The sequence below is a fragment of the Streptomyces sp. NPDC008238 genome (genome assembly GCF_042956445.1).
GTDB lineage: Bacteria > Actinomycetota > Actinomycetes > Streptomycetales > Streptomycetaceae > Actinacidiphila.
Map to the genome: position 1 here is coordinate 216,487 of NZ_JBIBGK010000003.1, position 57,671 is coordinate 274,157.

Sequence of the window (57,671 nt, forward strand, 5' to 3'; positions counted from 1 at the left end):
ACCGCCCCAGCTGCCGCCACCGCCGCCCTGGCCGCCACCGGCCGGAGCGCCGGTCGCCCACGGGTCGCCGTCGGGCGCGCCGCCCTGACCGCCACCGGGGCCACCGCCCCAGCTGCCGCCCTGGCCGCCACCGCCGCCGTAACCGCCCTGGCCGCCGCGCGAGGCGCCGCCGCCACCGCTGGCGCGGGTGATCTTGGCGGTCGCGCTGCGCAGGCTGGCGCCGACCTCGTCGACGTCCAGCTCGTAGACCGTCCGCTTGACGCCCTCGCGGTCGTCGTACGAGCGCTGCTTCAGACGGCCCTGCACGATGACGCGCATGCCCTTCTGGAGCGACTCGGCCACGTTCTCCGCCGCCTGCCGCCAGACCGAGCACGTGAGGAAGAGGCTCTCGCCGTCCTTCCACTCGTTGGTCTGCCGGTCGAAGGTGCGGGGAGTGGACGCGACACGGAACTTCGCGACCGCCGCACCAGATGCGGTGAAGCGCAGCTCGGGGTCGTCGACGAGATTGCCGACGACCGTGATGACGGTCTCGCCTGCCATGGTGAGTGACCTCTCGGCGTTGCTTGGCTTCTCGGTTTCCCGACTGCCTTGAGCCCGCAGGCTCAGTGGGTCTCGGGACGGAGGACCTTGGTCCGGAGAACCGACTCGTTCAGGTTCATCTGACGGTCGAGCTCCTTGACGACCTCAGGAGTGGCGTTGAGGTCGATGACCGAGTAGATGCCCTCGGGCTTCTTCTTGATCTCGTAGGAAAGACGACGACGGCCCCAGGTGTCGACCTTCTCGACCTTGCCGCCCGCGTTGCGGACGACGCCGAGGAAGTTCTCGATCAGCGGGGAGACAGCGCGCTCCTCGAGATCGGGGTCGAGGATCACCATCACCTCGTAGTGACGCATGTGGAACCCACCTCCTTTGGACTCAGCGGCCACGGCGTTTCCGTGGCAGGAGGGTTTGCATCGCGTCGCAACGGTATCGCGGCCCACCGACAACGCCCGGGGCGTTCCGGGGATCACTCCCCGCAGGCCCCGTGGGACCTTCGTGTGGACCTGCACAGACACCGGTGCAGACGGTACACACTACCCGGCTCGTGGCTTCCGGTTGAAATCCGCCCCCGGAAGCCCGCAATCTGTACACATCGGGTGTGTCCGGCGCTACGATGCGCCACCTCTCCATCACGGAGGTTCCCCATGGCACAGGCAGTACGACCCACCACCGGCAGCCGTCTCTACCAGCGAGCCCTCTCCACCCTCAACTCCGACGGCAGGCCCCACCCGGTCGAGAACACCCTGGCCGTCGTGACGCTCGTACTCGGCCTGGCCGCGGCCATCGCGGCGTTCTGGGACCACCTCCACCTGCTCAGCTCCTGGGCGGGGCTGGCGGGCATCCTCGTGGGCGCCTTCGGGCAGTACCGCTCCGCCACCACGGCCGAGCGCTTCCTCTTCATCATCGGGATGGGGCTGGCCGCGATCGGCTTCTACATCGGCATGGCCCACGGTGGCCTCTTCGGCGGGGTGGTGTAGCCGGCCGTCCCCACCCGGCACCCGCCGGGCGAAGCCGCGGACCGAGTTGTCCACAGCCCCCGCGGGGGCGTTCGCCGTTCGCAGTAGGCTTCGGCGCAGTAATGCAGTCAGCAATGCCGTAGCCGCAGCGATGGGGAGCGCCCCGCATGAGCTTGACCCTGAGGACCATCAGTCGGGAACAGCACCTGGCGTACATCCAGAGCCTGCCCTCGGCAAGCCACTGCCAGGTTCCCGCCTGGGCGGACGTCAAGACCGAGTGGCGCTCGGAGAGCCTCGGCTGGTTCGACGACAAGACCGGTGAGCTGGTCGGCGCCGGCCTGGTGCTCTACCGGCAGCTGCCCAAGGTGAAGCGCTACCTCGCCTACCTCCCCGAGGGCCCGGTCATCAACTGGTACGCCCCCAACCTGGACGAGTGGCTGCGCCCGATGCTGGCGCACCTGAAGCAGCAGGGCGCGTTCTCCGTGAAGATGGGCCCGCCGGTGGTCATCCGCCGCTGGGACGCGGCCGCCATCAAGTCCGGCATCGCCGACCCGGACGTCAAGCGCCTGCGCGACGTCGAGGCGACGTTCATCGAGCCCCGCGCCTTCGAGGTGGCCGACCGGCTGCGCCGCATGGGCTGGCAGCAGGGCGAGGACGGCGGCGCCGGCTTCGGCGACGTGCAGCCCCGCTACGTCTTCCAGGTCCCGCTGGAGAACCGCAGCCTGGACGACGTCCAGAAGGGCTTCAACCAGCTGTGGCGCCGCAACATCAAGAAGGCCGAGAAGGCCGGCGTCGAGGTCGTCCAGGGCGGCTACGACGACCTCCCCGTGTGGCAGCAGCTCTACGAGGTCACCGCCGAGCGCGACCACTTCCGCCCGCGGCCCCTTTCCTACTTCCAGCGCATGTGGCAGGTCCTCAACACGGAGGACCCCAACCGCATGCGGCTGTACTTCGCGCAGCACGAGGGCGAGGCGGTCGCCGCCGCGACGATGCTCGTCGTCGGCCGGCACGTCTGGTACTCGTACGGCGCCTCGGCCAACCACAAGCGCGAGGTCCGGCCGAGCAACGCCATGCAGTGGCGGATGCTGCGGGACGCCTACGCCCTCGGCGCGAGCGTGTACGACCTGCGCGGCATCAGCGACTCGCTGGACGAGAGCGACCACCTCTTCGGTCTCATCCAGTTCAAGGTGGGCACGGGCGGGCAGGCTGCCGAATACTTGGGCGAGTGGGACTTCCCGCTCAACAAGCTGCTGCACAAGGCGCTCGACATCTACATGTCCCGTCGCTGACCCGCGTGCCCGACTGACCGCAGACACCGCAGAAAGGTCCCCGTTCCGGCCATGGCGCTCACCCTGTACGTCGACACCGCGCGCTGGCGTGCGCACCAGCAGTCCGAGGCGGAGCAGTTCCCCGGGCTGGTACCCGTCTGCAAGGGCAACGGGTACGGCTTCGGCCACGAGCGCCTGGCCGAGGAGGCGATCCGGCTCGGCTCGGACATCCTCGCGGTGGGCACGACGTACGAGGCCGCCCGGATCAAGGACTGGTTCGGCGGCGACCTGCTGGTGCTGACCCCGTACCGGCTGGGCGAGGAGCCGGTGCCGCTGCCGGACCGCGCCATCCGCTCGGTCTCCTCCGTGGAGGGCGTGCGCGGCCTGGTCGGGGCCCGGGTCGTCATCGAGGTCATGAGCAGCATGAAGCGCCACGGCGTCAGCGAGGACGACCTGGTCAAGCTGCACTCGGCCATAGACGACGTGCGCCTGGAGGGCTTCGCCATCCACCTGCCGCTGGACCGCACCGACGGCTCCGACGCGGTGGAGGAGGTCTTCGGCTGGATGGAGCGGCTGCGCGCGGCCCGGCTGCCGCTGCACACCATGTTCGTCAGCCACCTGAAGGCGGGCGAGCTGACCCAGTTGCGCAACCAGTTCCCGCAGACCCGCTTCCGCGCCCGGATCGGCACCCGGCTGTGGCTGGGCGACCACGAGGCGACCGAGTACCGGGGCGCCGTCCTGGACGTCACCCGCATCGCCAAGGGCGAGCGCTTCGGCTACCGCCAGAACAAGGCCTCCGAGGACGGCCACCTGGTCGTCGTGGCGGGCGGTACGTCGCACGGGGTGGGCCTGGAGGCCCCCAAGGCCATGCACGGCGTCATGCCGCGCGCCAAGGGCGTCGCGAGGGCCGGTCTGGCCACCATCAACCGCAACCTGTCGCCCTTCGTGTGGGCCGGCAAGCAGCGCTGGTTCGCCGAGCCCCCGCACATGCAGGTGTCGATCCTCTTCCTGCCGGGCGACGTGGCGCCCCCGGCCGTCGGCGACGAGCTGGTCGCGCACCTGCGGCACACGACGACCCAGTTCGACCGCGTCGTCGACCGCTGAGCCCCTCCCCGGGTCAGTGGGGCTGCGCCGGCGGCGCCGGGTCCACGCCCCACTGCACCGGGCGCGCCTCGCCGTAGCCGTGGCCGTCCTCGGGGCCGCCCTGCAGCGGCGCGGCGTGCCGCGGCCGGTGCGAGGGCCTCCCCAGCACGAACACGTCCTCCGCGCCGTCCAGCACGCCCCCGGAGGGGTCGTCCGAGCCGTCCTGGCGCACCACGTCGCGCTCGGGGAAGAGGATGTCGCGGACGACGACCGCGCACAGGTACAGCGTCCCGATCAGGTGCGCCGCGATGGCCAGGTGGTAGCCGTCCTGCGGCAGTCCCTTGCTGTTGCCGCCCGTCGTGTACGCCAGGTACGACCAGATCCCGAGGAAGTACATGACCTCGGCGGCCTGCCACACCAGGAAGTCCCGCCAGCGCGGCCGGGCGAGCGCCGCCAGCGGCACCAGCCACAGCACGTACTGCGGCGAGTAGACCTTGTTCGTCAGGATGAACGCGGCCACGACGAGGAAGGCCAGCTGCGCGAAGCGCGGGCGCCTCGGGGCGTACAGGGTGAGCGCGGCCATGCCGGCGCAGAACAGCAGCATGAGGGCGATCGCGTACGCGTTCGCCCCGTCGAGGGACGTGCCGGTCTGCTGGGAGATGATCAGCCAGACCGAGCCGTAGTCGACGCCCCGCTCCTGGCTGAAGGTGTAGAACTTCGCCCAGCCGTCCCAGGCGAGCAGCATCACCGGAAGGTTCACCACGACCCAGGCACCCGCGGCACCGCCCAGCGCCGCGCTCCAGGCCTTGAGCTTCCCGGCCCTCAGGCACAGCAGGAACAGCGGCCCGAGCAACAGGAGGGGGTAGAGCTTGGCGGCCGTCGCCAGCCCGATCAGGATGCCCGCGGCCAGCGGACGGTTGCGCGACCACAGCATCATCCCGGCCGCCGCGAGGGCGACCGCGAAGAGGTCCCAGTTGATGGTCGCGGTCAGCGCGAACGCCGGCGCCAGCGCGACCAGCAGCGCGTCCCAGGGGCGGCGCCGGTTGGTACGGGCCACGCAGACCGCGATGACGGCCGTGCAGACCATCAGCATCCCGGCGTTGACCAGCCAGTAGACCTGCTCCCGGTGCTGGATCGTGCCGCCGTGCGGGGTCAGCCAGGAGGCGACCTCCATGAAGAGCCCGGTCAGGACCGGGTACTCCAGGTAGCCCATGCCGCCGGAGACCGTGTCCGGGATGCGGTCGAAGTAGGGCACCAGGTCGTCGGCGAAGCCCCGGCCGTAGTACAGGTGCGGGATGTCGGAGTAGCAGGCGTGGCTGTACTGGGCGTTCGCCCCGAAGAACCAGCCGCTGTCGTAGCACGGCACCTTCTGGACCATGCCGAGCGCGAACATCCCGATCGCCACGAGCACGACCACACGCAGGGGGTTCCACCAGCCCCGCCGCCCCACGGCCGCGAAGCGGCCGAGCGGACCGCCGATGACCTCGCTCCCCGCCACCGCGACCGGGTCCTCGCGGGTGGGGGGCACGACCGCCTCGGCCTCCGAGGCCTCGTGGTGGGGGTCTTCGCGCACGATCGTCATGGGCCACATCCTGCCCTACATCCGCGCGTGCGGAGCGTCGGATCCCCACGGCGCCCGCCCGTCCGCCCGCGGACGGCCGCGGCCGCGGAGGGCACAAACCCTCCGCGGCCGCGGATCCACTGCTCTGCGCAACGCGGGGCGGTCAATTGCCCCCGTTGCCTCCGGACCCCAGGAGCCCGCCGTTGCCGTTGCCCCCGTTGCCCTTTCCGGTGCTGCTGGAGGACGGGGTCCCCGATGGTGTCCCGCCGGTCCCTCCGTCGGAGGTTCCGCCGTCGTTCCCACCGCCGCCCTGCTGGCAATCCCACTGCCAGGGCTTGCACGTCTCCGACTCGGTCGGGGTCGGCGGGGCCTGCGGCCGCGAGATGGTCGGGGTCGGCGTCGCCGTCGCCGACTCGGTCGGGGTGGCCGAGACCGAGGGGCTCGCCGACGGGGCGCCCGGCCCGTCGTGGATGTCACCGATCTTCGGGGCGTCGGGGAAGCCGGTGTCGGGCCCCGTCACGGCGCCCTTCATGTAGGCGGTCCAGATCTCGGTCGGGATGTCACCACCGTGGATGGACTCGACGCCCGCGGTGCCGTTCATGGACAGCAGTCCGTGGGTCTTGGGGTCCTCACGGAACATCGCGACGGACGTGGCCAGCTGCTGCGTGTAGCCCACGAACCAGGCCGACTTGTTGCTGTCGGTCGTACCGGTCTTGCCGGCCGCCTTGCGGCCGAGTTCCTTGGCGCGGAAACCCGTACCGTTCTGGATCACGTTCTCCAGGACGTCGGTGACGTTGTCGGCCACCTCCGCCGGCATGACCCGGGTGACCTTGGGCTTGTCGAAGCCGGGGACCTCGGCTCCGTCCTTCTTCACCGACACGACCGAGTAGGGGTCCACGTGCTTGCCGGAGGCGGCGAAGGTCGCGTAGGCGTCGGCCATGCGGATGGCGCTCGGGGTGGACGTACCGAGGGCGAACGACGCGTTCCGGTCGGCCATCGTGGTCTTCAGGATGCCCGACTTCTCAGCGACGTCGGCCACCTTGTCCATGCCGACGTCCATGCCGAGCTGCACGAACGGCGAGTTGACGGACTGCTCCATCGCCTTGCGCAGGCTGATGTAGCCCCAGGGGTACGGGCTCTCGTTCTCCTGGAAGAAGGGCGTGTTGTCCTTCTTCAGGACGTAGGTGCCGTCCTGGTTCTTGATCTTGATGTGGTCGTTGCCGTTGTACTCGCTCAGCGGCGAGACGCCCTCGCCGTCGGAGCGGTACGTGCCGTACTCCATGGCGGCGGCCAGGACGAACGGCTTCCACGTCGAACCGACGGGGACACCCTTGGTGTCGGCGTTGTTCGTGAAGTGGTTGTTCTCGAAGCCCGCACCGCCGTAGAGGGCGACGATCGCCCCGTCGTTGGGCTTCACCGAAGCGGCGCCGAACTGGACGTGCTTGTCCTTCTCCTTCTTCGGATTGATGTTGGCCTTCTCGACCTTCCGCACGGCCTTCTCCAGGGCGTCGACCTTCTTCTTGTCGAAGGTCGTGCGGATCTCGTAACCGCCCCGGTCGAGCTCCGCGCGGCTTATGTCGGAGTGCGCCAGCACGTAGTTCTGGGCGGTGTCGACCAGGTAGCTGATCTGGCCGGTCATGCCCTTGGTGGCCTTCAGGCCCTGCGGCTCCGGGTACTTGCTGACGGCCTCGGTGTACTCGTCCTTCTTGAGCGCACCGTCCTTGTACATCTCGCCGAGGATCCACTTCCAGCGGCGCTCGGAGCGCTCCCGGTTCGCCTTGGCCGTCGCGCTGCTGTCGATGCTGGTGGCACCGGCCGGGTCGTAGTACGTCGGGCCCTTGAGCAGCGCAGCCAGGAAGGCGCACTGGCTGGGCGTGAGCTCGGAGGCGTCACGGCCGTAGTAGGTCTGCGCCGCGGCCTGGATGCCGTAGGCACTGCGGCCGTAGTACGACGTGTTCAGGTAGCCCTGGAGGATTTCGCCCTTCTCGAGCTTCGTCCCCACCTTTATCGAGATGAACAGTTCCTTGAACTTACGGGTGACCGTCTGGTCCTGGCTCAGGAACGTGTTCTTGACGTACTGCTGGGTGATCGTCGAACCACCCTGCGCCTGGCCGCCCCTCGCCATGTTGAACAGGGCGCGGGCGACACCCATGGGGTCGACGCCCGAGTCGTCGTAGAAGCTCTTGTTCTCCGCGGAGATGACCGCGTTCTGCATCGCCTTGGGGATCTCGGCGAGCGACACGTTCTGCCGGTTGGCACCGGTGCCGGTCGCCACCATGCGGTCGCCGTTCGCCCAGTAGTAGACGTTGTTCTGCGACTTGGCGGCGTCGTTCTCGTTGGGGATGCCCACCATGGCGTACCCGACACCGGCGACGGTGACGATGCTGCCGAAGAAGAACAGGCACAACCCGGAGGCGAGCTTCCAGGACGGCATCCAGCGACGCCATCCGTCCCTGCCCCAGCGGGGGTAGTCGATGATGCGCTTCTTCGGGGGCTGCCCCCCTCCGCGGCCGCCCCCCGTGGCCGTCCTGCGACGACCACCCTTCTGTGCCTCCTGGGCGGCCCTGCGTGCCGCGGCACGCCCCTGGTAGGGCGGCTCGGCCCCGCGGGCCCGGCCACCGGTGCTCGCGCGGCCCCCCGCGCCTGTGCCCGCACCCTGACGGGGGGGCTGTCCCGTGCCCTGGCGCGGGCCGTGGCCCTGCCCCGAACCGGTGCCGTGCGCGCCGAACGGCTGCTGCGGCCTCGGCGGCCCAGCGGCCCGCCGGCCGCCGGGCGGCGGGGGCTGCTGCTGCGCGCCGCGCCGGGCGGCTGCCCGGCCGTCGCCGGGCGACTGCGGCGGCTTGCGACGGTGCTCGCTCATGAACAGCTACTCCTAGGACAGGCGGAATCGCCTGAAAGCGGCAGTTGGTTTTCCGGTCCCCCCGGCGTGCGATGGCCGCACTGCACCAGGGACAAGGACGCTCACTGGCGTCACACGGTTCCCGGTGCTCTGCATGGCGAACAGAGTACGCACGGTCAAAAGAGGTTCTAGCCAGATGTTCATCACATTAAGGACGGTTGACGGTGGACGGATTTGGTGATGTGACGTCGGTCACCGTGAGCCGTCTTGCCGTATCCGGGGACTCGTTCTATCGTCCCGATGTATCGAGCCGATACATCACGGCGAGATAAGAGGCGACGACAGAACGGACGGGAGGGGAACGCGGGCATGAGCAAGCGCTCCGGCATCCTCGAGTTCGCCGTCCTGGGCCTGCTGCGCGAATCCCCGATGCACGGTTACGAGCTGCGCAAGCGGCTCAACACCTCGCTCGGTGTGTTCCGCGCGTTCAGCTACGGCAGCCTCTACCCCTGCCTCAAGACACTGGTCACCCAGGGCTATCTGGTCGAGGAGACCGGCCCTGAACCCGATCCGCTCGCCGCGCCGCTGGCCGGCCGACGGGCCAAGATCGTGTACCGGTTGACGGCGGCCGGCAAGGAGCACTTCGAAGAGCTCCTCGCCCACTCCGGGCCTGACGCGTGGGAGGACGAGCACTTCGCGGCTCGTTTCGCCTTCTTCGGCCAGACGTCCAGGGACGTACGGATGCGCGTCCTCGAGGGGCGGCGCAGCCGCCTCGAGGAACGCCTGGAGAAGATGCGCGCGTCCCTCGCGCGTACCCGTGAGCGGCTCGACGACTACACGCTCGAGCTGCAGCGGCACGGCATGGAGTCGGTGGAGCGAGAGGTCCGCTGGCTGAACGAGCTGATCGAGACCGAGCGGGCGGGGCGCGGCAAGCAGCCCCCGGCCGCTCCGTCCGCCGATGCCGAGCAGGACAACCAACAGGAAAACGGCGGACCCGGCACGCGCCGGGGACCCGCGTGACGATTACACAGGGAGCAACCGGAATGGGTTCGGTTCGCGTAGCCATCGTTGGCGTGGGAAACTGCGCCGCTTCGCTGGTACAGGGCGTCGAGTACTACAAGGACGCCGACCCGGCCAGCCGGGTGCCTGGCCTCATGCACGTGCAGTTCGGCGAGTACCACGTGAGTGACGTCGAGTTCGTCGCCGCCTTCGACGTGGACGCGAAGAAGGTCGGCCTCGACCTCGCGGACGCCATCGGCGCCAGCGAGAACAACACCATCAAGATCTGCGACGTGCCGCAGAAGGGCGTGACCGTCCAGCGCGGCCACACCCTGGACGGTCTCGGCAAGTACTACCGCGAGACCATCGAGGAGTCCGCCGAGGAGCCGGTCGACGTCGTACAGGTCCTCAAGGACCGCCAGGTCGACGTGCTCGTCTGCTACCTCCCGGTGGGTTCGGAGGCCGCGGCGAAGTTCTACGCGCAGTGCGCCATCGACGCCAAGGTCGCCTTCGTCAACGCCCTCCCGGTCTTCATCGCCGGCACCAAGGAGTGGGCGGACAAGTTCACCGAGGCCGGTGTGCCGATCGTCGGTGACGACATCAAGTCGCAGGTCGGCGCCACCATCACGCACCGCGTGCTGACCAAGCTCTTCGAGGACCGCGGTGTCGTCGTCGAGCGCACCATGCAGCTGAACGTCGGCGGCAACATGGACTTCAAGAACATGCTCGAGCGCGAGCGCCTGGAGTCCAAGAAGATCTCCAAGACGCAGGCCGTCACCTCCCAGATCCCCGACCGCGACCTGGGTGAGAAGAACGTCCACATCGGCCCCTCGGACTACGTGGCCTGGCTGGACGACCGCAAGTGGGCGTACGTCCGCCTCGAGGGCCGTGCCTTCGGCGACGTCCCGCTGAACCTGGAGTACAAGCTCGAGGTCTGGGACTCCCCGAACTCCGCGGGTGTCATCATCGACGCGCTGCGCGCGGCGAAGATCGCCAAGGACCGCGGCATCGGCGGCCCGATCCTGTCGGCGTCCTCGTACTTCATGAAGTCCCCGCCGGTGCAGTACTTCGACGACGAGGCCCGCGAGAACGTGGAGAAGTTCATCCGCGGCGAGGTCGAGCGCTGAGCAGCGGCTTAACCCCCGTCACCACTCGTCGTACGACGCGATCGCACAGGCCCCCGGGTACCGCACCCGGGGGCCTGTCGGTCATGTGAGGCTGTGCGCATGCCCGTTGTCCGTGATCTCCGTGTGCTGCTGCGTTTCCGGGACTTCCGCCGGCTGCTGGCGGTCCGGCTGCTGTCCCAGCTCTCCGACGGGGTCTTCCAGGTGGCGCTGGCGGCCTACGTCGTCTTCTCCCCGGAGAAGCAGACCTCGCCGGCCGCCATCGCCTCCGCGATGGCGGTCCTGCTCCTGCCGTACTCCCTTGTGGGTCCCTTCACGGGCGTCCTGCTGGACCGCTGGCGGCGCCGGCAGGTCCTCCTCCACTGCAACCTGCTGCGGGCGGTGCTCTCCGTCGGCACGGCCGTGCTGATGCTGCTGCGCGTCCCGGACTGGCTGTTCTACCTGTCCGCCCTGTCGGTCACCGGCATCAACCGCTTCGTACTCGCCGGACTGTCGGCCGCCCTGCCCCGCGTCGTCGACGGGGAACGCCTGGTCATGGCGAACGCGCTCTCCCCGACCGCCGGCACACTCGCCGCCACGGTGGGCGGCGGAGCGGCCTTCCTGGTGCACCTGGCCGTCGCCGAGGGCACCCGCTCCGACGTCCTGGTCGTGGTGCTGGGCGCCGTCCTCTATCTCTGTGCAGGGCTCACCGCGCTCACCTTGGGACGCGACCGGCTGGGGCCGGATCCGACGCGTGTCCAGCCACGGGTGGCAGAGGCGCTGCTGAGCACCTTCCGCGGCCTCGCGCACGGTCTGGGGCACCTGCGCCGGCGGCCCCGTGCGGCGCGCGCCCTGGCCGCGATGACCGCGATGCGCTTCTGCTACGGCGGGCTCACCGTGACGGTGCTGATGCTCTGCCGCTACGCGTGGTCGGGCTCCGGCGGTACGGGCGACGGCACGGCGGACGGACTCGCGCTCCTCGGCTTGGCGGTCGCCGTGTCGGGGGCCGGCTTCTTCACAGCGGCCGTCGTCACGCCGTGGGCCACAGGGCGCTTCGGCACCTTCGGATGGATCACCGTCTGCGCGGGTTCGGCCGCCGTCCTGCTCCCCGGACTGGGCCTCCCCTTCGAGCCGGCCCCGGTGCTGGCTGCGGCCTTCGTCTTGGGACTGGCCACCCAGGGGGCGAAGATCGCCACCGACACGGTGGTCCAGTCCTCGATCGACGACGCCTACCGGGGGCGCATCTTCTCCCTCTACGACGTGCTGTTCAACGTCGCCTTCGTCGGCGCGGCCGCCATCTGCGCACTGGTCCTCCCGCCCGACGGCCGCTCCGCGGGACTCCTCCTGGCGCTCTCCGCGGTCTACGCCTCGGTGGCCATCGGCACCGCGAGGACTCCGCGTCGTTTCACGTGAAACACGACGATCACCCCGCGTCCGTCCGTTTCACGTGAAACAGCCGCCCCGGGGGATGGGCTGTCCGACCGCTCCAGTAGCGTTCGCGCGTTCGCAAGCAACTGACAGGTTCATCCCAGGGAGGGGAACGACCATGGCGACTCCGCCGCCCCAGAACTTCAACAACCCGGACCCACAGGGTCAGCCCGCCGCCTACCCGCCGCCGCAGGGCCAGCCCGGCGCCTTTCCGCCCCCACAGGGCCAGCCCGGCGCCTTCCCGCCGCCGGCCGCCCCGCCGCGGCGCGGCAGGAACATCGGCAAGCGCGTCCTCGGCGTGATCGTCACCATCATCGTCATCATCGGAGTGCGGTTCGCGTTCTCCCAGTTCGACAAGACCGACGCCGAGACGTCGAAGGTCGGCGGGTGCCTCCACAACAAGGGCACCGACACGAGCCCGGACCTCGTGGACGTCGAATGCTCCTCCGGCGACGCCCAGTTCAAGATCGTCAAGAAGTTCGACGACTCGAGCGACCAGAAGCAGTGTGAGGCCGTCACCGAGTCGGACGTCTACTACACGCAGTCCGGCACCGACTTCAACAACGTCGTGCTCTGCCTGCAGAGCATCACCAAGTGACGGGGACGCCGTTACGACCGAGGGGGTCGTGTTTCACGTGAAACACGACCCCCTCGGTTCGCCCGGCGTCCGGACGTGATGACGCTCAGCCCTGAGCGGCCCACCACTCCTTCAGCGCCGTCACCGCCGCCTCCTCGCCCAGCGGGCCGTTCTCCAGGCGCAGCTCCAGCAGGTGCTCGTACGCCCTGCCGACCTGGGGCCCCGGGGCGATGCCCAGGATCTCCATGATCCGGTTGCCGTCCAGGTCCGGCCGGATCGCGTCCAGCTCCTCCTGCTCCTTGAGCTGCGCGATCCGCTCCTCGAGCCCGTCGTAGGTGCGCGCCAGGGCCGCGGCCTTGCGCTTGTTCCGGGTCGTGCAGTCGGAGCGGGTCAGCTTGTGCAGCCGCTCGAGCAGCGGTCCGGCGTCGCGGACGTAGCGGCGCACGGCGGAGTCCGTCCACTCGCCGGTCCCGTAACCGTGGAAGCGCAGGTGCAGCTCCACCAGCCGGGCGACGTCCTTGACGATGTCGTTCGGGTACTTGAGCTTGGTCAGCCGCCCCTTGGTCATCTTGGCGCCGACCACCTCGTGGTGGTGGAAGGAGACCCGCCCGTCGGACTCGAAGCGCCGGGTGCGCGGCTTGCCGATGTCGTGCAGCAGCGCCGCGAGGCGCAGCACCAGATCCGGCCCCTCGGTCTCCAGCGCCATCGCCTGGTCCAGGACGGTCAGCGTGTGGTCGTAGACGTCCTTGTGCCGGTGGTGCTCGTCCCGCTCCAGGCGCAGCGCCGGCAGCTCCGGAAGGACCCGTGCGGCCAGGCCGGTCTGCACCAGCAGCTGCAGGCCCTTGCCGGGGTGGTCGGAGAGGATCAGCTTGCTGAGCTCGTCCCGGACGCGCTCGGCGGAGACGATCTCGATGCGCTCCGCCATCTCCGTCATCGCCGTCACGACCTCGGGGGCCACCTCGAAGTCCAGCTGCGCCGCGAACCGCGCGGCGCGCATCATCCGCAGCGGATCGTCGGAGAAGGACTCCTCAGGGGTGCCGGGCGTGCGCAGGACCCGCTGCGCGAGGTCGCCGAGCCCGCTGTAGGGGTCGACGAACTCGGCGTCCGGCAGGGAGACCGCCATCGCGTTGACGGTGAAGTCCCGGCGGACCAGGTCCTCCTCGAGCGTCTGCCCGTAGGAGACCTCCGGCTTGCGCGAGGTCCGGTCGTAGGCCTCGGAGCGGTACGTGGTCACCTCGATCTGGTAGCCGCCCTTGCGGCACCCGACCGTGCCGAAGGCGATGCCCACCTCCCAGACGGCCTCCGCCCACCCGCGGATGATCTTCAGCACCTGGTCGGGCCGGGCGTCCGTGGTGAAGTCGAGGTCGTTGCCGAGCCTGCCGAGCAGGGTGTCGCGGACCGAGCCGCCGACGAGGGCAAGCCGGAATCCGGCGTCCTGGAAGCGGCGACCGAGCTCCTCGGCAACCGGCGCGATCACGGGCGCGGTCTTCAGGGTCTGGGGGGCGTTGTTGGCATTCGGCACAACAGAAAAGGGTACGTGCCCATGCGCCCCGCGGCGGACCGGTTTACCGGCTCCCGCGATCATGCCGACGCCTCCGTGACCCCGGACTGTATCGATCTTGTGGCCCACTCACAGCACTTTGGGTCATCGAGCATCGTTACCATTCCAGGACGCACATCCGAAGACGACGAGGGACGGCCAGCGCGTGGGCGAGGCGGCACAGCACCCCGGAGGAACTCCGGCCCGTTCGAGGCTGCGCCGGGCCACGGCGCTGCTCGTGGGCGCCACCCTCTTCGCCGGCCTGGTCCAGGCCCGTACGGCCCCCGCGGCGTACGCGGAGACCGCCGACGGCCGCACCGTGGACGTGTCGCTGACCTCGCTGTCCCCCTCCGCCCCTGTGAAGGGCGACACCCTCACGGTGACCGGCACCGTGACCAACAAGAGCAAGCACGCCGTGAGCGGCGCCCACGTCGGCGTGGAGATCGCCCCTCAGGGCCCGCTGGACAGCCGCAGCGCCATCAACGGCGTGTCCACGAGCGCGCCGCACACCCTCGCCGACGGCGTGGAGATCTCCGGGCACACCGTGCCCGTCGACGACCTGCCCGCCGGCATCAGCCGCACCTTCACGCTGAAGGTGCCGCTCAAGGACCTCGACCTGGGCCGCGACGGCGTCTACCAGCTCGGGGTCTCGCTGACCGGGCAGACCAGGGACCGCGGCTACGACGAGTACCTCGGCATCGAGCGGACCTTCCTCCCCTGGTACCCGGACGGGGACGCCAAGCCCACCCGCTACACCTTCCTGTGGCCGCTGATCGACCGCCCGCACCTCGCCGTGCGCAGCGAGAGCGACGACCAGCAGAGCCCGATCTTCCTCGACGACGACCTCGCCGGGGACCTGGCCCCCGGGGGACGGCTGCAGCAGCTGGTGACCCTCGGCCGGGACCTGCCCGTCACCTGGGTCATCGATCCGGACCTGCTCGCCACCGTGGACGCGATGACCCGCCGGTACCAGGTCGCCGGACCCGACCGTGATCTCGATCACACCACGTCCGGCACCGGCACCGAGAACGCGAAGCGCTGGCTGAACAGCCTCAAGGAGGCCGTCGCCGGGGACGAGGTCGTCGCGCTCCCCTTCGCCGACCCCGACATCGCCTCCATCGCGCACCACGGCAAGAACGTCCCCGGCACCCTGAACCACCTCAAGACCGCCACCGACCTCGCGACGACCACCGTCGAGACCGTCCTCAACGGCATGGTCACCCCCGACACGGACGTCTCCTGGCCCGTGGAGGGCGCCGTCGACCCCTCCATCGTCGACGTGGCCACCTCGGCCGGCGCGGACAAGGTGATCGTCCGCAGCGACAGCCTCGGCGAGCCCGGCAGCCTCAACTACACCCCCACCTCGGCGCGGCCCATCGGCGGGGGCACCACCGCGGTCGTCGCCGATTCCGGGCTCTCCAAGGCCTTCCAGGGCGACATGACGACGGCCGGGTCCTCGACCCTCGCCGTCCAGAAGTACCTGGCGCAGACCCTGATGATCACGATGCAGGCGCCCGACCGGCAGCGCAGCGTCGTCGTCGCCCCGCAGCGGATGGCCAAGGCCTCCCAGGCCCAGGCCATGGCCCAGGCGATCACGGAGGTCGCGGGCAGCGGCTGGGCCGAGACCGCGGACTTCTCCGCGGCGGCGAAGGCCACCCCCGACCCCCGGGCGAACCGCTCGGTGCCCGGCGCCGGCGTCTATCCCAAGCGCCTGCGCAAGCAGGAGATGAGCACCGCGTCCTTCCGCCAGGTCCAGGCGACCCAGGAAGAGCTCGACGACTTCATGGCCCTGCTGAGCAAGCCCGACCGGGTGCGGACCCCCTTCGGCAACGCGCTCATGCGCTCGATGTCCACCGAGTGGCGCGGCTCCCCCCGGAGCTCGGCAGCCTTCCGCACGGCCATCTCCGACTACCTCTCCGACCTGATGAGCCTGGTCTACCTGCTCCCCAAGACGGGCACGCTCACGCTGTCCGGCCGCAGCGGCACCATCCCGGTCACCGTGAAGAACGAGCTCGGCCAGACCGTGCAGGGCCTGGAGCTGCGCCTGTCCTCCAGCCAGGGCAACAGCCTCGACCCGGGCGCCCCGCAGCCCGTGACCGTCGAGGGCGGCCACACCCGCTCCCTGAAGTTCGAGGGCACCGCGGCCCGCAACGGCCTCAACACGATCACGGCCCAGCTCTACACGCCGGACGGCGCCACGTTCGGCGCTCCCATCACCTTCCAGGTGGATGTCACCTCCATCACGTCCACCGTCATGCTGGTGATCGCCGCCGGTCTCCTGCTGCTCGTGCTGGCGGGCGTCCGGATGTACCACCAGCGCAAGCGCCGCGCGGCCACCGGGGACGAGGACGAGGACGGCGACCCGTCCGAGGACGACGCGGAGCCCGCCGGCGACGACGGGACGGGGCAGGACGGGGACGACGCCGGAACGGGCACCATGGGTGGCCGGGACGACGACCGTGAGGAGCAGCCGGGTGACCTGGCCCCGGACACCTCCCCGGAAAGTACGGACCCGTCCGGGACGGGTGAGAAGGTGGACCGATAGCCAGCGAGCCATGGCCGATGAGGTGGGGCAGAGATGAACGCACCGTACGACGGTGAGCGCGAACGGGAAGCCGGGGAGCGGTTCCCCGAGCAGCCCGGGCAGCACCCTGCCGCGCCCGACCCGTACCTGCAGGACACCTACGCCCGCGATCCCTACCGCCGGCAGGATCCGACCGTGCAGGACCCGGTGGGCGAGGCCCTCTACGACCGCACCGCGCACCCGCCGGCCCAGCCGCACGCCTACGGCCCGCCGTACGCCCACCAGGAGCCGTACCGCATGCCGTACGCCGACGACGCCGACACCCGGTACGTCGGCGTCGACGAGCTGGTCTCCCACGCGCCGGACGAGGACGGTGCGCCCGCGCGGCCGGACGAGTACGCCCACCTCTTCCGTGACGAGCCGGTCCAGGAGGCCCCCGCGGAGCCCGAGCCCGCCGCGGCGCCCGTGTCCGGGAAGTCCGGGGGACGGGCCGGCAGCATCCTCAAGTCCAGCGCCCTCATGGCGGCCGGCACCCTGGTCTCCCGGGTCACCGGGTTCCTGCGCACCCTGGTCATGGCCGCCGCGATCGGCGTCGGCACGCTGAACGACGGCTACCAGGTCGCCAACACCCTGCCCACGATGATCTACATCCTGGTCGGCGGCGGCGCGATCAACGCCGTGTTCGTCCCGCAGCTCGTCCGCGCCATGAAGAACGACGAGGACGGCGGCGAGGCCTACGCCAACCGCCTGCTGACCCTCGTCGCCGTCGGCCTGGCGGCCGTCACGGCCCTCTGTGTGTTCGGCGCGCCGCTGCTCATCCGGGCGATGTCCCACGACATCGCCTCCGACCCGGTCAGGTTCGAGGTCGCGGTCACCTTCGCCCGCTACTGCATCCCGACGATGTTCTTCATGGGTCTGCACGTGGTGCTCGGGCAGGTACTGAACGCCCGCGGCCGGTTCGGCGCGATGATGTGGACCCCGGTCCTCAACAACGTCGTCATCATCGCCACCTTCGGTGCCTTCATCTGGGCCTTCGGCTCCTTCACCAGCACCGGCGTCACCTCGCAGACCATCACCCCGGAGGGCGCCCGGCTGCTCGGCCTCGGCACCCTGCTGGGCCTGGCCGTGCAGGCCCTGGCGATGATCCCCTACCTGCGCGAGGCCGGGTTCCGGATCAGGCCGCGGTTCGACTGGCGCGGCCACGGCCTCGGCCACGCGGCGAAGCTCGCGAAGTGGACCTTCTTCTTCGTGCTCGCCAACCAGATCGGCCTGATCGTCCTCACCCAGTTCGCCACGGCGGCGGGTGCGGCGGCCGAGAAGGCGGGCCACGAGGGCACCGGCATCACCGCGTTCAACTACGCGCTGCTCCTGTGGCAGATGCCGCAGGCCATCATCACCGTCTCCGTCATGACGGCCGTGCTCCCGCGGATCTCCCGCGCCGCCGCCGACGGGGACGCCGCCGCGGTCCGTGACGACCTCTCCTACGGCCTGCGGACCTCGGGCGTGGCCATCGTGCCCGCCGCCTTCGCCTTCCTCGCCCTCGGACTCCCCATCGCGACCCTGCTCTACAGCAGCTCCGGTGACGGCGCGGTGAACATCGGCTTCGTCCTGATGGCCTTCGGACTGGGCCTGATCCCCTTCTCGGTGCAGTACATCGTCCTGCGCGGCTTCTACGCCTACGAGGACACCCGCACCCCCTTCTACAACACGGTCATCGTCGCCGCGTGCAACGCCGTCGCCGCCGCCGTCTGCTACTTCGTCCTGCCCGCCCGCTGGGCCGTGGTGGGCATGGCCGCCGGCTACGGCCTGGCCTACGCGATCGGCGTCGGAGTGGCGGTCAAGCGGCTGCGCAGGCGCCTCGGCGGCGACATCGACGGCAAGCGCGTGGTGCGCACCTACGCGCGGCTCTTCGGTGCGTGCATCCCCGCCGCCGCGGGAGGCGGCGCCGTCGTCTACGGTGTCTCGCACTCGCTGGGTCACGGCGCTGCCGCATCGTTGCTGTCGCTGCTGCTCGGCGCCGTCGTGCTGGGCGGGATCTTCTTCGTCGCCGCCAAGCGCATGCGCGTCGAGGAGATGACGGCCATGGTCGGCATGGTCAGGGGCCGGCTGGGCCGCTGACGGCGCCCACCGCGCAACCTTCGTGGGCCGTCGTGTGTCGTGCATAGCGGTGGACTGTTGGCACAATTGTCCTCGGCTGTGTAGTCAGATCTTGCAACGGATGGGGAGGCAGGAACGACGGTGGCGGAACGGAGCACGGCTGCCGTCGGAGTGGCCAACGAGAGCGGCGACGAGCAGCTCGCCGCCCATGCGGACAGTGCCACGGCCGACGAGGCGACGGACCGGAGCGAAGAGCAGGACGCGCCACAGCAGACCATCCCCGAGGAGACAGCACCGACCAATTCCGAGCCGCCCGAGCTCCACAGCGGCCACAAGCTCGCCGCGCGCTACCGCCTGGAGGACTGCCTCACCCGTGCCGACGGCTTCAGCAGCTGGAAGGCCGTCGACGAGAAGCTGCGCCGGGCCGTGGGTATCCACATCCTGCCCGCCGAACACAACCGGGCCCGTTCCGTACTGGCGGCGGCCCGCTCCGCGGCCCTCCTCGGGGACCCCCGCTTCGTGCAGGTCCTCGACGCCGTCGAGGAGGACGACCTCGTCTACGTGATCCACGAGTGGCTCCCGGACGCCCGGGAACTCACCACCCTGATCACCGCCGACCCGCTGGAGCCGCACGAGGCCTACCAGATGGTCAACCAGATCTCCCAGGCCATGGCCGCCGCGCACCGCGAGGGCCTGGCGCACCTGCGGCTCGGTCCCGACGCCGTCCTGCGCACCGAGGCGGGGCAGTACCGCATCCGCGGTCTGGCGGTCGCCGCCGCGCTGCGCGGCATCTCCTCCGAGCGTCCGCAGCGCGAGGACACCGAGGCCATCGGAGCCCTCCTGTACGCCTCGCTCACCCAGCGCTGGCCGTACCCGGAGGACGACCACGGGCTCACCGGCCTCCCCAAGGACGTCGGCCTCGTCGCGCCCGACCAGGTGCGGGCGGGCGTCCACCGCGGGCTGTCGGAGCTCGCCATGCGCGCCCTGGTCAACGACGGGGCGACGGCTTCCCGTGAGCCGGAGCCCTGCACCACGCCCGAGGAGCTGTCCAAGGCGGTCACCGCGATCCCCAAGATCCGGCCGCCCGAGCAGCCGGCGATGACGCCCTACTCGCGCACCACCTACCAGCAGGGCTCCTACCGCCAGACCCCGGCGGGCCCCGCGTCCCCCGGCGCCACGAGCGCCCTCTCCGCCACGCCGCCGCCCGCCCTGCCCGGCCGCACCGGCAAGGCCCTCAAGTGGTCCGTCTCGGCCCTCCTCATCGTCGCCCTCGGCCTCGGCAGCTGGCAGCTCGCGGAGACGCTGATGGACCGCGAGAACCAGGCGAAGTCCGGTGGCACCTCCACCTCCCACACCACGGGAAGCGACGGGGGCAGCGACAATGGCGGCGCGAACCAGGTGACGCTGCAGCCGCTGCCCGTGAAGGGGGCGGCCGAGTACTACCCGGACGGCACCCCGCAGCACACCGACCAGGTGGACCTCACTTACGACAAGGACACCGGAAGCTACTGGCGCAGCAGGAGCTTCACCACTGGTCCGGTGCTCGCCCCCTACAAGAAGGGGGTCGGCATCGTCTACGACCTCGGTGCCGTGAAGAAACTGAGCGCGGCGACGATAAGCCTGTACTACGGCGGCGACCACACCACGGTCGAGCTGTACGCCGCGGATTCACTGTCGTCGTCCGCCGACCTCTCGGGCATGAAGAAAATCGCGACTGTCGAGACGTCCGGCCGTTCGGCGAAACTCACAGCGAAGCAGCCGGTGGAGACGCAGTACGTCCTCGTCTGGCTGACGGCCATGCCGCAGTCTCCCGCGGACGACTTCAGCGGGGCGGGCTTCAAGCAGGCCATCACCGATGTGAGGTTCGAGGGGCAGTAGCCCCGCGGGGAGGGGGATGGTGGCCACGCAGGGTACGGGCGGGGAGGTCAGCGACAGCGACCTCCTCGCCCGCCATGTCGCGGGGGACCCGAACGCCTTCGGGGAACTCGTCCGCCGGCACCGGGACCGGCTCTGGGCGGTGGCGCTGCGGACCCTGGGGGACCGCGAGGAGGCCGCCGACGCCGTGCAGGACGCACTCGTCTCCGCCTTCCGCGCCGCCCACACCTTCCGCGGGCAGTCGGCCGTCACGACCTGGCTGCACCGCATCACCGTGAACGCGTGCCTGGACCGGGCGCGCAAGGCGGCCTCGCGCCGCACCGCCGCGATGACGGACGAGAAGCAGTTCGAGGAGCTGCTCGAACCGCACGAGTCCGCCGCGGCCCCCGCCGAGCGGGGCGAGCTGCACCGGGAACTGCTGCGGGCGCTCGCGACGCTCCCCGTGGAGCAGCGGGCAGCCCTGGTCCTCGTCGACATGCAGGGCTACCCCGTTGCGGAGGCCGCCGCCGTCCTCGACGTGCCGGCGGGGACGGTCAAGAGCAGATGCGCCCGGGGCAGGGCACGGCTGCTGCCTCTGCTCTCCCACCTGCGGGACACGCCGGGGAGTAGCGGCGATCAGGCAGGGGCAAGGAACCGGACGGAGAACGCATCCGTCCCAGAGACGGAGGCCCGGCCGGGCCACGGCTTCACACAGGGCGGAGGTGGACACCCATGACGTCGACGACGGGTACGGACGAGCACCCCGAGGTCGCCGAGATCTCGGCACTCACCGAGGGCATCCTCCCGCCGGCGCGCTCGGCCGATGTCCGCGGGCACATCGACGGCTGCACGCTCTGTGCCGACGTGCGGGCCTCCCTGGACGAGATTCGCGGACTGCTGGGCACGCTCCCGGGACCGCCCCGGATGCCCGCCGACATCGCCGGCCGGATCGACGCCGCGCTCGCCGCCGAGGCGCTGCTCGCCTCCAGCACCGCCGATGTTTCACGTGAAACAGGGACCGCGGAGCCGCCTCGTGTTTCACGTGAAACATCGGCACCGGTCGGTGGACGGCCCTCCGGTCGCGGCTCCGGCCCCAGCGGCCCCGGCCGCGCCGGCACCGGATCCCGTCGGCGCCGGGTGAAGGGCGTCCTCGTCGCCGCCTCCGTCGCCGCCGTGGTCGGCCTCGGAAGCTTCCTCGCGCAGTCCACCTGGAGCACCGGGGGGAGCGCCGGCCTCGAGTCGTCGACGGCCTCCGACGCCGGCGCCAAGGCTGACGCCGACACGCTCGGCGCGCAGGTACACGATCTGCTGACAAGCGGCGCGGGCAGGAAGCCCGAGAGCAAGCCCGCCGCGCAGTCCCCGATGGTCGGCATGGACAGTGCCGCGCCGCCCTGCGTCCTGGGGGCCGTCGACCGCACGGAGACTCCGATCGCCCTCCAGCGGGGCAGGTACGAGGGCATGGACTCCTATCTGGTCGTGCTCCCGCACGAGGGCGACCCCTCACTGGTCGACGCCTACGTCGTGGACGCCTCGTGCACCACAGCGCAGCCCCCCGCCACGGGCACCCTCCTCCGCGAGGAGACATACCCTCGCTAGCCACGCCGACGGGAATGCCCGGACCGTAGGATCCGTTAGGCGGGATGACAATGGTCCCGCCGCCGAGGCACCCGGCGAATCGGCACAGCAGAGACGAGGAAGAACCCGTGAGCGACGTCCGAAACGTGATCATCATCGGTTCCGGGCCGGCGGGATACACAGCCGCGCTCTACACCGCCCGCGCCTCCCTCAAGCCCCTGGTCTTCGAAGGTGCGGTCACGGCCGGCGGCGCCCTCATGACCACGACCGACGTCGAGAACTTCCCCGGCTTCCGCGACGGCATCATGGGCCCCGACCTCATGGACAACATGCGGGCCCAGGCCGAGCGCTTCGGTGCCGAGCTGATCCCGGACGACATCGTCGAGGTCGACCTCGAGGGTGACATCAAGACCGTCACCGACTCCGCGGGCACCGTCCACCGGGCGAGGGCCGTCATCATCGCCACCGGTTCCCAGCACCGCAAGCTCGGCCTCCCCAACGAGGACCAGCTCTCCGGGCGCGGTGTCTCCTGGTGCGCCACCTGTGACGGCTTCTTCTTCAAGGACCACCAGATCGCCGTCATCGGCGGCGGTGACACCGCCCTGGAGGAGGCGACCTTCCTCTCGCGCTTCGCCAAGAGCGTGAAGGTGGTCCACCGCCGGGACACGCTCCGCGCCTCCAAGGCGATGCAGGAGCGCGCCTTCGCCGACCCGAAGATCTCGTTCGTCTGGGACAACGAGGTCGCCGAGATCAACGGCGAGGGCAAGCTCTCCGGCCTGGTCCTGCGGAACACCAAGTCCGGCGAGACCTCCGAACTGCCGGTCACCGGCCTGTTCATCGCGATCGGCCACGACCCCCGCACCGAGCTGTTCAAGGGAATCCTCGACCTGGACGAGGAGGGCTACCTCAAGGTCGAGTCGCCCACCACCCGTACGAAGATCCCCGGTGTCTTCGCCGCGGGTGACGTCGTGGACCACACCTACCGCCAGGCGATCACCGCCGCGGGCACCGGCTGTTCCGCCGCCCTGGACGCCGAGCGCTACCTCGCCGCCCTGAGCGACGCCGGCAACGAGCAGACCCGCGAGCCCGAGCAGACCGCCGCCGCGGTCGTCTGACCGCGCAGCACAACCAAGTACCCGTCCTACACACCGAGGAGACAGCGTGGCCGGCAACACCAAGACCGTGACCGATGCGACCTTCGACGAGGAGGTCCTGTCCAGCGACAAGCCCGTGCTCGTCGACTTCTGGGCCGAGTGGTGCGGTCCGTGCCGCCAGATCGCCCCGTCGCTCGAGGCGATCGCCGCGGAGCACGGCGACCAGATCACCATCGTCAAGCTGAACATCGACGAGAACCCGGTCACCGCCGCCAAGTACGGCGTCATGTCGATCCCGACTCTCAACGTCTACAAGGGCGGCGAGGTCGTGAAGACCATCGTCGGCGCCAAGCCGAAGGCCGCCATCGAGCGCGACCTGGCGGACTTCATCGGCTGAGCACCGCAGACGGACGCGAAAGGGCCCGCCCCGTGAGGGGCGGGCCCTTCGTCCGTTCACAGGGGCCGCAGCGCCGGTTCCTTCTGCACGGCGCCGAGCAGCCGGTCGATCGCCATCTCGACGTCCTCCTTCCAGGAGATCGTCGTACGCAGCTCCAGCCTCAGCCGGGGGAACCGCGGGTGCGGCCGCACCGTCTTGAAGCCGACGGCCAGCAGGTGCTCGGCGGGCAGGACGCACGCGGGCTCCTCCCAGCGCGCGTCACCGAAGGCCTCGATCGCCCGGAAGCCCCGCCGCACCAGGTCCTTGGCCATCGTCTGCACCAGCACCCGGCCCAGTCCCTGTCCCTGGAAGCCCGGGAGGATCCGGGCGGTCATCAGCTGGACGGCGTCGGGGGAGACGGGACTCGTGGGGAAGGCCGTCGAGCGCGGCACGTAGGCGGGTGGGGCGTAGAGCAGGAAGCCGGCGGGCACCTCGTCCACGTATACGACCCGGCCGCACGACCCCCACTCCAGCAGCACCGCCGAGATCCAGGCCTCCTTCTCCAGCTCCGGCTTGCCGGCCTGGACGGCGGCCTCCCCGCTCACCGGATCGAGCTCCCAGAAGACGCACGCGCGGCAGCGGTTGGGGAGATCCGGGAGGTTGTCCAGCGTGAGCGGAACGATCCGACGCCCCATGAGGTCTGACCCTCGTTTCTGTCGTGGACCCAACTGCCGACGAAGCCACCCACGGCGCCCAGCCCGAGCCCCGCTGCGAGAAGGGCGGCCCTCTGCCAATCGTGCTCCACTCCGACGCGCCGCACCGATCGCATGAGCCCCTCCTCGGAGGTAGTGCTCCATCCCGTACGCATCGTATCCGTGAGCGGACAAGTCCGACACCGGAGCAACGCTAACGGCCCAGCAAAAAGCGGGTCACATCCCTCTCGGGACGTGACCCGCCCGGTAGTTGCGTCCCGTCACGCGGCGGTGCGGACGCCGGGGCTCACTCCTCCTCGTCGGACTCCTCGGTGAGCGACCGCTCGAGGACGTCTCCCTCGCCCGGTGCCATCGAGCCGAGGATGCGCTCCAGGTCCTCTATCGAGGCGAACTCCACGACGATCTTCCCGCGCTTCTGCCCGAGGTCCACCTTCACACGGGTCTCGAAGCGGTCCGAGAGCCGCAGCGCGAGGTCGGTCAGCGCGGGGGACATCCGCTTGCCTGCCCGGGGCGCCGGTGCCTTCCGCGCGGGCTGGGACTCGGAGTTCATCACATGCACGATCTCCTCGACCGCGCGCACCGAGAGCCCCTCGGCCACGATCCGGCTGGCGAGCCGGTCCTGGTCCTCCACGTCCTCCAGGGCGAGCAGGGAGCGGGCGTGCCCGGCGGAGAGCACACCGGCCGCAACACGCCGCTGTACGGGCGCGGAGAGCTTCAGCAGGCGCAGGGTGTTGGAGACCTGGGAGCGGGAGCGCCCGATGCGGTCGGCGAGCTGCTCGTGGGTGCAGGCGAAATCCTTGAGGAGCTGGTCGTAGGCGGCCGCCTCTTCCAGCGGGTTCAGCTGGGCACGGTGCAGGTTCTCCAGCAGCGCGTCCAGGAGGAGCTTCTCGTCGTCCGTGGCGCGCACGATCGCCGGGATGGCCTCCAGGCCCGCTTCCCGGCTGGCCCGCCAGCGCCGCTCGCCCATGATGAGCTCGTAGCGCTCCGGTCCGACCTGACGGACGACGACCGGCTGCAGGAGGCCGACCTCCTTGATGGAGGTGACCAGCTCGGCCAGCGCGTCCTCGTCGAAGACCTCACGCGGCTGACGGGGGTTGGGGATGATCGCGTCCAGCGGCAGCTCCGCGAAGTACGCCCCCGCCACCAGGGAAGGCTCCTGAACCACGATGGCTTCAGGTGTTTCACGTGAAACGGGGATCGACGCCGTCCCCTCATGTCCCTGCTGTTCCGCCAGGGCCGTCACCTTGGCGACGGCAACACCTCGCTCCGGCGCCAGGACAGGCGCGGCGGGCGTCGCCGTCGCCACCGCGGTCGCGGCTGCCGCGTCCGCACCGTTCGGTGCGGCGGGAATCAGCGCGCCGAGACCACGGCCGAGTCCTCTGCGTCGCTCACTCACTGGATCCCCTTCGACGTGTTCTGCTCTGTGTCTTGGCTGCGCCCAAGGCCGCGCAGGGCCATCTCGCGTGCCGCCTCGAGGTACGACAGCGCGCCGCTCGAACCGGGATCGTAGGTCAGCACCGTCTGACCGTAGCTGGGCGCTTCCGAGATGCGGACCGAGCGCGGAATGCTCGTGCTGAGCACCTCCTTGCCGAAGTGGGTGCGCACCTCCTCGGCGACCTGCGAGGCGAGCCGGGTCCGGCCGTCGTACATGGTCAGCAGGATGGTGGAGACATGGAGCTTGGGGTTGAGGTGGCCCCGCACCAGCTCCACGTTGCGGAGCAGTTGCCCCAGGCCCTCCAGGGCGTAGTACTCGCACTGGATCGGGATGAGGACCTCGGCGCCGGCCACCAGGGCGTTGACGGTCAGCAGACCGAGCGAGGGCGGGCAGTCGATGAGGATGTAGTCCAGTGGCTGCTCGTAGGACTCGATGGCCCGCTGCAGCCGGCTCTCGCGGGCCACCAGCGAGACCAGCTCGATCTCGGCGCCGGCCAGGTCGATGGTGGCGGGGGCGCAGAAGAGGCCCTCCACGTCCGGCACCGGCTGGACGACGTCGGAGAGCGGCTTGCTCTCCACCAGCACGTCGTAGATGGAGGGGACTTCGGCGTGGTGGTCGATCCCGAGGGCGGTGGAGGCGTTGCCCTGGGGGTCGAGGTCGACGACCAGCACCCGGGCCCCGTGGAGGGCCAGGGAGGCGGCCATGTTGACCGTGGTGGTGGTCTTGCCGACCCCACCCTTCTGGTTGGCGACCACCATCACTCGGGTCTGTGGTGGGCGTGGGAGTCCTTCACCGGCCCGCCCCAGTGCCTCCACGGCCAGTTGGGCGGCACGGCCGATGGGGGTGTCGTCCATCGGGGGCGGTGTTTCACGTGAAACATCATCCCCGAACGGCTCGGTGCGGGGACCGGGGACCGGATCGGCCATCGGTCCCGCGATGTTGGCGTCGGACCGCAAGGATTCACTCTCCTCGACTACAAGCTCGCAATGAACAGAGCCTGCCATGCTTTCGGGGTCGCGAACCAGTGAGGGCGGTTCTCCTGTGGATGAATCCACCGGTTGAGTCACCGAATGGGTCATCTCGGAGGGCCGATGCGAGAGCATCTCGGCCGCCGCACGAGCGCGGCCGAGGATTCCTGGGAGCAGAGAGCGCCGTTTCACGTGAAACACGATGCGCAGCGCGGCGACCGTTTCCTACCCGACACTCCGGATTATGTACGTATGGCCGTTTGTATGGAGCACACGGCCGCGATCAGTGCCGTTGTCGACGGCTCGCCCGGGCCGCCTTGGCCCTGCGGGTCGCTCCCCGCACACCGCCGGGGCTCTCGCCCGCCAGCACCCGCACCACCGTCGAGAGCGGATCCACGATCCCCTCGCCGACCTGGACCACGGAGGTCTCCACGGCCCCGAGGCGGCTCAGGGCGGCGCGTGCGGCCTTCAGCTCCTCCTCGGCGGTGTCGCCCTTGAGGACGGTCATCTCCCCGTGCGGACGGAGCAGCGGCAGCCCCCAGCCGGCGAGACGTTCGAGTGGGGCCACGGCACGGGCGGTCACCACGTCCACCGGCGGCACCTTGCCGACCATCTCCTCGGCACGGCCACGCACCACCACGACGTTGGACAGTCCCAGCAGCCGCACGGCCTCCTCCAGGAAGGTGGTCCTGCGCAGCAGCGGTTCCAGCAGGGTGATGCAGAGGTCCGGCCGGGTCAGTGCCAGCGGGATGCCCGGGAGCCCCGCGCCCGAGCCCACGTCGCACACCGAGACGCCCTGGGGGATCACCTCGGCCAGCACGGCGCAGTTCAGCAGGTGGCGCTCCCAGAGCCGGGGCACCTCGCGCGGGCCGATCAGCCCGCGGCGCACTCCCGCGTCGGCCAGCAGTTCCGCGTACCGCACCGCGTCCGCGAAGCGCTCACCGAACACCTCACGTGCCGCTTCCGGCGCCGGGGGAAGCTCCGCCGCTGCCTCCGTCACGAGAACCGTCCTTCCGTTGTTGCAAGCTTTCACCAGGCTGACAAGGTTCGGCCCCGCCTGCGAACAGACGGGGCCGAGTGAGTACCGCTGAGAGCTGAGACCGGTGGAGGTCAGGAAGCCGGGAGGACGACCACCCGGCGCTCGGGCTCCTCGCCCTCGGACTCGCTGCGCAGCCCCGCGGCAGCCACCGCGTCGTGCACGACCTTGCGCTCGAAGGGCGTCATCGGCTTCAGCTTCACCGGCTGGCCGGAGCCCTTGACCTCCTCGGCCGCCTTCTCGCCCAGCTCCGTCAGCTCGGCCCGCTTGCGGGCCCGGAAGCCGGCGATGTCGAGCATCAGCCGGCTGCGGTCGCCGGTCTCCCGGTGGACCGCGAGCCGGGTCAGCTCCTGGAGCGCCTCCAGCACCTCGCCGTCCCGGCCGACGAGCTTGTTGAGGTCACGGCTCGACGATTCGCCGACGATGGAGACCGAGGCCCGGTCCCCCTCGACGTCCATGTCGATGTCACCGTCGAGGTCGGCGATGTCCAGCAGCCCCTCGAGGTAGTCGGCCGCGATCTCGCCCTCCTGCTCGAGGCGGGTGAGCGCGTCGGTGGTGTTGCCGTCCGTCACGGCGGGACTCCTCTGCTACTTCTTCTTCGACAGGTTCGGCTTGTCCGCGCCGCTGCTCGGCTTTGGCTTGGTGCCCGCGGCCGCCCCGCCGCCCGGCTTGGGCTTGGTGCCGCCGGCACCGGCCGGCTGCGCGGTGCCGCCCGTCTGGCGCTGCGACTTGCTCTGGCGCTTGGGCTGGGTGCGCTTCACCGGCGCCGTGTCCTGCGGCTCCTGGGCGGCGGCGGGCTCGACCTTCAGCTTGCCCTTGGCCTTCAGACGCTCTTCGCGCTGCTTGAAGGCAATGCTTCCGGGGGTCGGGTTCCGGCGGATGACGAACATCTGCTGCCCCATGGTCCACACGTTGGTGGTCAGCCAGTAGATGAGGACACCGACGGGGAAGTTGATGCCGAAGACGGCGAACATGATCGGGAAGACGTACATCAGCATCTTCTGCTGCTGCATGAACGGCGTCTTCACCGTCATGTCGACGTTCTTCGTCATCAGCTGGCGCTGCGTGTAGAACTGCGAGGCCGACATCAGGACGATCATGATGACGGTGACCACGCGGACGTCGGTCACCGAGGCGCCCAGCGAGGCGAGCTTGTCCGCGCTGTCCCTGAACTTGGCCGCGATCGGCGCGCCGAAGATGTGGGCATGCTGGGCGCTCTCGACGAGGCCCTGGCTCATCACGCCGACCTGCTTGCCCTGAGCGATGTAGCTCAGCACGTGGTACAGCGCGAAGAAGAAGGGGGACTGCGCCAGGATCGGAAGGCACGAGGAGAGCGGGTTGGTACCCGTCTCCTTGTACAGCTTCATCATCTCTTCGGACTGACGCTGCTTGTCGTTCTTGTAGCGCTCCTGGATCGCCTTCATCTTGGGCTGGAGCGCCTGCATGTTCCGGGTCGACTTGATCTGCTTCACGAACAGCGGGATCAGGCAGATCCGGATCAGGACCACCAGGGAGACGATCGACAGGCCCCAGGCCAGGCCGCCGTCCTTGTCAAAGACGAGGCCGTACAGCGAGTGGAACTGGACAATGATCCACGAAACGGCATCGTAGAGGGGGTTCAAGATCCCCACGGTCAGGCTCCTTGGGCATGAGGCGTCTCGACGGGCTCGGGAGTAACGGACCCGCCCGGTGCGTCACCCCGGAGGGCTTCGCGCAGGCGAGCGTGCCACGGTGGGCGCTTGCGCGGCGGGACATGGTCCACGCCGCCCAGCGACCACGGGTTGCAACGCAGGATCCGCCACGCGGTCAGGGCAGTGCCCTTGATCGCGCCGTGCCGATCGATCGCCGTATACCCGTAGTGCGAACACGAGGGGTAGTACTTGCAGACCGGACCGAGCAACGGGCTGATGGTCCACTGGTAAATCTTGATCAAGGCCAGCAACGGGTACTTCATAGCGCCACCCCCAGGAGCCTCCCGAGGGCGGCGTCCAGGTCTCGGGCCAGCTGTGAATGGTCTGCGTCACCCGCACCGGGCAGCGCTCGTACGACTACCAGGCTACCGGGGGGCAGCACGGACAGACGTTCGCGGACAAGGTGACGAAGCCGACGCTTGACCAGGTTCCGGGTCACCGCGTTACCGACGGCCTTGCTCACGACGAAACCCGCACGCGCCGGGGAGGCACTCCCCCCCGCTGCGTGCGGGTCCCTTGTGTCACTGTCGGTGCGCAGGTGGACGACCAGAAGTGGCCGTCCGGCCCGGCGTCCTCGACGTACCGCGGTCGCGAAGTCCTGCCGCCGCCTCAGCCGATTCTCGGTGGGCAGCACGACTCACACCTCGCGCTTCGGTGCGATCAGGCGGACAGGCGGGCGCGGCCCTTGCTACGGCGGGTCGCGAGGATGGCGCGGCCGGCACGCGTACGCATGCGCAGCCGGAAGCCGTGGGTCTTGGCGCGACGACGGTTGTTCGGCTGGAAGGTGCGCTTGCTCACTCGGGGGCTCCAGGATGAATCGTGTGTTGGCGGGGCGTCGCCTGGCTGTCACCGTGCGCCCACGAAGAACTCGCGGAACATCCTGGTGTGCACCGCTTGACGATCACCTCGGTGATCCTCGCCCATCGGTAGGCAGGCGGCAGCAGCCATCGACAACTCGACCTGGTTACGGTACGCGGGGCCGCGGCGTCAGGTCAAACCAGCCCCGGTCACCGCCGTACGCGCCGCCATCCGGACGTGGTTTTGCACACCCTGTGGACAACGACTTGAACCAGGCAGGCTGCGCTGACTACCGTGGCTGAACTCCGAAACATTCCCGTCCGTCCCAAGAACCACACCTTCGTGGGACCCATCGGCACCAACCAGCGACCGAGAGAGCGTGCACTGTGGCTGACGTAACTGCCGATCTTGCCTCAGTGTGGCCCAGGGTCCTGCAAAAACTGCTCGTGGAGAGCGACGACCTCAAGCCGAAGGACGCGGACTGGCTGCAGCGGACGCAGCCGCTGGCGCTCGTCGCGGGTACGGCCGTGCTGTCCGCCCCCAACGAGTTCGCCAAGAGCGTGCTGGAGGGGCGGCTCCTGCCGCTGATCACCGACGTCCTCAGCCGTGAGTTCGGCCACCCGGTGGGCATCGCCATCGCCGTCGCCTCGGGCGGCGAGCAGGAGGCGGCCCCCGCGCCGCAGGCGCCGGTCGTCCCCGAACCGCAGCCGCAGCTCGAGGCGCCGTCGCATCCTCAGCCCCCCGCGTACGCCGCGGAGCCGGGCCGGTACGACGAGCGGCCGCACGGCTACGGCGAGGTCCCGCGCATGCGCCCGGCCTATCCCGAGCACGTGGTCGGGCCCACCGGCGGCTCCGGCGGCTGGCCGCCCCGCGAGCCCGAGGACCGCTGGCAGCAGCAGCGCTTCGGCGACTACCAGGAGCGCGAGCACTACCAGCCGCCCGCCTCCCGCTACGAGATCCCCTCGCCCCACCAGCCCCCGGCGCGACCGGAACCGGCGCCGCCGCAGATGCCGGCCATGCCTCCGCCGCGCACCGGAGGGGGGAACGGCGGTGCCGGTTCCCACTTGGGCGCCGGCGGGTCGGGCGGTTCGGGGGGACCGGCGGAGCCCACCGCGCGGCTGAACCCCAAGTACCTCTTCGACACCTTCGTCATCGGCGCCTCCAACCGCTTCGCGCACGCCGCGGCGGTCGCCGTCGCGGAGGCACCGGCCAAGGCGTACAACCCGCTGTTCATCTACGGGGAGTCCGGCCTCGGCAAGACGCACCTGCTGCACGCGATCGGGCACTACGCGCGCAGCCTCTACCCGGGCACACGGGTGCGCTACGTGAGCTCCGAGGAGTTCACCAACGAGTTCATCAACTCCATCCGCGACGGCAAGGCGGACGCGTTCCGCAAGCGCTACCGGGACATGGACATCCTGCTGGTCGACGACATCCAGTTCCTGGCGAGCAAGGAGTCGACGCAGGAGGAGTTCTTCCACACCTTCAACACCCTGCACAACGCCAACAAGCAGATCGTGCTCTCCTCCGACCGGCCGCCCAAGCAGCTGGTGACCCTGGAGGACCGGCTGCGCAACCGCTTCGAGTGGGGCCTGATCACCGACGTCCAGCCGCCCGAGCTGGAGACCCGGATCGCGATCCTCCGCAAGAAGGCGGTGCAGGAGCAGCTCAACGCCCCGCCGGAGGTGCTGGAGTTCATCGCCTCCCGGATCTCGCGGAACATCCGCGAGCTGGAGGGCGCGCTGATCCGGGTGACGGCCTTCGCCAGCCTCAACCGTCAGCCGGTGGACCTGCAGCTCACCGAGATCGTGCTGAAGGACCTGATCCCCGGCGGGGAGGACTCCGTCCCCGAGATCAGCGGACAGGCGATCATGGCGGAGACGGCCTCCTACTTCGGCCTGGACGTCGAGGACCTCTCCGGCTCCTCCCGCAGCCGCGTGCTCGTCACGGCCCGGCAGATCGCCATGTACCTGTGCCGGGAGCTCACGGACCTGTCGCTGCCGAAGATCGGCGCCCTGTTCGGCGGCCGCGACCACACGACGGTCATGCACGCGGACCGCAAGATCCGCTCCCTGATGGCCGAGCGACGGTCCATCTACAACCAGGTCACCGAGCTCACCAACCGCATCAAGAGCTGACGCGGGACCTTCCACGCGTCCTCCCGCGGGTCTCCCGCGCGTCCCCTCAGGCGCCTTCCGCACGCCTTCCGCACGCACTCCGTACGTCCACAGCGCCCCGGGCCAACTCCCGGGGCGCTTCTCGTTGTTCGATTGCGCCGGCGGCGGCCCTGGGACAGGAACGTCTCTCCACAGGACGGGGCGGTTTTCCCCCGTCCACAGCCTGGGGATGCCCGGGTTGTCCCGAACGTGTCCACAGGCCGGGCCGTAGGATGCTCGTTCGGCCTGCTGGGGGCCATGTGGATTTGTGGGCAACCCCGATCCACAGACTGTGGACATTCCGGCCGCCCACAGGACCCCTCTCGCGGTTGTCCACCGCTCGCCCACAGGTTGGGGGCGGTTGTCCCCAGTCAGGGGCCGCTTCTCCACAGTCCTGTCCACTGTTCGGCAACGGAACACACCCGCTCACCGGTCGGAGTGAACCGCGTCACACCAACGTGGTGGGTTGGGCTGGGGAGAACCCGGGTATTCCTGGGGACAGCGCTGGGGAGAACCGGGGGGCTCCTGTGAATCGCGTGTGCACAACTTCCGGCCGTCCACAGACGGGCCCGGTTGTCCACCGGCTCCGCCCACAGGCTCGGTGGATAAAAAACAGGGCCTGACCTGCACCGGAACCACTTATCCACGGTTTCCACAACCCCTATTACTACGACCAGGGATAGTTACCGGGGAATCTGCTTCGAAGTGGGACCTGTGCACAACCGAGCCGCGGGCCGTCGGACTCCCCGCCCTCCGGCTTGACCCCAACCCGCACCGCATGTCCGCGGCGGCTGTCAGACTGTTCTCGGCAAGAGGGCCAGCAGGGCCAGAGAGTCGGCCACAGACAGCCAGCAACAGCAGGAGGCGGTTCCGGTGAAGATCCGGGTGGAGCGCGATGTACTCGCGGAGGCAGTGGCCTGGGCGGCCCGCAGTCTCCCGGCCCGTCCCCCGGTGCCGGTCCTGGCGGGCCTGCTGCTGAAGGCCGAGGAGGGACAGCTGAGCCTGTCCGGCTTCGACTACGAGGTCTCGGCCCGTGTCTCGGTCGAGGCCGACGTGGAGGAGGACGGCACCGTCCTCGTCTCCGGCCGGCTGCTCGCCGACATCTCGCGGGCACTTCCCAACAGGCCTGTGGAGATCTCCACCGAGGGCGTGCGCGTGACCGTCGTCTGCGGCAGCTCGCGATTCACACTCCACACCCTGCCTGTGGAGGAGTACCCGGCGCTGCCCGCGATGCCCACCGCTTCCGGCACCGTCCCCGGCGAGGTCTTCGCCGCGGCCGCCGCCCAGGTCGCCATCGCCGCCGGCCGTGACGACACCCTGCCGGTGCTGACCGGTGTGCGGATCGAGATCGAGGGCGACACCGTCACCCTGGCCGCCACCGACCGCTACCGCTTCGCGGTCCGCGAGTTCCTGTGGAAGCCGGAGACCCCGGACATCTCCGCGGTCGCCCTGGTGCCCGCCAAGACGCTGCTGGACACCGCCAAGTCGCTCACCAACGGCGACTCCGTCGCCATCGCCCTGGCCGGCTCCGGCGCGGGCGAGGGCCTGATCGGCTTCGAGGGCGCGGGCCGCCGCACCACGACGCGTCTGCTCGAGGGCGACCTGCCGAAGTACCGGACGCTCTTCCCGACCGAGTTCAACTCCGTCGCGGTGATCGAGACGGCCCCCTTCGTCGAGGCCGTCAAGCGCGTGGCCCTGGTGGCCGAGCGCAACACGCCGGTCCGGCTGAGCTTCGAGCAGGGCGTGCTGACCCTGGAGGCCGGTTCCAGCGACGACGCACAGGCTGTGGAGCGCGTGGACGCCACGCTGGAGGGCGACGACATCTCGATCGCCTTCAACCCGACGTTCCTGCTGGACGGCCTGAGCGCGATCGACTCGCCGGTGGCGCAGCTGTCCTTCACCACGTCGACGAAGCCCGCGCTGCTCAGCGGCCGTCCGGCGGTCGACGCCGAGGCCGACGACGCGTACAAGTACCTGATCATGCCGGTCCGGCTGTCCGGCTGACGCGAGGCCTGTCCGGTCGCGTCGCCCTGCGGGGGCCGACGTAGGCTCGACGTAGGTCAGGCAGGCTTCGAACGAAGGATCAACGATGGAGCTCGGTCTCATCGGTCTCGGCAAGATGGGCGGGAACATGCGCACGCGCATCCGCCAGGCCGGTCACACTGTCATCGGCTACGACCGCAACCCGGACCTCGCCGATGTCCACAGCCTGCAGGAACTTGTGGACAGGCTCGAGGCCCCGCGCGTGGTGTGGGTGATGGTGCCGGCCGGCGCCGCCACCCAGTCGACGATCGACGAGCTCGGTGAGCTGCTCTCCCCCGGTGACGTCGTCGTCGACGGTGGCAACTCCCGTTGGACGGACGACGAGAAGCACGCCGAGGAGCTGGCCGCCAAGGGCATCGGCTTCGTCGACTGCGGTGTCTCCGGCGGCGTCTGGGGCCTGGAGAACGGCTACGCGCTGATGTACGGCGGCGAGGCCGAGCACGTGGAGAAGGTGCAGCCGGTCTTCAACGCCCTCAAGCCGGTGGGGAACTTCGGTTCCGTCCACGCGGGCAAGGTCGGCGCCGGCCACTTCGCGAAGATGGTCCACAACGGCATCGAGTACGCCATGATGCAGGCCTACGCCGAGGGCTGGGAGCTGCTGGAGAAGGTCCACTCGGTCACCGACGTGCGCGAGGTGTTCCGCTCCTGGCAGGAGGGCACCGTCATCCGCTCCTGGCTGCTGGACCTGGCCGTCAACGCCCTCGACGAGGACGAGCACCTCGACAAGCTCAAGGGCTACGCCGAGGACTCCGGCGAGGGCCGCTGGACCGTCGAGGCCGCCATCGACAACGCCGTGCCGCTGCCCGCGATCACCGCGTCCCTCTTCGCGCGCTTCGCGTCCCGCCAGGACGACTCCCCGCAGATGAAGATGATCGCCGCGCTCCGCAACCAGTTCGGCGGCCACGCCGTCGAGAAGCACTAGTCACACCCACGGGAAGGAGGCGGCGCGCAGCCATGCACGTCGCGCATCTGTCGCTCGCCGACTTCCGCTCCTACGCCCGGGTCGAGGTCCCGCTCGACCCGGGCGTCACCGCTTTCGTGGGGCCCAACGGCCAGGGCAAGACCAATCTGGTCGAGGCGGTCGGCTACCTGGCGACCCTCGGCAGCCACCGCGTCGCGAGCGACGCCCCGCTGGTGCGGATGGGCGCGGACCGGGCGATCGTGCGGGCGTCGGTGGTGCAGGGCGAGCGGCAGCAGCTGGTCGAGCTGGAGATCAACCCGGGTCGCTCCAACCGGGCCCGGCTCAACCGCTCCTCCCAGGTCCGCCCGCGCGACCTGCTGGGGATAGTCAGGACGGTGCTCTTCGCCCCCGAGGACCTGGCCCTGGTAAAGGGCGACCCCGGGGAGCGCCGGCGCTTCCTCGACGAGCTGCTCACCGCGCGGGCGCCCCGGCTGGCGGGCGTCCGCAGCGACTACGAGCGGGTCCTCAAGCAGCGCAACACCCTGCTGAAGTCGGCCGCGATGGCCCGCCGCCACGGCGGCCGCGGCGCCGACCTGTCCACACTCGACATCTGGGACCAGCACCTGGCCAAGGCCGGCGCCGAACTGCTGGCCCAGCGCCTGGACCTCACCCACGCCCTGCAGCCGCTGGCGGACAAGGCGTACGAGCAGCTGGCGCCGGGCGGCGGTCCGGTCGTGCTGGAGTACCGCAGTTCGATCGGCGAACGGATCGCCGGGGCGTCGGGCCGCGAGCAGTTGTACGGGCTGCTGCTGGAGGCCCTCGGGGAGGCCCGCAAGCAGGAGATCGAGCGCGGGGTGACCCTGGTCGGCCCGCACCGGGACGACCTCTCGCTCAAGCTGGGGCAGCTCCCCGCCAAGGGGTACGCGAGCCACGGGGAGTCCTGGTCGTACGCGCTGGCGCTGCGGCTGGCCTCGTACGACCTGCTGCGCGCCGACGGCGGCGAGCCGGTGCTGGTGCTGGACGACGTCTTCGCCGAGCTGGACGCCCGGCGCCGGGCGCGGCTGGCGGAGCTGGTGGCCCCCGGTGAGCAGGTGCTGGTGACGGCGGCGGTGGACGACGACGTGCCGGACGTGCTGGTCGGCGCCCGGTACGCGGTGGAGGACGGCGGCGTGGAGCGGGCATGACGGATCAGCAGCAGCCGCCCGGGCAGGCGACGGGCGCCCAGGGCGAGCCGGTGTCCGGCGTCGACCTGGCCAGGGTCGCGCTGCGCGCCGCCAAGGAGCAGGCCCGCGCCAGGGGCGCGGCCGCGCAGCAGAAGAAGCAGGCCCGGCGCGGGGGGTTGCGCAGCGGCGCACGGGCGGACGGGCGCGACCCGCTGCCGCTGGGCGCCGCGATCAGCCGGCTGATCACCGAGCGCGGCTGGGAGGCCCCGGCGGCGGTGGGCGGTGTGATGGGCCGCTGGCCGGAACTGGTGGGCGACGACGTGGCCCTGCACTGCCAGCCGCAGCGGTACGACGAGGAGGAGCGGGTCCTCACGGTGCAGTGCGACTCCACGGCCTGGGCGACGCAGCTGCGGCTGCTCGCCCCGACGCTGGTGGCCAGGCTGAACGCCGACCTCGGGCACGGCACCGTGAAGCTGATCAAGGTCCTGGGACCGGGGGGACCGGTGCGTTCGTACGGGCGGCTGCGCGCTCCCGGGAGCCGTGGGCCGGGCGATACGTACGGATAGGCCGGAAACCTGCTGTGCGTAATCGGGTCGAAGCCCTGTGCGCCCGCGTGAGCCGTTTTGGGACCCGGTCCGCGTGTGGGGAGTCGTCAGGAGGTACTTCCGTCGGGCACACGGGAACTCAGGTACCGCCAAAGCCCCATCTATGTCGGCGCTACCGGTAGACTGGTAGCAGTACCGCCCGCCCCTGGCCTCCGGCACCGGGGGACCCCAGCGGGACCAGTCGAAGATGTCGAGTGATGAAGCCGGTTCCGCCCCGCGGGACCCGGCTCATGCTGTGCCAGAAAGGGCGCTTCGTGGCCGATTCCGGCAACCCCAACGAGATCAATACGTCCGCAGCTGACGGCTCCGCCGCGCCCGCCTCCGGCGGGGCGTACGACGGCAGCGCGATCACCGTCCTTGAGGGCCTGGACGCGGTTCGCAAGCGCCCGGGCATGTACATCGGCTCGACGGGCGAGCGCGGCCTGCACCACCTGGTGTACGAGGTCGTCGACAACTCCGTCGACGAGGCGCTGGCCGGTCACGCGGACACCATCAACGTCACGATCCTCCCCGACGGCGGCGTGCGCGTCGTCGACAACGGCCGCGGCATCCCCGTGGACATCGTGCCGTCCGAGGGCAAGCCCGCCGTCGAGGTCGTGCTGACCGTCCTCCACGCCGGCGGCAAGTTCGGCGGCGGCGGCTACGCCGTCTCCGGCGGTCTGCACGGCGTCGGCGTCTCCGTGGTGAACGCCCTGTCGACGAAGGTCGCGGTCGAGGTCAAGCGTGAGGGCTTCCGCTGGACCCAGGACTACAAGATGGGTGTCCCCACCGCCCCGCTGCAGAAGAACGAGGAGGTCCCGGAGACCGGCACCTCGGTCACCTTCTGGGCGGACGGGGACATCTTCGAGACCCTCGAGTACTCCTTCGAGACGCTCTCGCGGCGCTTCCAGGAGATGGCCTTCCTCAACAAGGGCCTGACCATCTCGCTGACGGACGAGCGCCCCGAGCACGCGGACGTGGAGAACGAGGGCCAGCCGCGCTCGGTCTCGTACCACTACGAGGGCGGCATCGTCGACTTCGTGAAGTACCTGAACTCGCGCAAGGGCGAGACGGTCCACCCGTCGGTGATCGACATCGACGCGGAGGACAAGGAGCGGATGCTCTCCGTCGAGGTCGCGATGCAGTGGAACACCCAGTACAGCGAGGGTGTCTACAGCTTCGCCAACACCATCCACACCCATGAGGGCGGCACCCACGAGGAGGGCTTCCGCGCCGCGCTGACCACGCTGGTCAACAAGTACGCGCGCGAGAAGAAGCTGCTCCGCGAGAAGGACGACAACCTCACCGGTGAGGACATCCGCGAGGGCCTGACCGCGATCATCTCGGTCAAGCTGGGCGAGCCGCAGTTCGAGGGCCAGACCAAGACCAAGCTCGGCAACACCGAGGCGAAGACCTTCGTCCAGAAGGTCGTGCACGAGCACCTGACGGACTGGCTGGACCGCAACCCCAACGAGGCCTCGGACATCATCCGCAAGTCGATCCAGGCGGCCACCGCCCGCGTCGCCGCCCGCAAGGCGCGCGACCTGACGCGCCGCAAGGGCCTGCTGGAGACGGCGTCGCTGCCGGGCAAGCTGAGCGACTGTCAGTCCAACGACCCCGCCAAGTGCGAGATCTTCATCGTCGAGGGCGACTCCGCCGGCGGCTCGGCCAAGTCCGGCCGCAACCCGCAGTACCAGGCGATCCTCCCGATCCGCGGCAAGATCCTGAACGTGGAGAAGGCGCGGATCGACAAGATCCTCCAGAACACCGAGATCCAGGCGCTGATCTCGGCCTTCGGCACCGGTGTGCACGAGGACTTCGACATCTCCAAGCTGCGCTACCACAAGATCATCCTGATGGCCGACGCCGACGTGGACGGCCAGCACATCAACACCCTGCTGCTGACCTTCCTGTTCCGCTTCATGCGGCCGCTGGTCGAGGCGGGCCACGTGTACCTCTCCCGTCCCCCGCTCTACAAGATCAAGTGGGGCCGGGACGACTTCGAGTACGCGTACTCCGACTCCGAGCGCGACGCCCTGATCGAGCTGGGGCGGCAGAACGGCAAGCGCGTGCGCGAGGACTCGATCCAGCGCTTCAAGGGCCTCGGCGAGATGAACGCCGAGGAACTGCGGGTCACCACGATGGACGTCGACCACCGCGTGCTCGGCCAGGTCACCCTGGACGACGCGGCCCTCGCCGACGACCTGTTCTCGGTGCTGATGGGCGAGGACGTCGAGGCCCGGCGCTCCTTCATCCAGCGCAACGCCAAGGATGTCCGCTTCCTCGACATCTGAGTCGGCCCCCATCAGCCGCCGCCCGAAAGGACTTTGACCAGCAATGGCCGACGAGAACACCCCTGTCACGCCCGGCACCCCGGAGGGCGCCGAGGGCGCCGCCGCCGAGACGGACACCATGCGGATCGAGGCCGTGGGCCTCGAGACGGAGATGCAGCGCAGCTACCTGGACTACGCGATGTCCGTCATCGTGTCCCGCGCGCTGCCCGACGTCCGGGACGGCCTCAAGCCCGTCCACCGCCGCGTGCTGTACGCGATGTACGACGGCGGTTACCGTCCCGAGCGCGGCTTCTACAAGTGCGCCCGCGTGGTCGGCGACGTCATGGGTACGTACCACCCGCACGGCGACTCCTCGATCTACGACGCGCTGGTGCGGCTGGCCCAGCCGTGGTCGATGCGCATGCCGCTGGTCGACAGCAACGGCAACTTCGGTTCCCCGGGCAACGACCCGGCCGCCGCCATGCGGTACACCGAGTGCAAGATGGCGCCGCTGTCGATGGAGATGGTCCGGGACATCGACGAGGACACCGTCGACTTCCAGGACAACTACGACGGCCGCAACCAGGAGCCGACGGTCCTGCCGTCGCGTTTCCCCAACCTGCTGATCAACGGCTCCGCCGGCATCGCGGTCGGCATGGCGACCAACATCCCGCCGCACAACCTGCGCGAGGTCGCCGAGGGCGCCCAGTGGTACCTGGCCAACCCCGAGGCGTCCAACGAGGAGCTGCTGGACGCGCTCATCGAGCGCATCAAGGGCCCCGACTTCCCGACCGGCGCCCTGGTGGTGGGCCGCAAGGGCATCGAGGAGGCGTACCGCACCGGCCGCGGCTCCATCACGATGCGCGCGGTGGTCGAGGTCGAGGAGATCCAGGGCCGGCAGTGCCTGGTGGTCACCGAGCTGCCGTACCAGGTCAACCCCGACAACCTGGCGCAGAAGATCGCCGACCTGGTGAAGGACGGCCGGGTCGGCGGCATCGCCGACGTCCGGGACGAGACCTCCTCCAGGACCGGGCAGCGCCTGGTGATCGTGCTCAAGCGCGACGCCGTGGCCAAGGTCGTGCTGAACAACCTCTACAAGCACACCGACCTGCAGACGAACTTCGGCGCCAACATGCTGGCGCTGGTCGACGGCGTGCCGCGCACGCTCTCCCTCGACCAGTTCATCAAGCAGTGGGTGACCCACCAGATCGAGGTCATCGTCCGCAGGACCCGCTTCCGGCTGCGCAAGGCCGAGGAGCGCGCGCACATCCTGCGCGGCCTGCTGAAGGCCCTGGACGCGATCGACGAGGTCATCGCCCTGATCCGGCGCAGCGCGACGGTCGATGTGGCGCGCGAGGGCCTGATGGGCCTGCTGGAGATCGACGAGATCCAGGCCAACGCGATCCTGGAGATGCAGCTCCGCCGCCTGGCGGCCCTGGAGCGGCAGAAGATCGTCCAGGAGCACGACGAGCTCCAGGCGAAGATCAACGAGTACAACCGCATCCTGGCCTCGCCCGAGATGCAGCGCGGCATCATCAGCACGGAGCTGACGGCGATCGTCGAGAAGTTCGGCGACGACCGGCGCTCGGCGCTGGTGCCCTTCGACGGCGACATGTCCATCGAGGACCTGATCGCCGAGGAGGACATCGTCGTCACGATCACCCGCGGCGGCTACGTCAAGCGCACCAAGACCGACGACTACCGGTCCCAGAAGCGCGGCGGCAAGGGCGTGCGGGGCACGAAGCTGCGGGAAGACGACATCGTCGACCACTTCTTCGTCTCCACCACCCACCACTGGCTGCTGTTCTTCACCAACAAGGGCCGGGTCTACCGCGCCAAGGCGTACGAGCTGCCGGACGCCGGCCGTGACGCCCGCGGGCAGCACGTGGCGAACCTGCTGGCCTTCCAGCCGGACGAGCAGATCGCCCAGGTGCTGGCCATCCGCGACTACAACGCGGCGCCCTACCTGGTGCTCGCCACCCGTTCGGGCCTGGTGAAGAAGACCTCGCTGAAGGACTACGACTCGCCCCGTTCCGGCGGTGTGATCGCGATCAACCTGCGGGAGACCGAGGACGGCAGCGAGGACCTGCTGATCGGCGCCGAGCTGGTCGGCCCGGCCGACGACCTGCTGCTGGTCAGCCGCAAGGCGCAGTCCATCCGGTTCACCGCGACGGACGACACGCTGCGCCCGATGGGCCGTGCGACCTCGGGCGTGAAGGGCATGAGCTTCCGCGAAGGGGACGAACTGCTCTCGATGAATGTCGTGCGACCGGGTACGTTCGTCTTCACCGCCACCGACGGCGGGTACGCCAAGCGCACCAGTGTGGACGAGTACCGGGTCCAGGGGCGCGGCGGACTCGGCATCAAGGCGGCCAAGATCGTCGAGGACCGGGGTTCCCTGGTCGGGGCGCTGGTGGTGGAGGAGACCGACGAGATCCTCGCCATCACCCTCGGCGGCGGCGTGATCCGCACCCGTGTCAACGAGATCAGGGAAACCGGGCGTGACACCATGGGCGTCCAACTGATCAACCTCGGTAAAAAGGATGCAGTCGTGGGCGTCGCCCGCAATGCCGAGGCGGGGGCGGAGGCCGAAGAGGTCGTCGCCGCCGAAGAGGCCGAGGGCGAACAGCCCGTGGCCGCCGAGTCGGAGGAGTAAGAAGCCGTGAGTGGAGCCAAGGGCGCCGCGGGTGGGACGGGCGCGGACGGAGGGCAGCCGATGCCGGCGGCCCTGCCGGAGGCGATCGGCGGTGCCCATGGCCCACGTACGGACAACGGCCCGCACCAGGGGGGAATCACCGTGACTGACACCCGTCCATCGCAGCAGCAGCACCAGCACGCGGTGCACCAGCAGACCTACGGCGGCGCGCCCGGCGCCCCGGTCGCGGAGCAGCCGCCGCAGCCCCAGCAGCAGCCGCAGGGCCCGCACCAGCCGCCGCAGGCGTACGCGCCCCCGGCCGGGCCCCCCGCGACCGCCGGCGTCCGCCAGCCGCGTCCGGCGGCCCGTACCGTGCCGCGCACGCGCAAGGCGCGGCTGCGGGTGGCCAAGGCCGACCCGTGGTCGGTGATGAAGGTCAGTTTCCTGCTCTCCATCGCGCTGGGCATCTGCACGGTCATCGCGGTCGCGGTGCTGTGGATGGTGATGGACGCCATCGGCGTCTTCACCACGGTCGGCGGCACCCTCAGCGAGGCCACCTCGTCCGGTTCGGACGGCGGCTTCGACCTGGTGTCCTTCCTGTCGCTGTCGCGCGTGCTGACCTTCACGGCGGTCATCGCGGTCATCGACGTCGTGCTGGCCACGGCGCTGGCCACGCTCGGCGCCTTCATCTACAACATGTCGGCCGGCATGGTGGGCGGGGTCGAGCTGACGCTGGCGGAGGACGAGTAACCGATTTTGGGCCACGGCCCCGTGTGCGCTAATCTTTCAACGCAACGCAGCGCGGGGCTATAGCTCAGACGGTTAGAGCGCTTCCCTGATAAGGAAGAGGCCACAGGTTCAAGTCCTGTTAGCCCCACCGCGTGAACGGCCCGTACGGATCATCCGTACGGGCCGTTTCCTTGTCCGCGCCGGCGGAGTTGGTTCCGGTGGCAGGTCACCGTTCGATATCGACCGGTGTGTATAGTCGGGCCCGTCGGAAGACCCCCAACGCAAGAAGGACGAGGTCGCGCGGTGAAGAAGTTTCTCCTGGTCGCACTGGCCGCCATCGGCGGTCTCCTCGTGTACCGCCAGATCCAGGCGGACCGCGCCGAGCAGGACCTGTGGACGGAGGCCACGGATTCCGTTCCGGCGGGTTCCGGCGCGAGCGTCTGAGACGCGGCGGCACGGACGAAGGATTCGCGGAGCCCCGATCACGATGTGGTCGGGGCTTCGTCATGCCCGCGGCGTCGTTGCCCGACCGTGACGTGATCCGCTTGTATTTGCTGTCGCAAATCAATAGCTTCGCTGAAGCCGACGATGTGCGAGGGGGAACAGCACATGCGACGAGGGAATGCGCTGCCGTGCGGGTCCCTGGGCCGGTTGTGGGCGGCCGCGGGCGGGCTGGTGGTGCTGGGCGCCCTGCTGGGACCGCCCGGGTCGGCACGGGCCGCCACGGGCGGCGAGGGCGACGGGCTGGTCATGGTGCTGGACTCCTCCGGCTCCATGGCGGGCGCGCGCATGACGGCGGCCAGGGAGGCCGTGGGAGCCGTCGTGGACGCGCTGCCGGACGGCTACCCGACGGGACTGCGCGTCTACGGCGCGGGCAAGGAGCACGGCTGCGACGACACCCGGCTGCTGCAGCCCGTGCGGCCGCTGGACCGGGACGCCCTGAAGCGGGCCGTGGCCGGCGTGCGGCCCAAGGGCGACACCCCCATCGGGCTGTCGCTGCGCAGGGCGGCCGCCGACCTGCCCGAGGGCGGCCGGCGGACGATCGTGCTGGTCTCCGACGGCGAGGACACCTGCGGGGCACCCGAGCCCTGCGAGGTGGCGGCACAGCTCGCCGGACAGGGCGCCGACCTGCGGATCGACACCATCGGCTTCCAGGTGCGGGGCGGCGCCCGGGAACAGCTGGAATGCGTCGCCGGTGCCGGGCACGGGAGCTACTACGACGCCCCCGACGCCGCCTCCCTCGTCCGGCAGTTGACGCGGGCCTCCCGGCTCGGCGCGGACGCCTACCGCCTCCGGGGCCGGCCGGTGACCGGCTCGGCGGCCGCCGCCGGTGCCCCGGGCCTGTCCCCCGGCCAGTACGTCGACGACATCGGCCCCGGCGAGACCCGCTGGTACGCCGTGGACCTGGACGCGGCCTCCACGGCCGACCTGGCGGTGACCGCGGTGCCGCGGCCGGGGGTACGGGCCGCGTACGGGGACGGCGTCGAACTGCGGCTGGCCGGCACCGGGAGGTACCCGCTCACCTGCGGCTCGGACTCCGCGCGCTTCGGGCAGGACGAGGGCGCCATGGTGATCGGCGGCGCCGTCAGCCGCATCCCGGGCGACGAGGGGGGCGGCGCCTGCGACGAGGCGGGACGCTACGTGCTCTCCGTGCACCGCACCAGCGCCGCCGGCTCGGACCGGGCCCGCTGGCCCCTGGAGCTGCGGTACGGCACCGAGCGGCCGTTCGCCGCGGGCGCGACCCCGGCACCGGCCGCCACCCGCTATGGGGACCCGCCGCCGGCCCTGACGGGCGCACCGCGCGACGTCGAGGGCGGCACGGGCTTCAACGACGCGCGCCGCCTCGGCACCGGCGTCTGGCGGGACACGTTGCTGCCCGGGCAGACGCGCTTCTACAAGGTGCGGGTCGGCTGGGGACAGCGGCTGACGTACTCCGCGGACTTCGCCAACGAACCCCTTCTGGAGCGCGGTTCCACGGCCTCGTCCTTCGTGGCGACGGCCGCGTACGGGCCGGGGCGGCAACCGCTGGGCGACGCCTCCGGGATGCCGCAGCGCCGCGGCTACTTCGGGCGGCCGCTGTCCGTGGGGCTCGGCACCGTGCCGGTGACGTGGACCAACCGCTGGGTCGCCGTCGGCGGCGCCCGGGGCGCTCGTACGGCGGGCGAGCACTACGTCGCCGTGTCGCTCGGGCCGGGCGCGGCGGAGCTGGCGCGGAACGCGGCGGTGCGCGTCGTCCTGCGTGTGGCCGTGACGGGCACGGAGCAGGCCGGTCCGGAGTACGACGCGGCGGCGCTCGGCGGCGGTCCGGCCGCCGGCAAGGACGGCGGGGAGCGGGTGGTGTCCGGGCACACGGAGAGCGCCGGTACCCCCGCGGACGGCGGGGGCTTCATGACGGCGGGCGACGCGATCGCGGCGGCCGCGGGCGGCGCGGTGGCGCTCGCCGGGGTCGGGACGGTGGCCCTGCTGGGCCGCAGGCGGAGGGACGGGGCATGATCCGCAGGGCAGTCACAGCGGTGGTGGCGGCGTTCGCGCTGTCGGCCGGTGCGGCGGGAACGGCGCTCGCCGATGCGGCCGTCCCCTCCTGGCAGCCCCAGGGCGAGGCGGTACAGGGCCGGGCGAGCACCGCCGACGCCCCGCGGCTCGAGCCCGGCGTCCTGTACCGGGACAGCCTGCCGGCCGACGAGGGCGGCAGGAACTACGCCCTCGACCTGGACGCCGTGCACTCGTCCTACCTCGCCGTCTTCGCGCTGCCCCGCCCGGGCACCGAGGTGGCCTACGGGGACGGCATCGAGCTGACGCTGACCAGCACCGACGGCACCCGCTGCGACAGCGGCCGCCGGACGTTCTCCGACGACGGGGCGGCCCGGCCGATCGGCACCTGGGTCCGGCGCACCATCGGCGGGGACGGACCGTGCCAGGACGCGCACGCCTACGTCCTGGAGGTCACCCGCACCTCACAGGGCACCTCGGACGCCGCGCCCTGGCCGCTCCAGATCCGCCTCACCGAGGAGCCGGGGCTCACCACGGGTGCCACGCCGGGCCCGGCGCTCAGCCCCGCCACGCGGACGCCCGTGCCCGCGAGCGGCACCGCCCACGGCGCCACCGGAGGCGCGGACTTCCTCCACGCCGGGATCCTCGCCGCCGGGGTGTGGCGGGACGAGGTGCTGCCCGGTCAGACCCGGTTCTACCGGGTGCCGGTCGGCTGGGGGCAACAGGCCTGGGTCGCGGCGGACTTCGCCAACGCGCCCGTCACGAAGCCCGGCGGCTACAGCGGTTCGGGCCTGCGGGTGGAGGTCTACAACCCGCGCTGGGCCTTCATCGGCACCGACACCGCCTCCTACGCGGGCGAGCAGGCCTCCGTCACCGCCACGACCGGGAAGGTCGCCTACGCAAACCGCTACGAGAGCGGCGACGCCGTGTCGGCGGCCCGCTTCGACGGCTTCTACTACCTGGCGGTGTCCGTGCACCCGGAAGTCGCCGGCTTCGTCGACGGCGCGGTCCCGGTCACCCTGCGGGTCGGCGTCGAGGGCGCCGCGCAGGCCGGTCCCCCGTACGACGGCGACCCGGGCGAGGACCTCGGCCTCCCCGGGGAGCCCGGTTCCGGTGACCCGCTGCTGCGCGCCCTCGGCTTCGCGGCCCTGGGGGCGGGCACCGTGCTGCTGCTGTCGCTGGCGGTGTGGACGGTGGCCGCGCGGCGGCGCGGGACGGCCGCGGTCTCAGGAGGACGCTGACAGCGCCCAGAAGCCGAAGGCGAGGCAGAGGGCCGCGACGAGCAGCATCGGCACGACGACCCTGGCGGGAGGCCCGGGCCGGCGCGCGGGTGCCGCGGCGGGGGCCGAGGGCACGGCGGGTGCGACGGCCGGGGGCGCCGGCAGCGGCGGGGTGAGGGGCGCGACGGGCGCGGCCACCGGGGCACCGGCACCCGTGACGGTGCCCGTGTACGGACGTGTGGGCGCCGGGGTGACGGGCGCCCGGGTCGGCGGGGTGGGCGGCGTCGGGGCGGTCGCGGCCGGCCGCCCGGCGGGCGCGGGCGGGGGCAGGCGGAAGCTCCCGGTCTCCTCCACGGACGGCGCCGGATCCAGCGGTCCTTCGGGGGAGAAGCCGGCGGGCAGCGGCCCGATCTGGTCGAAGACCTCGACGGCCTCCTCGTCCGGATCCGGGTCCGGCAGCAGCTCGACCGCCGCCGCCAGGGCCTTGCGGGCGCCCGCGGCGGTACGGAAGCGGGCCTCCGGGTCCGGCTGCAGCAGGGTGCCGATCACCTCCCACAACGCACCGGGTACGCCCTGCGGGGCCCGGGGCATGCCGTGGACGTACTGGGTGACGATCGCCTCCGCGTCGGGCTTGCTGCCGCTGAGCAGGTAGAGGGCGACCAGCCCGGTCGCGTACAGGTCGGCGGGGAAGTCCGGTTCGGCGCCCAGCAGCTGCTCCGGGGCGAAGTAACCCGGGGTGCCCACCACGTGGTTCGCCGCGGTGAGCCGGGGTTCCCCCTTGCGCATGGCGATGCCGAAGTCCGACAGCCTCAGGTGCGGGCGCCCGGTGCCGGTCGCCTCCAGCAGGACGTTCGCGGGCTTGATGTCCCGGTGCACCACGCCCTCGGCGTGCACGGCCGTCAGCCCGGACAGCAACTGGTCGAGCAGAGCGCCGACGTAGCGCCCGGGGAGCGGGCCGTAGTCGCCGATGAGGTGCGAGAGCGAGCCGCCGCGCACCAGGTCCATGGTGAACAGCACCTTGTCGTCGTCGGCCGCCCAGCTGGTGGGGGCGAGGACGTGCGGGTGGTCGATGCGCAGAGCCTGTTCCCGGACGAAGCGCAGCAGGGCGTGGGCGTCGCTCTGCAGCAGCACCTTGGCCGCCACGTAGCGCCCGCGACGCCGGTCCCAGGCGCGCCACACCGCGCCCACCCCGCCGCGTCCGACCGGATCGACCAGCTCGTACCGGCCCGCGAACACCTCACCCATGACGTGCGTCCGCCCCCCGCTTCCGCGTCTCGTAGTCCCGGACCGCCGCTTCGGACGGCCCGGCCCCGTACACCCGGAGGAACTCTGCCAGTTGGGGGTGGCGGTGGGCGAGGGAGTCGGCCGCCTCGGCGATCTCGGCGGACGAGGCCACCGCGTGCAGCAGCGCGCGGACCTCGTGGACGACCCTGCGGGCGGGCGGCAGCGGGGCCCCGGCCGCGCTCTGGGTGGTGCCGAGCAGGGGCGAGCCCTCGGAGCCGCGGATCTCCTCCATCCGCGGCACGGCGTCCGCCGCGGTCACCGCTCCGCCGGACACCTCCGCGGCGAGCTCCTGCAGCGCCTGCAGCCGCTGCACGACCGCCGGGTTGCCGATCTTCGCGCGCTGCCCGCTCATCAGCTGGGACAGCATCGGCGCCGACAACCCCAGCACCCCCGCAAGCCGCGCCTGGTTCAGCCCCAGGGTCTCCATGAGGCCGCGGAACAGCACACCGAGCGGCTCGCCGTACCAGGTGCGCTGCATGTCCTGGACGCGGGCGGCGGCGTCCGGCTGCGAGGTGTCCATTGCGGGCTCCTGACGGGGGACCTTTGCGGCCGCGAACTTGCCCGTCATCCTACGGACCCCCGATACTCGGTCGGTGATCCTCTCCGCAGCCGGTACGCTGGTCTGCGGCACGGGGCCTTAGCTCAGTTGGTAGAGCGCCGTCTTTGCATGGCGGATGTCAGGGGTTCGACTCCCCTAGGCTCCACACCGTCCGACCGGGCCGGGAACCTCATCGAGGTCCCGGCCTGTCGTGTACCCGGGGCCGGACTCCGGAGCCGGGGCGCCGGCCGTCCACCGCGTCATCCACCGTCCTCCCGGGGACGCCCGCCCCTTCGTGCGGCACAATCGGCGGCGTGCGTTTCGGCATTCTGGGGGAGACGAGAGCGCTGCGGGACGACGGGGGCACGGCCGCCGTCGGGGGCCCGGGACGGCGGGCGCTGCTGGCGATGCTGCTGCTGGAGGCGGGCCGCATCGTCGCCACCGAGCGGCTGATCGACGGGCTGTACGGGGACGAGCCGCCGGCCGGGGTCGGCAACGCGCTGCAGTCCCAGGTCTCGCGACTGCGCGCGGCGGTCGGGGTGCCCATCGAGCGCCCGCCCGGGGGCTACCGGTTGGTGGTCGCCCGGGACGAGGTGGACGTGCACCGCTTCGAACGCCTCGCGGCCGAGGGCCGGGAGGCGCTGGCCGCGGGTGAGCCGGGGCGGGCGTCGGTCCTGCTGCGCGGTGCGCTGGAGCTGTGGCGCGGCTCCGCCCTGGCGGACGTGGGCGACGCGCCGTTCGCCCGGGCGCAGGTGACGCGGCTGGAGGAACTGCGGATCGCGGCGGTGGAGGACCGCATCGCGGCCGAACTGGTGCTGGACGCCCGGCACCACCAGGAACTCGTCGCGGAGCTGCAGGAGCTGGTCGCCCGCTACCCGTTGCGGGAACGGCTGCGGGCCCAGCTGATGCGGGCGCTGTACAGCTGCGGCCGCCAGTCCGAGGCGCTGCGGGTGTACGAGGACGCGCGGCGCGAGCTCGCCGAGTCCCTCGGCGCGGACCCCGGCCCGGAGCTCGCGGCGGCGCATCTGGCGGTGCTGCGCGGCGACCCGGGTCCCTCCCGAACCGCGCCGCCCGTGGTCCGCGCAGCCGGCGAGGGCGTGCCGGATGCCCGGTCTTCGGGTGTTTCACGTGAAACATCGTCCGCGGGGCGCCCGCCCGCGCCGCTCCTCGGGCACGGTCTGCCCGCCCAGCTGACCAGCTTCATCGGGCGCGAGGCGGAGCTGGCACGGATCGGTGCGCGCCTTGCCGACGCCCGGCTGGTCACCCTGATCGGCCCGGGCGGCGCGGGCAAGACGCGCATCGCCGTGGAGGCCGCCGGGCGCCACACGGGGGAGGTCCGCTTCGTGGACCTCTCGGGGCTGACCCACGGCTCCGAGGTGCCCCAGGCGATCGCGGGGGCACTCGGCCTGCGGGAGGCGGGCCTGATCCCCGGGACCGCCGGGCGCGAGGGCGGGGCCCCGGCAGGCACGCCGCTCGCCCGCCTCACCGCCGCACTGGCCGACCGGGATCTGCTGTTCGTGCTCGACAACTGCGAGCACCTGGTCGCCGACGTCGCCCGTCTCACCGCGAGGCTGCTGGCCGCCTGCCCGCGGGTACGGGTCCTGGCGACCACCCGGGAGGCGCTCGGCGTCAACGGCGAGACGCTCTGCCCGCTGGAGCCGCTGCCCGTGCCGGCGCCCGGCGCGCCGGAGGAGGACGTGCTCGGCTCCCCCGCCGTCCGGCTGTTCCTGGAGCGGGCCGCCGCTGTGAGCCCGTCCGGCCGGATGCCCGACGCCGAGTCCGCCGCGCGGATCTGCCGGGCCCTGGACGGCGTTCCGCTCGCCATCGAGCTGGCCGCCGCCCGGTTGCGGTCGCTGTCGGCCGCCGACATCGCCGCCCGGCTCGGGGACGTGCTCGCCGGGCCGGACGACCGCTTCCGGCTGCTCTCCCGGGGCAGCCGCACCGCCCAGCCCCGCCAGCGGACCCTGCGCGGGGTCGTGGACTGGAGCTGGGAGCTGCTGCCCGAGGACGAGCGCACCGTGCTGCGCCGCGCCTCCGTCTTCGCCGGGGGCTGGACGCTGCGGGCCGCCGAGGCGATCTGCGCGGGCCCGGCGGGCGACGGCGCCATCGACGCCGAGGACATGCTCGACCTGCTCGCCTCCCTCGCGGACAAGTCGCTTGTGGTGGTGGACCGTCCGGACGCGCTCGGGGACGAGGGCGACGGCGCCGTCCGCTACCGGCTGCTCCAGACCATCAGGGCGTACGCGGCCGAACGCCTGGTGGAGACCGGCGAGTCGGAGGCGCTGCGCGAGGCGCACGCCGCGTACTTCCTCGACCTCGCGCGGACCGCCGACCCGTGGCTGCGCCGGGCCGAGCAGCTGGAGTGGCTGCGCCGGCTCGCCGCGGACCACGACAACCTGCACGCCGCGCTGCGCGGTTCGGTGGCAGCGGGCGACACCGTCCTGGCGCTGCGACTCCTCGCCGCCCTGTGCACCTACTGGATGCTGCGCGGCATGCGGTACGAGGGCGCCCAGCCCGCCCGCGAGCTGCTGGCGGCGACCGCGCCCGGCGGGCCGCGGGGGCTGGCGGAGGAGTACGCGCTGTGCGTGATCAGCGCCGCCTCCGTCACCGCCGACCAGTCCGAACTCGCCGTCCACCTGACGGCCGCGACGGACGTCGTCGCCGGGCTCGGCGGGATGGCCCGCCGCTACCCCGTGCTCAACCTGCTCTGGGCGCCCTTCGCCGGGGTGCCGGACGACGAGACGTTCGCCCGCTACGCGGAGGGCGCGACGAGCCTCGTCGAGCCCTGGCAGCAGGCACTGGTCCACGTCGGCTCCGGGTTTCACGCATGGATGGTCGGCGGTGACATCGCCGCCGCCGACACGGAGTTCGGCCGGGCCCTCGCCGGTTTCCGCGCCCTGGGCGACCGCTGGGGGACCACGATGGCCCTCACCCAGCTGGCCTGGCTGTCGGGCGCCCGCGGCGACGTGGCGCGGGCCGTGGGGCTGATCGACGAGGCCCTCGGCCACGCCGCCGAACTGGGCGCCACCGAGAGCGTCGCCGAACTGCTCGCCGAACGCGGCAGGTGCGGGCTGCGGTCCGGACGGTACGAGGAGGCCCGGGCCGACTTCACACGCGGCCTGGAACTCGCCCGGCGCTGCGGCGCCCGGGAGATGTTCGCCGGGGCGCACCTGGGGCTCGGCGAGTGCGCCCGGCTCACCGGCGACCCGGACGAGGCACGCCGGCTGTCGGCGCTGGCCCTGTCCGACTCCCTGGACGGCTGGTACACCGGCGAGAGCGCCCGCGCCGAGGCGCACATCGCCCTCGGCAGGATCGCCCTGGAGCAGGGCGGTACCGACGCCGCCCGCGGGCACTTCCGCGAGGCCGCCGACGTGGAGCACGGAGCGCGCGACCTGCCGCTCGCGGCGAACCTCGCCGACGCCTTCGCCGCACTCGCGCTCGCCGAGGAGGACCTTCCACGGGCCGCCGAACTGCTGGGCCTGGGCCGTGCGCTGCGCGGCCGGGAAGTGGTGGACGGTCCGGACGCCGCCCGCACCGGGGAGGCCGTGCGGGCCGCCCTCGGCGACCGGGCCCACGATCAGGCGTGGGCGCGCGGTGCGATCCTGTCCGCCGACCGGGCGCTGCGGGCGCTGACCGCGCTGACCGGACGCCCGTAGCCGCCGGTCAGCGCGCGGTGCGCGGCCGGTCAGCGGCCGCGCGCACCGTGTCGGGCATGACGAACTCCGTACGCACAAAGGACGCCGCGGCACCCGCCCGCCACCGCTGGGCCGCGCTCGCCGTCTGCTGCCTGGCCGCCATGCTCCTCGGCATCGACAACAGCGTGCTCAACTACGCCATCCCCTCGCTGTTGAGGGACATGGGACCGTCCGGTACCGAGATCCTGTGGATCTCCGACATCTACGGCTTCGCCATGGGCGGCCTGCTGGTCCTCATGGGCAACCTCGGGGACCGGCTCGGCCGCAAGCGGATGATGCTGCTGGGCGCCGCCGCCTTCGGCGTCGTGTCGCTGCTCACCGCCTACGCCCCCGGCCCCGGGGCGCTGATCGCCGGACGCGCACTGCTCGGCGTCGCCGGTGCGGCGATGGTCCCCTCCACCCTCTCCGTCGTGCGCCACGCCTTCACCGACCCCAGGGAGCGCACCACGGCGATCGGGATCAGCAGCGGCATCGGCGCCGCGAGCTTCGCGCTCGGTCCCGTGGTCGGCGGCCTGCTGCTGGACCACTTCAGGTGGGGCTCGGTCTTCCTGATCAACGTCCCGCTGATGGCCGTCGTGTTGGTCGCCGGTGTCCTGGTGCTGCCGGAGTCCCGCAACCCGCGGCCGGGCCGGCTGGACTGGATCGGCGTGCCGCTGTCGGTCGTGGGCGTCCTGGGTGCCATCTACGCCGTCAAGGAGGGCTTCCGGGACGGCGCGGACCACGCGCCGGTGTGGATCGCCGCGGCGATCGGGACGGCGGCCCTGGTGCTGTTCGCCCGCCGTCAGGTGCGCGTCGAGGAACCCCTGATCGACCTGCGCCTGTTCCGCAACCCCGCCTTCAGCGGCGCGGTCGGCTCCAACCTGGTCATGATCTTCGCCTCGTCCACCCTGTCGCTCGCCTTCTCCCTGTACTTCCAGGTCGTCCGCGGCTGGTCGCCCTTCACCGCGGGTCTGGCGCTGCTCCCGGGACCGCTGGCCGCGGCCTTCGCCGCCCCGCTGGCCACGGCGCTGATCCCGCGGCTGGGACGGGCCCGGGTGGTGGCCCTCGGGCTGGTGCTGCTGGCGGTGAGCACCGCGGCGCTCGGCTCGCTCTCCTCGCCGGGGACGCCGTACTGGGAGCTGCTTGCGCCGCTGGTCGTCAACGGCGCGGGCGTCATCCTGGTCGTCTCGGTCACCAACGACACGATCCTGGCGAGCGCTCCCAAGGAGCGGACCGGAGCGGCCGCCGCCGTCTCGGAGACTGCCATGGAGATGGGCGGCTCGTTGGGCATCGCCGTGCTCGGCTCGCTGCTCGGCGTGTTCTACCGTGACGCCCTCGCCCTGCCCGCGGGACTGCCGGCGGGGGCCGCGGACGCCGCCCGCGAGTCGGTCGGCGGGGCCGCCGAGGCGGCAGCACGGATGCCGGGCGCGGACGGGTCGGGGTTGCTGGCGGCCGCGAATGACGCCTTCTGCCACAGCGTCCAGGTCACCGGCGTGGTGGCGGCGGTGCTGCTTGCCGCGGGCGCCGTCATGGCGCTGTACACCCTGCGCGGGGTGCCGGCGGAGATCCCCGACCCGGAGGCCGGGGAGGAGGACGTTCTGCCGCTGCCCGCGGCGTCCGGACGGTGACGACGGCGCGTACGGCAGGAGGGCGGCGGACCCGTCACGGGTCCGCCGCCCTCCTGCCTGCCTCCGGTCGCACCGTCGCCGGTGCCCGGGCCGTCACGTCACGGGTGGGTGTCACCGCGGTCGCGGCGGTCGTCGGAGTCCGCCTCCGCCTGCTTGGCCTGCACCTCGGGGTCGAGGGCCTCCACCGGCGAGCCGTCGACCTTGCCGAACGACGCGTCGGTCCCGACGCCGCCGTTGAGGGAGGCGCGGTCGGCGACCTCGGTGGCGGGTGCGGGCTCCACCAGCCAGTCGGGGTTGGTCTGCTTGCTCCACCACTTCCACGCGGCGAAGCCCGCCCCGGCGACGAGGCCGGCCAGCAGCAGGCCCCGGGCGCACCGCCCGGTGCGGGCCCGGCGCTCGCGGCGGCGCTCCAGCCCGCGGATGTCGTCCGCCGTGACGTGGCTGCGCAGCGCGGCGACGGCGGCGGCGCTGCGGGCGGCCGCCTCCTCCGCGGCGGGGGCCGCGACGCTGCGCACGGTGGTCATCGCCTGACCCACCCGCGGGCCCGTGAAGTCCGCCGCCTGACGGGCGGTGTCACGGGTGAGCCGGGCGGCGGTGCCCACCCTCTGCTGGACGCCCGGCGGTACCGCCGCCAGGGCCTGGTCGACGCGCGCCGCCAGGTGCGCGTCGTACTGCGTCCGGGCCGCCGTGCGGGCCTGCCGCCCGGCCGCCGACACCCGCGGCGCCAGGTAGACCCTGGCCCCGTCCGCGTAGTGCACGGCGTTGACCCTCGCTGTGTCGGCGTACGGCGCCACCACGTCCGCGGCGTGCCGCACGCTGTCCCTCGTCCTCCCGGCTGCGTCGCGCACGCTGTCGATGCGGGTCACGAGAACCTCCTCCTCGGTGGCGTTCGGTTTTCGCCTTTCCACCCGGTTTGAAATCATGCCCGGCGCCGCGGGGTACGGCATGTGCGTACGGGCATCCGGGTCAAGGGGAGCCGTTCCCGACGATGCCACCGGATGACCTGCGGCGCGACTGTTGCGTCGGGCGAGCCGGGGCGTGCGAGGATTTGTCCCTGTCATTGAGGACTATGGAAGGTAAGACCGTGGCCGAGCAGCTCTACGCCACCCTGAAGACCAGCCACGGGGACATCACGGTGCGGCTGCTGCCGAACCACGCACCCAAGACGGTCAAGAACTTCGTGGAGCTCGCCGAGGGCACCCGCGAGTGGACGGACCCCCACACCGGTGCGACCTCCCACGAGCGCCTCTACGACGGCACGGTCTTCCACCGGGTGATCTCCGGCTTCATGGTCCAGGGCGGCGACCCGCTCGGCAACGGCACCGGCGGTCCCGGCTACCAGTTCCCGGACGAGTTCCACCCGGACCTCGCCTTCACCAAGCCCTACCTGCTGGCCATGGCGAACGCCGGGCCGGGCACCAACGGCTCGCAGTTCTTCATCACGGTCGCCCCGACCGCGTGGCTCACCCGCAAGCACACCATCTTCGGCGAGGTCACGGACCCCGCCAGCCAGAAGGTCGTGGACTCCATCGCGACCACCCCGACCAACCCCCGCACCGAGCGGCCGCTGGAGGACGTCGTGATCCAGAGCGTCGTGGTCGAGCGTCGCTAGCCCGGCCGGCCCGGCACGTCGCGGTGCCCCGGGAACCCGAACGCCCCGCCCGTGCGTATGACGGGCGGGGCGATTCCGCTGCGAAGGGCTCAGACATGACCGACCAGGCCGTCCGCTGCTACCGGCACCAGGACCGGGAGACGGGTATCCGCTGCTCCCGGTGCGAGCGGCCGATCTGCCCGGAGTGCATGATCAACGCGTCGGTCGGCTTCCACTGCCCGGAGTGCGTGCGGGAGGGCAGGCGTGCGGCCCAGGCCGCCGAGCCCCGCACGGTGGCGGGCGGCACGGTCGCCGGCGACCCCCGGCTGGTCACCAAGATCCTGATCGGGCTGAACCTGCTGGTCTTCCTGCTCGTGCAGGTCGAGGGCAAGCAGTTCGTCTACGAGCTGGGGCTCTTCACCCCGTGCTACGTCCCCGGCGGCGTGCAGTGCGGCGTGGCGGGCGGGCCGGGCGAGTGGTACCGGCTGGTGAGCTCGATGTTCCTGCACCAGGAGTTCGCGCACATCGCCTTCAACATGCTCTCGCTGTGGTGGATCGGCGGTCCGCTGGAGACCCTGCTCGGCCGGGCCCGCTACACCGCGCTCTACCTGGTCGCGGGGCTGGGCGGCAGCGCGCTGGTGGTGCTGCTGGCCCCGGATACCCTGACCCTGGGCGCCTCGGGCGCGATCTACGGGCTCTTCGGCGCGACGGCCGTCTACGTCAAGCGGCTGCGGATGGACATGCGGCCCGTCCTGATCCTGCTCGGGCTGAACCTGCTGTTCACCTTCACCTGGGGTGGCATCAGCTGGGAGGCGCACATCGGCGGTCTGGTCACCGGTGTGATCATCGCCGTCGCGATGGCGTACGCGCCGCGTTCGCGCCGGGCGCTGGTCCAGTGGGGGACGTGCGTGGCGATGCTGCTCGCCGTGGCGGTCACGGTGTGGGCCGGGGTCGCGAACATCTCCGCGTAGGCCGTAACGCACACCGTTGATCAGACGTTATCCACAGAGAGGCGGAGGCCTCCTGTGCATCCTGTGGGCAAGCCGTGCGCGGGCCCGCACACACCGTGTCTGACCTGCAAGATCAACGAAAGACCGGTGGTCCGTACATCGGACCACCGGTCACACCGGTGTCAACCGGCTGGCGGTTATCCACAGATCATGCGACCTTTTCAACACTGTGGATGACGCCTGTGGATAACTGTGCGAGCTGCTACTTCCACTGCGTGGACACGACGAACCCGCCCGCGATGAAGCCGAAGCCGACGGCGATGTTCCAGTTCCCCAGCTGCTCGATCGGGTAGCTGCCCTGCGTCACGTAGAAGACGACGATCCAGGCCAGGCCGACGAGGAAGAGCGCCAGCATCAGCGGTGCCACCCAGCCGCGGCCGGACTTCAGCTTTATGGGGGTGGTCTTCTCCGGGGGCGGAGTGAAGTCGGCCTTCTTGCGGATCCGTGACTTCGGCACGAGGGACTCTCCTGTCGATGCGCTGCGTAACCGCGCGTGTGACGTCTTGTGTGTGCGGCCGGACGGCTGGGGGCCCCATGCCTCCGGGCGTCCGTTAGCGTAGTGCTTCCTCGGGTTGGAAGGAGATAAGGCTACGGTGAGCAATCCGGTCGACGTCTCCTCGGGTCGCCGTTCCGCCCGGTCTGTGGTGCTTCGTGTCCTCAGCGCCGGGGTGTTCGCGATGGCCGGTCTGCTGTTCTGGATGAGTTTCGACACGGCCAAGGGCCTGGACATCCGCACCGACGACCCGCTGCTGCGCCTGTCGGACCGGGTCCAGGACAAGAGCCGGCAGAACGAGGAACTGGAGAACGAGCTCGCCGGGGTGCGCAGCGACGTCGACGGCCTCGCCCACACCGACAGCGGCGTCAGCGACGCCGCCCGCGAGCAGCTGGCGCGGCTCGGGGCCGAGGCGGGCACCGCCAAGCTGAGCGGCGCGGCCGTCTCCGTCACCCTGAACGACGCGCCGCCGGACGCGACCCCGCTCGTCCCGGGCGTGCCGGACCCGCAGCCGAACGACCTCGTCATCCACCAGCAGGACCTGCAGGCCGTGGTCAACGCCCTCTGGGCGGGCGGCGCCTCGGGCATCAAGGTGATGGACCAGCGGCTGATCTCCACCAGCGCGGTGCGCTGCGTCGGCAACACCCTCATCCTGCAGGGCCGGGTCTACTCCCCGCCGTACACGATCACGGCGGTCGGCGACCAGGGGAAGCTGCACGAGGCGCTCGACGCCAGCCCCGCGATCCAGAACTACCTGCAGTACGTCCAGGCCTACGGGCTCGGCTGGAAGGTCGAGGAAGAACGGCGGGTGACTCTTCCCGGCTACTCCGGCACAGTGGACCTGCGGTACGCCAAGCCTGTGGGGTGAGCATGCGCCTGGTGGTGCGGACGCTGAGCGAGTTGTGCATCACCGTGGGCGCGTTGATCGTGCTCTTCGTCTGCTACGTGCTGTTCTGGACCGGCGTGCGGGCGGACCGCGCGATGGACGGCGAGATCGACCGGCTGCAGGACCGCTGGGCGACCGGGCCCGTCGCACAGGCAGGACCGTCCCCCGAGGGCACCGGCGGTCCCGCACCCTCGGCCGTGCCCGTCCCGTCCGCGCCGGCCGCGGCCCCTTACCGGGACGGGAGGGCCTTCGCGGTGATGTACGTGCCGCGGCTCGGCCGGTCCTGGCACAAGCCGGTGCTGGAGGGGACTGCGACCG

At 71.2% G+C, this 57,671-nt stretch carries 48 protein-coding genes, 2 tRNA genes and 1 pseudogene (2 of these 51 only partly in view); 33 read left to right on the forward strand and 18 right to left on the reverse strand.

From position 1 onward, the window contains the following. Both ACFZAU_RS09865 and rpsF read right to left on the reverse strand, forming a co-directional pair. Positions 1 to 540, reverse strand: the 5' portion of a protein-coding gene (locus ACFZAU_RS09865; RefSeq protein ID WP_500551740.1) for a single-stranded DNA-binding protein. The gene continues 45 nt to the left of window position 1, outside the view; the window shows 540 of its 585 coding nt (coding positions 1-540); it begins with the start codon at positions 538 to 540; the stop codon falls past the left edge of the window. A 62-nt stretch (positions 541 to 602) separates the two neighbouring features. Beyond that, positions 603 to 893: a 30S ribosomal protein S6 gene (gene rpsF / locus ACFZAU_RS09870; protein ID WP_018558167.1), complete on the reverse strand. Its 291-nt coding sequence runs from the start codon at positions 891 to 893 to the stop codon at positions 603 to 605. A gap of 291 nt (positions 894 to 1,184) precedes the next feature. On the opposite strand from rpsF, the gene ACFZAU_RS09875 reads away from it, so the two are divergent. The 3 genes from ACFZAU_RS09875 (at position 1,185) to ACFZAU_RS09885 (ending at position 3,868) form a co-directional block, all read left to right on the forward strand. Continuing rightward, a complete protein-coding gene (locus tag ACFZAU_RS09875) occupies positions 1,185 to 1,517 on the forward strand; it encodes a hypothetical protein (protein ID WP_500551741.1) in 333 nt (110 codons plus the stop codon). Between the two features lie 146 nt (positions 1,518 to 1,663). Beyond that, on the forward strand, positions 1,664 to 2,785 hold the full coding sequence (locus ACFZAU_RS09880; protein WP_499604656.1) for a lipid II:glycine glycyltransferase FemX: 1,122 nt from the start codon (positions 1,664 to 1,666) through the stop codon (positions 2,783 to 2,785). 51 nt (positions 2,786 to 2,836) lie between these two features. Continuing rightward, entirely contained in the window at positions 2,837 to 3,868 is a 1,032-nt protein-coding gene (locus tag ACFZAU_RS09885) for an alanine racemase (RefSeq protein ID WP_499604654.1), read from the forward strand. A 13-nt stretch (positions 3,869 to 3,881) separates the two neighbouring features. Here ACFZAU_RS09885 and ACFZAU_RS09890 read toward each other — a convergent pair whose 3' ends face one another. Next, positions 3,882 to 5,429, reverse strand: coding sequence for a glycosyltransferase family 87 protein (locus ACFZAU_RS09890; RefSeq protein WP_500551742.1), 1,548 nt, complete (start codon positions 5,427 to 5,429; stop codon positions 3,882 to 3,884). A 142-nt stretch (positions 5,430 to 5,571) separates the two neighbouring features. Further along, on the reverse strand, positions 5,572 to 7,842 hold the full coding sequence (locus tag ACFZAU_RS09895; protein WP_500552073.1) for a transglycosylase domain-containing protein: 2,271 nt from the start codon (positions 7,840 to 7,842) through the stop codon (positions 5,572 to 5,574). A gap of 774 nt (positions 7,843 to 8,616) precedes the next feature. On the opposite strand from ACFZAU_RS09895, the gene ACFZAU_RS09900 reads away from it, so the two are divergent. From ACFZAU_RS09900 to ACFZAU_RS09915, 4 genes are all read left to right on the forward strand, one after another. Further along, positions 8,617 to 9,267: a PadR family transcriptional regulator gene (locus tag ACFZAU_RS09900; protein WP_018558161.1), complete on the forward strand. Its 651-nt coding sequence runs from the start codon at positions 8,617 to 8,619 to the stop codon at positions 9,265 to 9,267. A gap of 23 nt (positions 9,268 to 9,290) precedes the next feature. Beyond that, complete coding sequence (locus ACFZAU_RS09905; RefSeq protein WP_500551743.1) at positions 9,291 to 10,373, forward strand: inositol-3-phosphate synthase; 1,083 nt, start codon at positions 9,291 to 9,293, stop codon at positions 10,371 to 10,373. 99 nt (positions 10,374 to 10,472) lie between these two features. Then, a complete protein-coding gene (locus tag ACFZAU_RS09910; protein WP_500551744.1) occupies positions 10,473 to 11,762 on the forward strand; it encodes an MFS transporter in 1,290 nt (429 codons plus the stop codon). Between the two features lie 133 nt (positions 11,763 to 11,895). Continuing rightward, positions 11,896 to 12,375: an LppU/SCO3897 family protein gene (locus ACFZAU_RS09915; RefSeq protein ID WP_500551745.1), complete on the forward strand. Its 480-nt coding sequence runs from the start codon at positions 11,896 to 11,898 to the stop codon at positions 12,373 to 12,375. Between the two features lie 85 nt (positions 12,376 to 12,460). On the opposite strand, the gene ACFZAU_RS09920 is transcribed toward ACFZAU_RS09915, so the two are convergent. Further along, on the reverse strand, positions 12,461 to 13,876 hold the full coding sequence (locus tag ACFZAU_RS09920; RefSeq protein WP_500551746.1) for a CCA tRNA nucleotidyltransferase: 1,416 nt from the start codon (positions 13,874 to 13,876) through the stop codon (positions 12,461 to 12,463). A gap of 184 nt (positions 13,877 to 14,060) precedes the next feature. On the opposite strand from ACFZAU_RS09920, the gene ACFZAU_RS09925 reads away from it, so the two are divergent. The 7 genes from ACFZAU_RS09925 to trxA all read left to right on the forward strand — a co-directional run bounded on the left by ACFZAU_RS09925 (position 14,061) and on the right by trxA (position 23,435). Next, positions 14,061 to 16,439 carry a DUF6049 family protein gene (locus tag ACFZAU_RS09925; RefSeq protein WP_500551747.1) on the forward strand — a complete coding sequence of 793 codons (2,379 nt, stop codon included), beginning with the start codon at positions 14,061 to 14,063 and terminating at the stop codon, positions 16,437 to 16,439. A 33-nt stretch (positions 16,440 to 16,472) separates the two neighbouring features. Further along, positions 16,473 to 18,536, forward strand: a complete 2,064-nt coding sequence (gene murJ / locus ACFZAU_RS09930) for a murein biosynthesis integral membrane protein MurJ (protein WP_500551748.1) — start codon at positions 16,473 to 16,475, stop codon at positions 18,534 to 18,536. Positions 18,537 to 18,656: 120 nt separating this feature from the next. Beyond that, complete coding sequence (locus ACFZAU_RS09935) at positions 18,657 to 20,393, forward strand: protein kinase family protein (RefSeq protein WP_500551749.1); 1,737 nt, start codon at positions 18,657 to 18,659, stop codon at positions 20,391 to 20,393. A gap of 16 nt (positions 20,394 to 20,409) precedes the next feature. Further along, positions 20,410 to 21,105 carry an RNA polymerase sigma factor SigM gene (sigM, locus tag ACFZAU_RS09940; protein ID WP_500551750.1) on the forward strand — a complete coding sequence of 232 codons (696 nt, stop codon included), beginning with the start codon at positions 20,410 to 20,412 and terminating at the stop codon, positions 21,103 to 21,105. Further along, the gene (locus tag ACFZAU_RS09945) at positions 21,102 to 21,965 is read left to right on the forward strand and encodes an RsmA family anti-sigma factor (RefSeq protein WP_500551751.1); all 864 of its coding nucleotides are present in this window, start codon (positions 21,102 to 21,104) and stop codon (positions 21,963 to 21,965) included. Before sigM ends, ACFZAU_RS09945 begins: the two co-directional genes overlap by 4 nt. 107 nt (positions 21,966 to 22,072) lie before the next feature. Then, positions 22,073 to 23,059 carry a thioredoxin-disulfide reductase gene (gene trxB, locus ACFZAU_RS09950; protein WP_500551752.1) on the forward strand — a complete coding sequence of 329 codons (987 nt, stop codon included), beginning with the start codon at positions 22,073 to 22,075 and terminating at the stop codon, positions 23,057 to 23,059. Positions 23,060 to 23,105: 46 nt separating this feature from the next. Further along, on the forward strand, positions 23,106 to 23,435 hold the full coding sequence (gene trxA, locus ACFZAU_RS09955; protein WP_089225436.1) for a thioredoxin: 330 nt from the start codon (positions 23,106 to 23,108) through the stop codon (positions 23,433 to 23,435). 56 nt (positions 23,436 to 23,491) lie between these two features. On the opposite strand, the gene ACFZAU_RS09960 is transcribed toward trxA, so the two are convergent. From ACFZAU_RS09960 to rpmH, 9 genes are all read right to left on the reverse strand, one after another. Beyond that, on the reverse strand, positions 23,492 to 24,109 hold the full coding sequence (locus ACFZAU_RS09960; protein WP_499604632.1) for a GNAT family N-acetyltransferase: 618 nt from the start codon (positions 24,107 to 24,109) through the stop codon (positions 23,492 to 23,494). Positions 24,110 to 24,413: 304 nt separating this feature from the next. Continuing rightward, on the reverse strand, positions 24,414 to 25,523 hold the full coding sequence (locus ACFZAU_RS09965; protein ID WP_500551753.1) for a ParB/RepB/Spo0J family partition protein: 1,110 nt from the start codon (positions 25,521 to 25,523) through the stop codon (positions 24,414 to 24,416). Then, entirely contained in the window at positions 25,520 to 26,566 is a 1,047-nt protein-coding gene (locus tag ACFZAU_RS09970; protein ID WP_499604628.1) for a ParA family protein, read from the reverse strand. The genes ACFZAU_RS09965 and ACFZAU_RS09970 overlap by 4 nt, the downstream gene beginning before the upstream one ends. A gap of 247 nt (positions 26,567 to 26,813) precedes the next feature. Next, positions 26,814 to 27,530 (reverse strand): 16S rRNA (guanine(527)-N(7))-methyltransferase RsmG, encoded by a 717-nt coding sequence (rsmG, locus tag ACFZAU_RS09975; RefSeq protein ID WP_500551754.1) that lies wholly within the window; start codon positions 27,528 to 27,530, stop codon positions 26,814 to 26,816. Between the two features lie 110 nt (positions 27,531 to 27,640). After that, positions 27,641 to 28,138 (reverse strand): Jag family protein, encoded by a 498-nt coding sequence (locus tag ACFZAU_RS09980; RefSeq protein WP_499604625.1) that lies wholly within the window; start codon positions 28,136 to 28,138, stop codon positions 27,641 to 27,643. Positions 28,139 to 28,153: 15 nt separating this feature from the next. Then, positions 28,154 to 29,197: a membrane protein insertase YidC gene (yidC, locus tag ACFZAU_RS09985; RefSeq protein WP_500551755.1), complete on the reverse strand. Its 1,044-nt coding sequence runs from the start codon at positions 29,195 to 29,197 to the stop codon at positions 28,154 to 28,156. Between the two features lie 2 nt (positions 29,198 to 29,199). After that, entirely contained in the window at positions 29,200 to 29,520 is a 321-nt protein-coding gene (gene yidD, locus ACFZAU_RS09990; protein ID WP_037731476.1) for a membrane protein insertion efficiency factor YidD, read from the reverse strand. Further along, positions 29,517 to 29,891 carry a ribonuclease P protein component gene (rnpA, locus tag ACFZAU_RS09995; RefSeq protein ID WP_499604619.1) on the reverse strand — a complete coding sequence of 125 codons (375 nt, stop codon included), beginning with the start codon at positions 29,889 to 29,891 and terminating at the stop codon, positions 29,517 to 29,519. The genes yidD and rnpA overlap by 4 nt, the downstream gene beginning before the upstream one ends. Positions 29,892 to 29,917: 26 nt before the next feature. Continuing rightward, complete coding sequence (gene rpmH / locus ACFZAU_RS10000) at positions 29,918 to 30,055, reverse strand: 50S ribosomal protein L34 (RefSeq protein WP_003975051.1); 138 nt, start codon at positions 30,053 to 30,055, stop codon at positions 29,918 to 29,920. A gap of 386 nt (positions 30,056 to 30,441) precedes the next feature. Here rpmH and dnaA point away from each other — a divergent pair, with 386 nt between their 5' ends. The 12 genes and pseudogenes from dnaA to ACFZAU_RS10060 all read left to right on the forward strand — a co-directional run bounded on the left by dnaA (position 30,442) and on the right by ACFZAU_RS10060 (position 46,270). Beyond that, complete coding sequence (gene dnaA, locus ACFZAU_RS10005; protein WP_500551756.1) at positions 30,442 to 32,193, forward strand: chromosomal replication initiator protein DnaA; 1,752 nt, start codon at positions 30,442 to 30,444, stop codon at positions 32,191 to 32,193. A gap of 891 nt (positions 32,194 to 33,084) precedes the next feature. After that, positions 33,085 to 34,215 (forward strand): DNA polymerase III subunit beta, encoded by a 1,131-nt coding sequence (dnaN, locus tag ACFZAU_RS10010; RefSeq protein ID WP_500460825.1) that lies wholly within the window; start codon positions 33,085 to 33,087, stop codon positions 34,213 to 34,215. Positions 34,216 to 34,294: 79 nt separating this feature from the next. Then, a pseudogene (gene gnd / locus ACFZAU_RS10015) lies at positions 34,295 to 35,176 on the forward strand (phosphogluconate dehydrogenase (NAD(+)-dependent, decarboxylating)); the annotation flags it as partial. 32 nt (positions 35,177 to 35,208) lie between these two features. Beyond that, the gene (gene recF, locus ACFZAU_RS10020) at positions 35,209 to 36,339 is read left to right on the forward strand and encodes a DNA replication/repair protein RecF (protein ID WP_500460827.1); all 1,131 of its coding nucleotides are present in this window, start codon (positions 35,209 to 35,211) and stop codon (positions 36,337 to 36,339) included. Further along, entirely contained in the window at positions 36,336 to 36,884 is a 549-nt protein-coding gene (locus ACFZAU_RS10025) for a DciA family protein (protein WP_500460828.1), read from the forward strand. The genes recF and ACFZAU_RS10025 overlap by 4 nt, the downstream gene beginning before the upstream one ends. A gap of 269 nt (positions 36,885 to 37,153) precedes the next feature. Beyond that, complete coding sequence (gene gyrB, locus ACFZAU_RS10030; protein WP_500551757.1) at positions 37,154 to 39,196, forward strand: DNA topoisomerase (ATP-hydrolyzing) subunit B; 2,043 nt, start codon at positions 37,154 to 37,156, stop codon at positions 39,194 to 39,196. A 43-nt stretch (positions 39,197 to 39,239) separates the two neighbouring features. Then, a complete protein-coding gene (gene gyrA / locus ACFZAU_RS10035) occupies positions 39,240 to 41,831 on the forward strand; it encodes a DNA gyrase subunit A (protein WP_500551758.1) in 2,592 nt (863 codons plus the stop codon). A 6-nt stretch (positions 41,832 to 41,837) separates the two neighbouring features. Beyond that, on the forward strand, positions 41,838 to 42,560 hold the full coding sequence (locus tag ACFZAU_RS10040; RefSeq protein WP_500551759.1) for a DUF3566 domain-containing protein: 723 nt from the start codon (positions 41,838 to 41,840) through the stop codon (positions 42,558 to 42,560). A 53-nt stretch (positions 42,561 to 42,613) separates the two neighbouring features. Further along, positions 42,614 to 42,687 (forward strand) — tRNA-Ile (locus ACFZAU_RS10045). 155 nt (positions 42,688 to 42,842) lie between these two features. Next, positions 42,843 to 42,983: a DLW-39 family protein gene (locus ACFZAU_RS10050; protein WP_018559211.1), complete on the forward strand. Its 141-nt coding sequence runs from the start codon at positions 42,843 to 42,845 to the stop codon at positions 42,981 to 42,983. A gap of 165 nt (positions 42,984 to 43,148) precedes the next feature. Beyond that, entirely contained in the window at positions 43,149 to 45,032 is a 1,884-nt protein-coding gene (locus ACFZAU_RS10055) for a vWA domain-containing protein (RefSeq protein WP_500551760.1), read from the forward strand. Next, positions 45,029 to 46,270: a hypothetical protein gene (locus ACFZAU_RS10060; RefSeq protein ID WP_500551761.1), complete on the forward strand. Its 1,242-nt coding sequence runs from the start codon at positions 45,029 to 45,031 to the stop codon at positions 46,268 to 46,270. The genes ACFZAU_RS10055 and ACFZAU_RS10060 overlap by 4 nt, the downstream gene beginning before the upstream one ends. On the opposite strand, the gene ACFZAU_RS10065 is transcribed toward ACFZAU_RS10060, so the two are convergent. Both ACFZAU_RS10065 and ACFZAU_RS10070 read right to left on the reverse strand, forming a co-directional pair. Then, positions 46,256 to 47,494, reverse strand: a complete 1,239-nt coding sequence (locus tag ACFZAU_RS10065) for a serine/threonine-protein kinase (RefSeq protein WP_500551762.1) — start codon at positions 47,492 to 47,494, stop codon at positions 46,256 to 46,258. The genes ACFZAU_RS10060 and ACFZAU_RS10065 overlap by 15 nt on opposite strands. Beyond that, complete coding sequence (locus tag ACFZAU_RS10070) at positions 47,487 to 48,053, reverse strand: DNA-binding protein (protein ID WP_500551763.1); 567 nt, start codon at positions 48,051 to 48,053, stop codon at positions 47,487 to 47,489. Before ACFZAU_RS10070 ends, ACFZAU_RS10065 begins: the two co-directional genes overlap by 8 nt. 111 nt (positions 48,054 to 48,164) lie before the next feature. Here ACFZAU_RS10070 and ACFZAU_RS10075 point away from each other — a divergent pair. The 3 genes from ACFZAU_RS10075 (at position 48,165) to ACFZAU_RS10085 (ending at position 53,373) form a co-directional block, all read left to right on the forward strand. Then, a tRNA-Ala gene (locus tag ACFZAU_RS10075) sits at positions 48,165 to 48,237 on the forward strand. A 148-nt stretch (positions 48,238 to 48,385) separates the two neighbouring features. Next, on the forward strand, positions 48,386 to 51,727 hold the full coding sequence (locus ACFZAU_RS10080; protein ID WP_500551764.1) for an AfsR/SARP family transcriptional regulator: 3,342 nt from the start codon (positions 48,386 to 48,388) through the stop codon (positions 51,725 to 51,727). A 56-nt stretch (positions 51,728 to 51,783) separates the two neighbouring features. Beyond that, complete coding sequence (locus ACFZAU_RS10085) at positions 51,784 to 53,373, forward strand: MFS transporter (protein WP_500551765.1); 1,590 nt, start codon at positions 51,784 to 51,786, stop codon at positions 53,371 to 53,373. Between the two features lie 98 nt (positions 53,374 to 53,471). On the opposite strand, the gene ACFZAU_RS10090 is transcribed toward ACFZAU_RS10085, so the two are convergent. Then, on the reverse strand, positions 53,472 to 54,239 hold the full coding sequence (locus tag ACFZAU_RS10090; protein ID WP_500551766.1) for a DUF5324 family protein: 768 nt from the start codon (positions 54,237 to 54,239) through the stop codon (positions 53,472 to 53,474). 218 nt (positions 54,240 to 54,457) lie between these two features. On the opposite strand from ACFZAU_RS10090, the gene ACFZAU_RS10095 reads away from it, so the two are divergent. Both ACFZAU_RS10095 and ACFZAU_RS10100 read left to right on the forward strand, forming a co-directional pair. Continuing rightward, positions 54,458 to 54,985 carry a peptidylprolyl isomerase gene (locus ACFZAU_RS10095; protein WP_500552074.1) on the forward strand — a complete coding sequence of 176 codons (528 nt, stop codon included), beginning with the start codon at positions 54,458 to 54,460 and terminating at the stop codon, positions 54,983 to 54,985. Between the two features lie 95 nt (positions 54,986 to 55,080). Beyond that, entirely contained in the window at positions 55,081 to 55,935 is an 855-nt protein-coding gene (locus ACFZAU_RS10100; RefSeq protein WP_499604594.1) for a rhomboid family intramembrane serine protease, read from the forward strand. A gap of 241 nt (positions 55,936 to 56,176) precedes the next feature. Here the strand turns inward: ACFZAU_RS10100 and crgA are convergent, their stop codons facing one another. Then, a complete protein-coding gene (gene crgA, locus ACFZAU_RS10105) occupies positions 56,177 to 56,431 on the reverse strand; it encodes a cell division protein CrgA (protein ID WP_499604592.1) in 255 nt (84 codons plus the stop codon). Between the two features lie 136 nt (positions 56,432 to 56,567). Between crgA and ACFZAU_RS10110 the strand changes: the two genes are divergently transcribed. Then, on the forward strand, positions 56,568 to 57,335 hold the full coding sequence (locus ACFZAU_RS10110; RefSeq protein ID WP_500551767.1) for a DUF881 domain-containing protein: 768 nt from the start codon (positions 56,568 to 56,570) through the stop codon (positions 57,333 to 57,335). After that, positions 57,332 to 57,671 carry the beginning of a class E sortase gene (locus tag ACFZAU_RS10115; RefSeq protein ID WP_500551768.1) on the forward strand. Its footprint extends 386 nt past the window's final position, so the window shows 340 of its 726 coding nt (coding positions 1-340); its start codon is at positions 57,332 to 57,334; the stop codon falls past the right edge of the window. The genes ACFZAU_RS10110 and ACFZAU_RS10115 overlap by 4 nt, the downstream gene beginning before the upstream one ends.

What these genes read in the sequence shown, in the direction of transcription:
- ACFZAU_RS09885 (WP_499604654.1), top strand. Translation starts at nt 2,837, where the DNA reads ATGGCGCTCACCCTGTACGTCGACACCGCGCGCTGGCGTGCGCACCAG.
- ACFZAU_RS10055 (WP_500551760.1), top strand. Translation starts at nt 43,149, where the DNA reads ATGCGACGAGGGAATGCGCTGCCGTGCGGGTCCCTGGGCCGGTTGTGG.
- recF (WP_500460827.1), top strand. Translation starts at nt 35,209, where the DNA reads ATGCACGTCGCGCATCTGTCGCTCGCCGACTTCCGCTCCTACGCCCGG.
- ACFZAU_RS09890 (WP_500551742.1), bottom strand. Translation starts at nt 5,429, where the DNA reads ATGACGATCGTGCGCGAAGACCCCCACCACGAGGCCTCGGAGGCCGAG.
- ACFZAU_RS10065 (WP_500551762.1), bottom strand. Translation starts at nt 47,494, where the DNA reads ATGGGTGAGGTGTTCGCGGGCCGGTACGAGCTGGTCGATCCGGTCGGA.
- rpsF (WP_018558167.1), bottom strand. Translation starts at nt 893, where the DNA reads ATGCGTCACTACGAGGTGATGGTGATCCTCGACCCCGATCTCGAGGAG.
- ACFZAU_RS09960 (WP_499604632.1), bottom strand. Translation starts at nt 24,109, where the DNA reads ATGGGGCGTCGGATCGTTCCGCTCACGCTGGACAACCTCCCGGATCTC.
- ACFZAU_RS10100 (WP_499604594.1), top strand. Translation starts at nt 55,081, where the DNA reads ATGACCGACCAGGCCGTCCGCTGCTACCGGCACCAGGACCGGGAGACG.
- ACFZAU_RS09945 (WP_500551751.1), top strand. Translation starts at nt 21,102, where the DNA reads ATGACGTCGACGACGGGTACGGACGAGCACCCCGAGGTCGCCGAGATC.
- ACFZAU_RS10085 (WP_500551765.1), top strand. Translation starts at nt 51,784, where the DNA reads ATGACGAACTCCGTACGCACAAAGGACGCCGCGGCACCCGCCCGCCAC.
- ACFZAU_RS09915 (WP_500551745.1), top strand. Translation starts at nt 11,896, where the DNA reads ATGGCGACTCCGCCGCCCCAGAACTTCAACAACCCGGACCCACAGGGT.
- ACFZAU_RS09970 (WP_499604628.1), bottom strand. Translation starts at nt 26,566, where the DNA reads ATGGCAGGCTCTGTTCATTGCGAGCTTGTAGTCGAGGAGAGTGAATCC.
- ACFZAU_RS09880 (WP_499604656.1), top strand. Translation starts at nt 1,664, where the DNA reads ATGAGCTTGACCCTGAGGACCATCAGTCGGGAACAGCACCTGGCGTAC.
- ACFZAU_RS10025 (WP_500460828.1), top strand. Translation starts at nt 36,336, where the DNA reads ATGACGGATCAGCAGCAGCCGCCCGGGCAGGCGACGGGCGCCCAGGGC.
- sigM (WP_500551750.1), top strand. Translation starts at nt 20,410, where the DNA reads ATGGTGGCCACGCAGGGTACGGGCGGGGAGGTCAGCGACAGCGACCTC.
- ACFZAU_RS09905 (WP_500551743.1), top strand. Translation starts at nt 9,291, where the DNA reads ATGGGTTCGGTTCGCGTAGCCATCGTTGGCGTGGGAAACTGCGCCGCT.
- ACFZAU_RS09895 (WP_500552073.1), bottom strand. Translation starts at nt 7,842, where the DNA reads ATGCCGTCCTGGAAGCTCGCCTCCGGGTTGTGCCTGTTCTTCTTCGGC.
- gyrB (WP_500551757.1), top strand. Translation starts at nt 37,154, where the DNA reads ATGCTGTGCCAGAAAGGGCGCTTCGTGGCCGATTCCGGCAACCCCAAC.
- yidD (WP_037731476.1), bottom strand. Translation starts at nt 29,520, where the DNA reads ATGAAGTACCCGTTGCTGGCCTTGATCAAGATTTACCAGTGGACCATC.
- murJ (WP_500551748.1), top strand. Translation starts at nt 16,473, where the DNA reads ATGAACGCACCGTACGACGGTGAGCGCGAACGGGAAGCCGGGGAGCGG.
- ACFZAU_RS10060 (WP_500551761.1), top strand. Translation starts at nt 45,029, where the DNA reads ATGATCCGCAGGGCAGTCACAGCGGTGGTGGCGGCGTTCGCGCTGTCG.
- gyrA (WP_500551758.1), top strand. Translation starts at nt 39,240, where the DNA reads ATGGCCGACGAGAACACCCCTGTCACGCCCGGCACCCCGGAGGGCGCC.
- ACFZAU_RS09900 (WP_018558161.1), top strand. Translation starts at nt 8,617, where the DNA reads ATGAGCAAGCGCTCCGGCATCCTCGAGTTCGCCGTCCTGGGCCTGCTG.
- ACFZAU_RS10070 (WP_500551763.1), bottom strand. Translation starts at nt 48,053, where the DNA reads ATGGACACCTCGCAGCCGGACGCCGCCGCCCGCGTCCAGGACATGCAG.
- ACFZAU_RS09875 (WP_500551741.1), top strand. Translation starts at nt 1,185, where the DNA reads ATGGCACAGGCAGTACGACCCACCACCGGCAGCCGTCTCTACCAGCGA.
- ACFZAU_RS09910 (WP_500551744.1), top strand. Translation starts at nt 10,473, where the DNA reads ATGCCCGTTGTCCGTGATCTCCGTGTGCTGCTGCGTTTCCGGGACTTC.